A 54,394-nucleotide genomic window follows, 5' to 3' on the forward strand; every position below is an offset into this window, starting at 1 on the left:
CGCTTCGGCGCGATCACCCGGTAGCTCTCCTCCACCCAGTCGCAGAGCACCTCCACGCCCGGGGCGCCCTGTCGCTCCAGCGGGATGCTCACCCAGCCGGCCTTTCCCAGGCCGTATCCGGCGGGCTCGGCGCCGGGGCACGCCAGCGCGTGCGCGTGGGCCGTCTCGTCCTTGAGCTTCACCGTCACACCCAAGGGGTAACTGCCGTCCTCGACGCCGAGGAAGACGAACACCTTCTTGTTGACCTTCGCCACGGACTCGCCCCACGGGAACTCCTCGACGGCACCCGGCAACCCCAGCGCGAACGCGCGCACTTTCTCCCACTTCTTCAGGGCATTCCTGGGCACGGCCATCGTCGTCCTCCGGGCTCGTCGTCGGGCTCCGCACTCCTCACGCTAGCCTCGGCCACCGACAGCGGCACGGGCTGCACGACCGAGGGGTGTCATGAGCAGGCAAAACAGGACGGACCGTCCGTACGACATCGTGCTCTTCGGAGCGACCAGCTTCGCCGGAGCGCTCACCGCGGAGTACCTCGCCGCCCACGCCCCCGAGGGACTGCGCTGGGCGATCGCGGGCCGGAGCGAGGAGAAGCTGCGGCGGCTGCGCGAGGGACTGCCCGGTGACGCGGAGGTCGACGTGCTGCGGGCGGACGTGTCCGACCCGGAGTCGCTGCGCGCCCTCGCCGGGCAGGCGCGCGTGGTGGCCACGACGGTCGGCCCCTACGTCACCTACGGCGAGGAACTGGTCGCCGCCTGCGCGGACGCCGGGACGGACTACCTCGACCTCTGCGGCGAGCCCGAGTTCGTGGACCTGATGTACGTCCGGCACGACGCCCGCGCGCGGGAGACCGGGGCGCGGCTGGTGCACGCCGCCGGATTCGACTCGATCCCGCACGACCTGGGCGCCTACTTCACCGTGCGGCAGCTGCCGGAGGACGTGCCGCTGAGCGTCGAGTGCTTCGTCACCGCCGACGGGGCGTTCTCGGGCGGGACCTTCGCCTCCGCCCTCAACCAGTTCGCCCGGCAGCGGGAGATGGCGGCGGCCGCACGGGACCGGCGGCGGCACGAGCCGCGGCTGGTGGGCCGGCGGGCGTCGGCACCGCTCGGCGGGCCGCGGTTCGCCAGGGAGGTCGGGGCGTGGGCGCTGCCGATGCCGACCATCGACCCGCAGATCGTGCGGCGTTCGGCGTCGGCGCTCGACCGGTACGGGCCCGACTTCCGGTACCGGCAGTACGCGGCCGTGCGGCGGCTCCCCGTCGCGGTGGGCGGGGTCGCGGCCGTCGGGGCGCTGGTGGCGGCGGCCCAGGTGCCGCCCGCCCGGCGCTGGCTGTCCGGCCGTCTCAAGCCCGGTGACGGGCCGAGCCCGCAGAAGCGGGCGAAGAGCTGGTTCTCGCTGCGCTTCGTGGGCGAGGGCGGCGGCCGGCGGGTGTACACGGAGGTCTCGGGCGGCGATCCCGGGTACGGCGAGACGGCGAAGATGCTGGCCGAGTCGGCGCTCTGCCTGGCCTTCGACGACCTGCCGAAGACGGCGGGTCAGGTCACGACGGCCGTGGCGATGGGTGACGCGCTGACCGACCGGCTGCGCGCGGCGGGCATCCGCTTCCGCGTGGCGTCGACGGGCTGAGGGGCCGCCGAAGGGCCGCGGCCTACAGCGGCCACTCGGCGATGGTGTAGATCATCCCGGCGATCCAGCCGAGTCCCGCCAGCACGGCGAGGATCAGTCCTATGGTGACGGCCCGCTCGACGGTCTGGGTCGGGCCGGCGACAGGCTTGGGGGCGCGGTGCGTTGTCATGCGCCCCAGCCTGCCGACGGGGCCGGTGGCCCGGCATCCGTACAGGTACTCAGAGCCGGTACTCAGGTCACCCCGCCCGCCCCGGCAGACCTCTCCCTCTGTTTGAGACTTTCCACGCCCCAGCCCCCGGCGACAGCTCGGAAAGTGCCAACAAGGACTTCAATGAAATCCTTGAAGGCATGCGATTCCTTCTCGAAGTCACCATGGACGACGCCGCGTTGACGAGGGACCCGGCGGGCGAGCTGGGCCGGATCCTCAGGTACTGGGGCGGCAATCTGCACCACTACGCGCTCGAGCCCGGGGACGGTTCGCTCGTGTACGACTCGGAGTACCGCGAGGTGGGCCGCTGGCGTGTGGAGGGTCAGGCGGAGTAGGTCGCCCGCAGCGCCTTCCGGCACAGCGCGTCCGCCCTGCGCGTGGTCTCCGGGAGGCGGTACCGGGGGGTCAGCGCGAGGGTGTGCGCGCAGGCGCCGGCCAGGGACACGCGGTGCCCCACGGAGACGAAGACCGGCTTGACGGCGTCCCGGGTGCGCAGGGCGCGGCCGACCTCCTCGGTGCCGGCGAGCAGCGGGGAGCTGCTGCCGCGCGGGGTGTCCGGGTCGTCGTGGGTGAAGGTGAACGGGTTCTTCGCGACGCCGATCGTGGGCAGTCCGGTCAGCACGCCGAGGTGGCAGGCGAGGCCGAAGCGGCGGGGGTGGGCGAGGCCGTAGCCGTCGCAGACGACCAGGCCGGGCGGGCAGGGCAGGGCGTCGAGCGCGGCGAGGACCGCGGGGAGCTCGCGGAAGGCGAGCAGTCCGGGCACGTAGGGGAAGGAGACCGGGCCCACCGCCGTGGCCTCGGCGACGACGTCCAGGCTCGACGCGTCCAGCACGACCGCTGCCGCCGCGACGACGTCCCGTTCGTCGTCGTAGGCGACGTCGACCCCGGTCACACGGCCCGTGCCGGGCGCCGGCCCCGGTTCGTCGAGGACCAGCCGGGCGCGCAGCTCGTCCTGGACGGCGCGGGCCTCTTCCTCGCTGGCGGGCCAGTCTTCGGGGATGCGTACGGTCGTCATGGTTCCCCGAGCCTACGGGCAGCGCGAAGGCCGGCGGGGTCAGGGAACCCCGCCGGCCTCGTCAGGTGTGTGCCTCACTTGCCCAGTGCGCGCTGCAGCTGGCTCTTGTTCATGCTGGAACGGCCCTCGACGCCCTTGCGCTTGGCCTCCTGGTAGAGCTGGTCGTAGGTGGGGCCCTGGGAGCCCTGCCCCGACCGCTGGCCGCCGCGCTTGCTCGACGACATGTCCTTCGTCGACGTGCGGCTGGCCGTCTTCGACTCGCCGGAGCGGGCGCGTTCCTTGTTCACCGTCCGCGAGGCGATCTCCTTGGCGCGGCCGGTGCTCTCGCCCCGGTCCTGCGCGCTCTTCTTGATGTGCTCGTACTGGCGCTCCCGCTTGGAGCTCGAACCGCGTGGCATGACCGCTCACTTCCTTTCAGCTTCAGTGAACGAGTACCCACACTGCCAACAATCAGGACATAGCGCTCGCTCAATGCTCCAGGCGGGCAACCCGTCCCTTCTCTCCGGCTGCCCAGCACCCTTGGTCCGGGGTGCAGTCGACGGTGTCGTAGGAGCCCGTGTCGACCGTCCGCCAGGTGCGGCCGCCGTCCGTGGTGAGGTCGGTGCCGGTGGGGCCGACGGCGAGGGCGGCCGTGCGGCTGTGCGGGAGCCAGGCCACGCCGGAGCGGTAGGCGGACGGGGGCGTGGCGGCGGGGCGCCAGGTGCGCCCGCCGTCGGCGGTGCGGGCGGCGGCGCGCGGTGCGGGCTGGTCGGGGCGGAAGTCACCGCCGACGGCGAGACCGTGGGCGCGGTCCCGGAAGGCCAGCGCGAAGACGCCGCGCGCCGGGTCGCCCGCCGGCAGGGGCGTGTCGGTGGCCGTCCAGGTGCGTCCCCGGTCGGCGGAGTGCAGGACACGCGCGCGTGCGGCCCCGCCGGTGGCGAGCCAGACGTCCTTCGGCCCGGACGTCACCAGGCACTGGCCGCTCGCCGCGAACCCGGCCTCGCCCTCCTGCGCGGCCGGCATGCCCGCGGTCGGCAGCACCCTCCAGGTGCGGCCGCCGTCGCCCGTCGACAGGATGCGGAACCTGCCGTCCACCGGGTCGCTCATCGCGAGGCCGTGGCGGTGGTCGAAGAAGGCCATGCAGTCGTAGAAGGCCTTCGGATCGGTGTTGCGGAAGGACTCCGTCCAGGTCGCTCCGCCGTCGTCGGTGCGGTACACGCGGGACGCCTCGCCCTCGCCGATGGCCAGGACGACGGCCCGGCGGGCGTCGAACGCCTCGACGTCCCGGAACTGCACCTCCCCCGCGCCCGGGGGCGAGACGTTCCGCCACGTCGCGCCGCCGTCCGTGGTGCGCAGGACGGTGCCGCCGGTCCCGGCGGCCCAGGCCGTGTCACGGCTGACGGCGGCCAGTCCGCGGAACCGTACGTCCGGGGTGCCGGTGTCCTTCAGCTGCCAGTGCGGCACCCGCTCCGGCTCGTGTGCCTGTGCCGGTGCGGCGGTCGTCGCGGCCAGGGCCGCCGCGCACGCCGTCGCCGCGATCGTCCCGCGTCGTGTCCGTCCCGTCCGTCGCGTGCTCCCCATGCGCCTCATGGCCGGGGAAGCTAGCCCACCGCCCGGGTGCCGTCCAGACGGCCTCGGGGGCGCCCGGGTCGATCTGCCGGGCACCACAAGTGCCCTTCGTGGCGCATGAGGAGAGCCATGTCACTCCCGTGCATGAACGCGGTGACAGAGGTCACTCGCAATTCGTGTGCACGGATTGGCTGATTCCGTCGTCTCTTCCATTGCCCGGCCTCATCCGCCCGGAAGTGTCCGTCGCCGTCACAAGGGAGCAAGGCGTTGTCCATCGTCATCGAGCAGCCCGTGGAGGCCCGCCTCGTCGCCGCCGCGCCGCGTATGCCGAGCATTCCCGCGACGCTGCACTACGACCGGCGTGACCCGTTCGCCGTCCGCATGACCTTCCCCGCCCCGGCCACGCTGGAGGGCGTCGAGGTCTGCTGGACCTTCTCCCGCGAGCTGCTCGCAGCGGGTCTGAAGGACCCCGAGGGCCACGGCGACGTGCGGGTGCGGCCGTACGGGTACGACCGCACGGTGCTGGAGTTCCACGCCCCGGAGGGCACGGCCGTGGTGCACGTCCGGTCGAGCGAGGTGCGCCGTTTCCTGGAGGCCACGAGCGAGCTCGTGCCCGTCGGCCTGGAGCACCTCCAGCTGGACCTGGACCACGACCTCGCCGAGCTGATGCGGGACGCCTGCTGAGCTGACGGTCCCGGGGCGGCGGGTCAGGGCGAAGCGGGTGCCGTCAGCACCGATGACACCGCCGCGCTCACCTCGCGCACGAGGTTCGCCGGTCCGGGCGACGCCGCCCCGGCCCGCTCGGTCAGCTCCTCGACGCGCTGCTCGCGGGCGCCGTGGTCCTGGCCGAGGAGGTCCGCGGCGGCGGCGAGCACGGCGACCGCGGCGTCCCGCTCGGAGACTCCGGCGACCGGCGACGGGCCCAGGAGGACCTGCCGCGTCTCCTCCCGCAGCGCGTCCACGACGGCGACGCGCTCCAGCGCGTACTCCACGGACGGGAAGACGCCGAGGACGCGCTTCTTCTCCGCCCGCAGCCACCCCTCGGACACCAGCTGCTCGCGCACGGCGTCCAGGGTGACCCGGGCCCGCAGCGTCACCCAGGTCCGCCAGGAGTGCGGGCACGACTCGCGGACGAGTTCCAGCAGCCCGTCGAGGACCGCGTCACCCGCGGCCGCGTCCAGGTCGACCGGCGTGGCGATGCCGTCCTCGTCGGTGAGCAGGCCGTGCCGGGCCAGCTCCACGAGGGCCCCGGCCCGCACCAGGGCGGACAGCCGGGCGGTGGCCACAGGCCGTGCGGTGTCCCAGGCGAGCAGGCAGAGCCGGGCCGGCAGCGAGAGCGGGCCGTGGGGCACGGGGCCTCCTGGGGGCGGGGAGAAACGGGCTTCACGTTAATCCGTTGACAGGCTCCAGGCCCGTTTCTACGGTGTACAGCGGTCCTGTTGCCGTCGATTGGAGAAGGACGTTGCTCGTCTGAGGTCCTGAGACACCGCCGCCTCACACCTGTCCGGTGTGGGTGTGCTGCGTGCGACCTCGGCGATCGAGCCGTCCTCCGGTGCAGGGCTTTCCTCATGCCCGTGGAGCCTCTCCCTCCCCTGGTCGCAGGTGTCTCGACACGCGTTTGCCCCTGACCGCTTCGAGCAACCGCGAGTGAGGCCCACATGCCTGCTTCCATCACCGTCACCTCCCTGTCGTTCACCTGGCCCGACGGCTCTCCCGTCTTCGAGGACCTGGACGTCGCGTTCGGCCCCGGCCGGACCGGCCTGGTCGGCGTCAACGGGTCCGGCAAATCGACCCTGCTGAAACTGATCGCCGGTGAGCTCGCCCCGGCCGACGGCACCGTCCGCGTGGCCGGCGAGGTCGGATACCTCCCGCAGAACGTCACCCTCGACACCGCCCTGCGCGTCGACGAGGCGCTCGGCATCGCCGAGCGGCGGGCCGCGCTGCACGCCATCGAGGCGGGCGACGTGTCCGAGGCGCACTTCGAGACCGTCGGCGACGACTGGGACGTCGAGGAGCGCGCCCTGGCCACCCTCGGCGAACTCGGCCTCGGACACGTCGGGCTGGACCGCACCGTCGGCGAGGTCTCGGGCGGCGAGTCGGTCCTGCTGCGCCTGGCCGCGCTGCTGCTGCGCCGGCCCGACGTGCTGCTGCTGGACGAGCCGACCAACAACCTCGACCTGTACGCGCGCAGACGGCTGTACGCGGCCGTCGAGGCCTGGCCGGGCGTGCTGGTCGTCGTCAGCCACGACCGGGAACTGCTGGACCTCGTCGACCAGATCGCGGATCTGCGTTCCGGCGAGATCACCTGGTACGGCGGCAACTACTCCGTCTACGAGGAGGCACTGGAGACCGAGCAGGAGGCGGCCGAGCGCATGGTGCGCGTCGCCGAGGCCGACTTCCGCCGACAGAAACGCGAACTGACCGACGCCCAGGTCAAACTGGCCCGCCGCAAGCGGTACGCGCAGAAGATGTACGACACCAAACGCGAACCCCGGGCCGTCATGAAGCTCAGGAGCCGTGCGGCCCAGGTCTCCGCGGGCAAGCACCGGATCATGCACGAGGAGAAGCTCGCCGAGGCCAGGGAGCGGCTCGACGATGCGGTGGAGGCCGTACGGGACGACGACGAGATCCGCGTCGACCTGCCGTTCACGGCGGTGCCGCCGGGGCGTACCGTCCTGACTCTCCAGGATCTCGGGCTCCGGTACGGCGCCCGGGTGACGGGCGGCCTGGATCTGCGCGGTCCCGAGCGGGTCGCGCTGGTCGGGCGCAACGGCGCGGGCAAGACCACGCTGCTGCGCACGATCGCCGGGGAGCTGGCTCCGGAGGCGGGCGAGGTGACGGCGCACGTCCCGCTGCGGTTCCTGCCGCAGCGGCTCGACGTCCTCGACGGGGAGCGGACGGTCGCCGAGAACGTGGCCCGGTTCGCGCCGGCCGCCACCAACAACCGGATCCGGGCGCGGCTGGCCCGCTTCCTGTTCCGGGGCGCCCGGGCCGACCAGAAGGCGGCGACGCTCTCCGGCGGCGAACGCTTCCGGGCGGCCCTGGCGGCGCTGATGCTGGCCGATCCCGCGCCGCAGTTGCTCATGCTGGACGAGCCGACCAACAACCTCGACATGGCCAGCGTGCGACAGCTGACCACGGCCCTGGAGTCCTATGAGGGGGCGCTGATCGTGGCCAGTCACGACCTGCCGTTCCTGGAGTCGATCGGGATCACCCGCTGGCTGCTGCTGGAGGAGGGAGAACTGAAGGAAATCACGTCAGAAGCTGTCGGGTTTCCCGCCTAGCGTCGGGTGCATGCCCGCATTCATCACTCTGACCGGAGCCCGCGAGAACAACCTCAAGGACGTCACCCTGCGCATCCCGAAAGGCCGGCTGACCGTGTTCACCGGCGTTTCGGGGTCCGGGAAGTCGTCGGTCGTCTTCGACACGATCGCGGTGGAGTCGCAGCGCCAGCTGAACGAGACGTATCCGTGGTTCGTCCGCAACCGGCTGCCCAAGTTCGAGCGGCCGCACGCGGACGGCCTGGAGGACCTCTCCCCCGCGATCGTCGTCGACCAGCGGCCGGTCGGCGGCCACTCCCGGTCGACGGTCGGCACCATGACGGACGTCTACTCGGTGATCCGCGTCCTGTTCTCCCGGCACGGCACCCCGAGCGCCGGACCGGCCACGGCGTACTCGTTCAACGACCCGTCGGGCATGTGCCCCGAGTGCGACGGCCTCGGCCGGACGGTCCGGCCCGACTGGGACCGCATCCTGGACCCGGACCGCTCACTCGCCGGCGGGGCTGTCCGCTTCCCGCCGTTCGCCGCGGGGACGTGGCAGGGCCAGGCGTACACCAACAGCGCCGACCTCGACCCGGACAAGCCGGTGGGGCGGTTCACCGCCGCCGAGCGGGAGTTCCTGATGCGCGGGCGGCCGGGCAGCAAGGTCACCGTCAACGGCAGCGGCGGCACCTGGACCACCGAGTACGAGGGCCTCGCCGACCGCTTCGAGCGGCTGTACCTGAAGCGGGACCTGTCCGCCATGAGCCAGAAGACCCGCGACCTGGTCCGGGAGTTCCTGACGGAGGGCGTCTGCCCGGCCTGCCGGGGGGCACGGCTCTGCGCGGCGGCGCTCGCGACCCGGATCGACGGCCGGTCGATCGCCGACTGCGCGCGCATGCAGGTCACGGACCTGATCGCCGTACTGAAGGAGATCGACGACCCGGTGGCCCGGCCGATCGCCGGCGCGGCCGTGGCCGCGCTGGAGCGCATCGAGGCGATCGGCCTCGGCTACCTCAGCCTCGACCGGGAGACGGCCACGCTCAGCGGCGGGGAGGGGCAGCGGCTGAAGACCGTGCGGCACCTCGGCTCCAGCCTGACCGGCATGACGTACATCTTCGACGAGCCGAGCGTCGGTCTGCACCCGCGCGACGTGGGCCGGCTCGGCGATCTGCTGCTGCGGCTGCGCGACAAGGGCAACACCGTGCTGGTCGTCGAGCACGACCCGGACGTCATCGCGCTGGCCGACCACGTCGTCGACATGGGGCCGGGCGCCGGAACCGGGGGCGGCACGGTGGTGTTCGAGGGGACGCCGGAGGAACTGGCCGCGTCGGACACGCTCACCGGTCGCTGTCTGCGCCGGCGTACGGCGGTCAAGGAGGAGGTGCGGCGGGCCACCGGCGAACTGTGGGTGAAGGGCGCCGACCGGCACAACCTGCGCGACGTGACCGTGCGGTTCCCGACCGGTGTGCTCACGGCGGTCACCGGGGTCGCCGGGTCCGGGAAGAGCACCCTGGTCGGGGAGTTCACCGCCGCCCACGACGAGGCCGTGGTCGTGGACCAGTCGTCGATCGGGATCTCCGGCCGGTCCACCCCGGCGACGTACCTGGGGATCATGGACACGGTACGGAAGGTCTTCGCCCGTGAGACGGGCGCCGAGGCGGGCTTGTTCAGCTTCAACTCCAGTGGCGCCTGCGGTACCTGTGAGGGCCGGGGCATCATCTACACCGACCTCGCCTTCATGGACCCGGTGACGACGACCTGCCACGACTGCGAGGGGCGGCGCTTCAAGGAGGAGGTGCTGCGGCTCACCGTCCGGGGCCGGTCCATCGCCGACGTCCTGGAGATGACGGCCGAGCAGGCCCTCGGCTTCTTCGACGACCCGGGCGCGGCCCGGCGGCTGCGCGCCCTGCGGGACGTCGGACTCACCTATCTGACGCTCGGGCAGCCCCTCTCCACGCTCTCCGGCGGTGAGCGGCAGCGCATCAAGCTGGCCACACGACTGCACCGCACGGGCGCGGTCTACGTCCTCGACGAGCCGACGACGGGCCTGCACATGGCGGACGTGGCGGGACTCGTCGCCCTGCTGGACCGGCTGGTCGACACGGGCAACACGGTCGTCGTCGTCGAACACAACCTGGACGTCGTCGCCCGGGCCGACTGGGTGATCGACCTCGGCCCGGACGGCGGCAGGGACGGCGGCGAGGTCGTCTTCGAGGGCACGCCGCGACAACTCCTGGACGTGCGGGGTTCGTCCACCGGGGAGCATCTGCGGCGGGCGGTCCGGGCGGACGTCAGCCTGCCGGCGTGAGTTCCCCGGTGAGCCGTACGCCCGGGTGGGCGCTGTTGCTGACGACGGCGAGGCGGGGGCCGTGCCGGTCGTGGTGCCACTGCCCGCCGGCCAGCGGGAGGAGGGCGATGTTGGGGGTGGGCCCCCGTGTCCAGTCGAGGCGGCCGGCGATGGTGTCGAGGGTGGTGCCGGAGAGGGCCTGTGCGACGGAGGCCCGGTCGGTGGGATCGTCCGCCGCCGTGAGGGCGTGGTGCGCGGTCTCCAGCAGGGCGTGGGCGAGGCCGAGGGGCTGGAGCCAGGCGGCTCCGGTGTCCTGCCGGTAGGCGTGGGCGAGTTCGGCGCAGATGGTGCCGTCGAGGCCGGAGCGGTACGGGTGGTCCGGGCTCCAGTAGACGAGCGTGGCCACGCGGGCGTCGGCGAGCTCGCCGTGGACGTCGGCCGCGGGCGTGGTGTGGGTGTGCGGGTAGGTCAGCCAGCGCGAGCAGGTGATCAGCCGCGGCCGCACCCCCGCCGCCCGGGCCCGGCGGTGGAAGAGGGCGAGGTCGGTGGCGGTGGCGGCGCTGGTGACGCGGTCGGCGCCGTGCTCGCGCAGCCGGTCGACCTGCGCGGTGAAGCCTGCGGCCGGTTCCCGGTAGGCGCCGAGGTCGACCAGGGTGTGCCCGCGCGGGGACGTCACCGGGCCGAAGCCGTACCGGTCGTGGCGCAGCAGCTCGCCCTGCAGGTCGTCGTTCCACAGACATCCGACGGCGCCGGAGCCGCCGACGCGCTCCCACAGCTCGGCGAAGACGGCGGCGATGTCGTCCAGCCCCCACGCGAAGTGGTACGTCCAGCGGAAGCGGTGCCCGGGCCCGGCCCCGCGGGTGTGGACGTACGCCTGCCAGGGGAACGTGGTCGACAGGCAGGGGACCCGGGCCTCTTCGCAGGCGTCCGTGACGGCGGGCAGGACCCGGGTGCCGGCCATGGTGAGCACCAGGTGCGCGCCGTCCGTGCCGGCCAGGTCCCGTACGGCCCGCCGGGCCGCGTCCGGATCCGAACGGCTGTCGCGCACGGCGACGGTCACGTCGTAGCGGCGGCCGCCGTTGCGGACGTGCGCCAGCCGGGGTGCGAGTCTGCGCAGGACGTACGACAACGGTGAGCCGAGGGGGGCCAGCCGGCCCGTCAGCGGCGCGACCACGCCCACGCACAAGGAAGTCGACGGCACCGGGGCCCCTCTCTCAGTCGCCGTGAGCGCTCAGTGGCCGGAACGGTCCGCGGTGACGCAGGTGGTCTTGCTGAACACCGCCACCGTCTCGTTGCCGCAGTTGTTGCTGTGGCCCGAGGCGTTCCGCGCGAAGAGCAGGTTGGACAGGACACCGCCGCTGGGGCCCGCCTGGTCGCCGCCGCCCCTGCCGTCGTCCTCGGTCACACAGGTGCGCTCCTTGAACAGCGCCACCTTGCCGGTCCCGCAGAGGTTGGCGTGGCCGGAGGAGTTCCTGCCCGAGACGTTGGAGAGCACTCCGCCCGCTCCCGCGTCGCCGTCACCGGCATGGGCCGTGGCCATGCCGGCGGGGACGGCCATCAGCATCCCCACGATCGAGGCCACTACCGCCATGCGCCGCGTGCCGTACATCTGTGTCGGTTTCCTTCCGCTGGATCGATCGCCGGCCGGGGCGGCCGGAGCACTACGACTAACGACACGTCGGAAGATCGACACGGCTCCGCCGAGGTGAATGATCCGCATGACCGTTGATCAGGTACTCCGACGGGATGCCGGAACCGCAGGCGTTGACCCGTCAAGGCGGTGTCCGCGCCGCGCACCGATCGGGTGGTTTGGCGGGCCGCCGGCCGATCAGGCGTGCGGGGCCCGCGAACACTGGGCGGGGGTGGCGCGGGCCACCGGGGAGGGGAACGGCATGGGTGACAGCACAGTTCTGGTGGCGGTGGCGGAGGCGGGGCGTCCGGAGGCGGGGGGTGCCGCCGCCGGGCAGATGGCGCGGATCGCCGAGGCGATCCGGGGGCGCGGCTTACAGGTCCGGTGGGCGGGGAGCGTCCCCGACGCCGAGGCGGTGCTCAGGACGGAGGCGGGCCTGGCCGCCGCGGTGGTCGCCTGGGACCTCCCGGGCGGGCCGAAGGCCGACGGTGAACCGGGCGGCGCGGCGGTACTGCGGCGGATCGGCCGCCGCTTCCAGAACCTGCCCGTGTTCCTGGTCATGGCCGAGGAGGGACTGCGCGACCTGCCGCTGTGGGTGTCGAAGTCGGTCGTGGGCTATGTGTGGCCGCTGGAGGACACTCCTGCGTTCATCGCGGGGCGGATCACCACCGCCGCGCGCGCCTACCAGGAAGCCCTGCTCCCGCCGTTCTTCAAGGCGCTGCGACGCTTCGAGGACGCGCACGAGTACTCGTGGCACACCCCCGCGCACTCCGGCGGTGTCGCCTTCCTGAAGTCGCCCGTGGGCCGGGCCTTCCACGACTACTTCGGGGAGCGGCTGCTCCGCAGCGATCTGTCGATCTCGGTGGAGGAGCTCGGCTCCCTGTTCGAGCACACCGGCCCGATCGGCGAGGCGGAGCGCAACGCCGCGCGGGTCTTCGGCTCCGACCACACCTATTTCGTGCTGCACGGCGACTCCACCTGCAACCGCCTCGTCGGGCACTTCAGCGTGACCCGTGACGAGATCGCCCTGGTGGACCGCAACTGCCACAAGTCGGTCCTGCACGGCCTGGTCGTCTCCGGCGCCCGGCCGGTGTACCTGGTCCCCACCCGCAACGGCTACGGTCTCGCGGGACCGCTGCCGCCGGCCGAGATCGCGGCGGAGTCGGTGGCGGCGCGGATCGCCGCGAGCCCCCTGGCGGCGGACGCCGTGTCCTCGCGCGCCCAGTACGCGGTGTTCACCAACTCCACGTACGACGGCCTGTGCTACGACGCGGTGGCGGCGGCCCGGGTCTTCGCCGCGGGCACGCCCCGGCTCCACTTCGACGAGGCGTGGTTCGCGTACGCCCGCTTCCATCCGCTCTACACGGGCCGGTACGGCATGTCGGTGGACGAGCAGGCCTTCCCCGGCCCCGACCGGCCGACGGTCTTCGCGACCCAGTCCACGCACAAGCTGCTGGCCGCGTTGTCGCAGGGCGCCATGGTGCACGTGCGGCCCGGGCCACGGGCACCGGTGGAGCACGACCGGTTCAACGAGGCGCTGATGATGCACGGCACGACGTCGCCGCTGTACCCGATGATCGCCTCGCTGGACGTGGCCACGGCGATGATGGACGGGCCGCAGGGGCAGTGGCTGATCGACGAGGCGGTGACCGAGGCGGTCCGGTTCCGCCAGGAGATGGTGCGGCTCGGGCGGCGGATCGAGGCGGCGGGCGACCGGCCGCCGTGGTTCTTCGGGGTGTGGCAGCCGGACCACGTGACCGACCCGGCGACCGGCGCACGCCTGCCCTTCGAGGAGGCCCCGGCGGAGCTGCTGGCGACGGAGCCCTCCTGCTGGCACCTCGAACCCGGCGCGGACTGGCACGGCTTCCCCGGCCTCACCGACGGCTACTGCATGCTCGACCCGATCAAGGTCACCCTGACCTGTCCCGGGATCGACGCGACGGGCGAGATGTCCGAGCGGGGCATCCCCGCGCGGGTGCTCACCGCGTACCTGGCCACGCGCGGCATCGTCGTGGAGAAGACGGACAGCTACACCACGCTGGTGCTGTTCTCCATGGGCATCACCAAGGGCAAGTGGGGCACCCTGCTGGACGCCCTCATGGACTTCAAGGACCTCTACGACGGTGACGTCCCGCTCGACCGCGTGCTGCCCGCACTGGTCGCCGAGCACCCGCGGCGCTACGCCGGGCTGACCCTGAGCGCCCTGTGCCAGGAGATGCACGACCACCTGCGCGAGTCCCGCCTGGTCGAACTCCTCGACACCGCCTTCCGGGAACTCCCGGAGCCCGTCGCCCCGCCCCAGCAGTGCTACCAGCGCCTGATCCGGGGCGGCACGGAACGGCTGCGCCTGGTCGACGCGCCGGGTCGGGTCGCCGCGGCGATGGTCACCGTGACGCCGCCCGGCATCCCGGTCCTCATGCCCGGCGAGGACACCGGCGCGGCGGACGCCCCACTCCTGCGGTACCTGAGCGCCCTGGAGTCCTTCGACCGCCGCTTCCCCGGGTTCGGCAGCGAGACGCACGGGGTGACGCGTGACCCCGACAGCGGCGACTACCTGATCGAGTGCCTGCGCACGGACGAGAGGGACGGAACCGACAGCACCAGCGCCACGACGCCGGCTCAGCGGCGGGATGCGGAGGGCATCGGTTCGGTGGGCTGAGTTCACGGCGCCCGGCGCCCCGGCCCCTCCCCGGGGGTGTCCTCTCCCCCGTTCGCCCTGCATGATGGTCGGCCGACGCCCGATGCGCTCCGGCCGATCCCGGAAGCTCCGTCGGTGCGGTCCCGACACGTCCCATCCGATACGGAGTCACGCTCGTGCCCAGCAAGAAGGCCCTCGTCCGCCGCCCCAGCCCGCGACTCGCCGAAGGGCTGGTGACCCACATCGAGCGGGAGCGGGTCGACGCCGACCTCGCGGTCGAGCAGTGGGAGGCGTACGTGCAGGCCCTGCGCACGCACGGCTGGGAGACCATCGAGGTGGACCCGGCCGACGACTGCCCGGACTCGGTGTTCGTCGAGGACACGGTCGTGATGTACAAGAACGTGGCGCTGATCGCCCGCCCGGGCGCCGAGTCGCGGCGGGAGGAGACCGCCGGGGTCGAGGAGGCCGTGGCGGGCCTGGGCTGCTCGGTCAACTGGATATGGGAGCCGGGCACGCTGGACGGCGGCGACGTCCTGAAGGTCGGCGACACCGTCTACGTGGGCCGCGGCGGCCGCACCAACGCCGCCGGCGTCCAGCAGTTGCGCGCCGCGTTCGAGCCGCTGGGCGCCCGGGTCGTCGCCGTACCCGTGAGCAAGGTGCTGCACCTGAAGACGGCGGTCACCGCGCTGCCCGACGGGACGGTCATCGGGCACATCCCGAAGATGGACGCGCCCTCCCTGTTCGCGCGTTTCCTGCCGGTGCCCGAGGAGTCCGGGGCGCACGTCGTGCTGCTCGGCGGCGACAAGCTGCTGATGGCGGCGAGCGCGCCGAAGACCGCGGAGCTGTTCGCGGACCTCGGGTACGAACCGGTCGTCGTGGACATCAGCGAGTTCGAGAAGCTCGAAGGATGTGTGACATGTCTCTCGGTGCGGCTGCGGGAGCTGTACGTCTGAGCGGCTGAGCGGACCGCCCGTCCGGCCGCCGACCTGCGGGTCCGGAGGACGTGGCGCGCATGCGGACGACACCGCTGATCAGGGGCCTTTACAGCGTCCTTAACCTACGGCCTCGTAACCTACGGCAACGTAGCCTACGATGCCGTAGGTTTCTGCACACCGCTCGTACGCATGTCCCCCTGGAGAGTCCATGACGATCACCACTCCCCACCTCGGCAGCCCCGCCGGCGCCTGGACCGACGCTCAGCTGCTGTACGCACTGGAGGAAGTGGTCGAGAAGGAGCTCAACCGGCATCTGAAGGTCGCCAAGGACTGGATGCCGCACGAGTACGTGCCGTGGAGCGACGGGCGCAACTTCCCCGGTCTCTTCGAGGACGGCGAGGCCTGGGAGAAGGAGCAGTCCAAGGTCACGGAGATCGGCCGCATCGCGCTCGTCGTCAACCTGCTGACCGAGGACAACCTGCCCAGCTACCACCACGAGATCGCCTCGCTGTTCGGCCGCGACGGCGCCTGGGGCACCTGGGTGCACCGCTGGACCGCCGAGGAGGGCCGGCACGGCATCGTGATGCGCGACTACCTCCTCACCTCCCGCGCGGTGGACCCGGACAAGCTGGAGGAGTTCCGGATGTCCCACATGAGCGAGGGCTTCGAGTCGGACAACCGTCACTCGATGCTGCACTCGGTCGCCTACGTCGCGTTCCAGGAGCTGGCCACCCGCATCTCGCACCGCAACACCGGCCACCAGTCCGGCGACCCCATCTGCGACCGCATGCTGTCCCGGATCGCCACCGACGAGAACCTGCACATGGTCTTCTACCGGAACCTGCTCAAGGCCGCCTTCGAGCTGGCCCCCGACCTGACCATGCAGGCCGTGCGGGACGTGGTCGTGAACTTCCGCATGCCCGGCCACGGCATCCCCGGCTTCGAGCGGGCCGCCGCGCAGATGGCGATCGGCGAGGTCTACAACCTGCGCATCCACCACGACGACGTGCTCCAGCCCGTGCTGCGCTTCCTGAAGATCATGGAGATCGACGGCTTGGGCCCCGAGGGCCGCAAGGCGCAGGAGGAGCTGGGCCTGTTCATGGGCGGCCTGGACTCCGAGGCGTCGAAGTTCGACGAGAAGCTGGCCGCGCGCAAGGCCCGCATGGCGGCCCGCGCCGGCGCCTGAGGACAGCCCGGCGCACACGGCCTTCGAGGGTGATCCTCCGGCGCGTGGAGCCTTGAGGCCCCGGCGCACACGGCCCTGAGGCCCCGACCGTCACGAGCGGTCGGGGCCTCACGGTGTGTCCCGGGGTGCTCGTGGGGCGGCTCCCTCCCGGGGCCGCGCGCCTCGGTGCGGCTAGCGCGACGTGCGCCGCAGCTCCAGCCGTTCCTTCTCCGACAGACCGCCCCAGACGCCGAAGCGCTCGTCGTTGCTCAGCGCGTACTCGAGGCAGGCCGGGCGGATCGGGCACAGCCCGCAGATCCGCTTCGCCTCCCGCACCGAGCTGCCGGGCTCGGGGAAGAAGAACTCCGCCCCGGTCTGCGCGCACAACGCCTCCTGCTGCCAGGCGAGTTCGGGCGAGGTGATGGTGTCGATGTGCATGTCCGGAAGCGTCCCGGACGGCACAAAACGTTCGATCAACGCGGGATCAACACCGCGTTCACGGGCCTCCGGCCGGCCTCGATGGTCGCCTGCCGCACGGGCCGGCGCACGGCGGCGCGCGGGAACGAGTGAAACGCGTCCGGCGGCCCGGCGCTCCGGCGGCGGTTGTCAGCGGGCGGTGCGAGACTCGGCAGAGCAGACGACGGGACCCCGCGCGAGGAGGGCGACGATGCTCACCACCCGTTTTGTCACCGGTGCTCCGAACTGGATCGATCTCGGCACCCCCGACATCGACGGCGCCGCCGCCTTCTACGGCGGTCTGTTCGGCTGGGATTTCCGGCCGGGCGGGCCCGAGGTCGGCGGATACGGCCTCTTCCAGCTCGGCGGCCGGACCACCGCGGGGGGCATGCAGACCACGCCGGAGCAGGGCCCGCCCTCCTGGACGGTGTACTTCCAGGCCCCGGACGCGGATGCCACGGCGCGGGCGGCCGAGCAGGCGCACGGCGCGGTGCTGCTGCAGCCCATGGACGTGCAGGACCTGGGCCGCATGGCGATCCTCGCCGACCAGGCCGGGGTTTCCTTCGGCCTGTGGCAGCCGGGCCGGAACACGGGCCTGGAGGTCGTCCAGGAGCCCGGCTCGCTGTGCTGGATCGAGCTGTACACGGCGGACGTCCCGGCCGCGGCCGCCTTCTACCACTCGGTGCTCGGTTTGGAGACGGCCGGCGTCGACTTCCCCGGCGGCACGTACACGACGTTCAACCCGGCCGGGGAGGGCGAGGACGCCATGTTCGGCGGTGTCGTACCGCTGGCCGACGACCCGGGCGAGCAGGAGGCCCACTGGCTGCCGTACTTCGAGGTCGGCGACACGGACGCCACCGTCGCCCGGGCGCAGGAGCTGGGCGGCACGGTCCGCATGCCCGCCACCGACTTCCCCGGCGTCGGCCGCGTCGCCAAGCTGTCCGACCCGTACGGCGCACGCTTCGCGGTGATCCGCAGCGAGCCGCGACCGGGCCAGGACGTCCGGCCCCTCTAGGCGGAGGCCCGCCGCACCAGTGTCGTCGGCAGGACCACGCTGGACGGCGTGCCGGGGGCGCCCTCGCGGGGGGCGGCGCGGTCGAGGTCGCGCAGGAGGAGGCGGGCCATCAGGCGGCCCATCTCCTCGATGTCCTGGCGGACCGTCGTGAGCGGCGGGTCGGTCTGTTCCGCGACGGGCCGCATGTCGTCGAAACCGATCACGGCCACGTCGTCGGGCACCCGCCGGCCGGCTTGCCGCAGGACGCGCAGGGCCCCCGAGGCGGTGAGGTCGTTGGCGGCGAACACCGCGTCGAGGTCCGGGCAGCGGTCGAGGAGTTCACGCATCGCGCGCTCCCCTCCGGCCGGGGTGAAGTCGGCCTCGGCGATCAGCCGCGGGTCGGCGTCCACCATGACGTCCCGGTAGCCGTCGAGCCGGTCCACCGCCGAGGTCTGGTCGAGCGCGCCGGTGATGTGCGCGATACGGGTGCGGCCGAGGCCGGCCAGGTGGCGGACGGCGTCGCGGGCACCGCCGCGGTTGTCGCTGTCGACGTACACCACGCCGCGCCGGTCGCCGCTCCAGCCGGGCCGCCCGCCGAACACGGTGGGGACACCGGCCCGTTGGATCAGCTGCGGCAGCGGGTCGTCGAGGTGCAGGGAGAAGACGAGGGCCCCGTCGACGTGCCCGCCGGCGAGGTACCGGCCGACCCGCGCGTGGTCGTCCCGGCCCTCGGTGAGCAGCAGCACGAGCTGGTTGTCGTGGGCCGTGAGCTCCTTGCTGATGCCGCGCAGCTGGAGCGCGAAGAACGGGTCGGAGAACACGCGCGTCTCCGGCTCGGCGACGACCACCGCGACCGCGTCGTGCCGCCGGGTCACCAGGGAGCGTGCGGCCTGGTTGGGCACGTACCCGAGTTCGTCGACGGCCTTGCGGACCCGCTCGACGAGGGTGTCCCGCACGCCGTCCCCGCCGTTGACCACGCGGGACACCGTGGCCCGCGAGACACCGGCCCTGGCGGCCACGGCCTCCAGGGTGGGACGCGGCGCTGCGTCGGTCACTTCGGGGCTCCTCACCTGCGGCTGCGGATCAGGATAGCCCCGGGGCCGGTCAGGGGTGAGAGCGCTCTCGCGCCCGCCTCGGAGGGCGGCCCGGCTCATGCGCCCGTCAGTGCTCGTGTCCCTCCCGCCGCCCCTCCTGCCGCTCCGCGCGCTGACCGTGCTGCCCGTGCTCGTGCGGGTCGTAGCCGGGGATGGTGCCGTCCGGTTTCTTCACCAGGAACAGCCCCACCATGCCCATGTCGGAGTGGCTCTGCACGTGGCAGTGGTACATCCAGGCGCCGGCGCCGACCCCCTCCCCCGCGATCACCTGGAAGCCGAACGAGTCGGCCGGGCCGGTGATCTTGTTGTCGATGACCTGGCTGGGGTCGTCGGGGCCGGTCAGCATGCCGGTGCGGTTGTCCGCCCAGCGGTGACCGTGCATGTGGAACGTGTGGTAGAACTCGCCGTGCGTGATCACGACGAACTCGACCCGGTCCCCCACCGTGGCCTCGAAGTCCGGCCCGGAGTGCGGCGCCTTGTTGTTGATGAGCATGTCGTTGAAGACGACCGTGTGCGTCCGGTCCGGCAGGACGTCGCCCTTGCGGCGCACGATGACCGCCCCGAACAGGCCCTTCTGCAGCCCCTGGGTGCCGTGGTCCGTGCCGACGACGTGATCGTGGTAGTGCCAGTAGCCCGCGCTGCCCGCCCGCCAGGTGCCGTCCTTGCGGCGGCCGGGGGCGTGCGTGCGCCACGTGTAGGTGCGGGTGCCGCCGGGCTCGACGTGGCTGCGGTTCAGTTTCGTGCCGTCGCTGGTGATCTCGTAGTCCAGGCCGTGCACGTGCAGGCTCACCGCCACGTCCATGGTGTTCTCGAACTCGACGTGCAGGGTGTCGCCTTCGTTGAGTTCGATCAGCGGACCGGGGACGGTGGCCTTGCCCTTCTCCAGGCCGTAGCCCATCTGACCGTCCGCCAGCTTCTCGGCGTACATCCGGATGCGCTTCACCTCACCTCCGGCGGGTGCCGTCTTCGCCGGTCCGTCGGCGCTGATGGCCTCCGGCGCCACGGACAACGATGTCGCGACGGCCGCGCCGCCCAGCAGGACCCGCCGGTTGAAGCTGCGTCTGTCCATGCGGAACTCCCCACCCTGGTAAGGCTTTTACGGAGACGTACCTGTGATGAACCTGTGAGACGGTACCGGCCGTACTCCCGTTTATCCACACCCAAGACAAAGTTGGTGTCATCCCGGTCATAGGTATTGGCGAGCCATGCAAAGGGGTTTAGCTTCCTTGGCGGTGTTGCTGTGACCGAGGAGGTGCCCATGCACTTACGAGGGTTGAGCAAGGGAAGACGTGTCTGGGCGGCCTCCGTGGCCGCCGGAGTCGTGACCGCCGGACTCCTGTCCGGGCCCGCCGCGAGCGCGCGTCCGTATCCGGAGCCGCCGCTGACAACGATGTCGATCAAGTCGCCGCCGGGTGGCGCCAACGTACGGGTGCTGATCTTCCACGGTTCCGCGGCCGGCGAGGAGTCGCCGGTGGTGAACGCCGGGATCGAGGCCATCGAGGACATCGGGCTGTCGGGTCCCGCGAACCGCCGCTTCAAGGTCCAGGCGACCGGTGACGCCTCGGTGTTCACCGACGAGGCGCGGCTCGGCCGTTTCAACGCGGTCGTGTTCCTGACCGGCGGGGGCGACGTCCTCGACCCGGAGCAGGAGGCGGGCCTGGAGGCCTACATGGAGGCCGGCGGCGGGTTCGTCGGCGTTCATGACGCGGCGCGGGCGGAGCCGTACTCGGACTGGTTCACCGGGCTGGTGGGGGCCCGCCCGGCCGCGTCGAGCCCGGCGGCCGTGCAGCGGGCGACGGTGGAGGTCGGCGACCGCCGGCACCCGGCCACCAAGGACCTGCCGGTGCAGTGGAAACGCCCGGACAAGTGGCTGAACTGGGTGAAGAACCCCTCGGGTGAGGTCCACACGGTGGCCCGGGTGCGGGAGTCGACCTACCAGCCGGGCACGGGAGCCAACGGCTGGGACCACCCGGTCAGCTGGTGCCGGGACTACGACGGCGGCCGCTCCTTCTACACGGGCATGGGCGGCACGGTGTCGTCGTACGACGAGACCGACTTCCGGGCCCACTTGCGCGGCGCGCTGATGTGGACGACCCGGCTGGAGCAGGCGGACTGCAAGGCGACCATCAACGCCCACTACGCGGCCGAGCGGCTGACCAAGCCCAACCAGCCGGGGCAGAACGACCAGATCGGCGAGCCGCACGGGCTGGTGACCGCTCCCGACGGCCGGGTCTTCTACATCGGCCGGGGCGGTGCCGACTCCTCGCAGCCGGTGATCATCGACTGGAACAACCCCGACATCGGCAAGGGCAAGGGCGAGATCCACGTCTACGACCCGAGGACCAAGCAGGTCACCCTGGCCGGCGCGCTGACCGTCTTCGGCAACAAGGGCGGCGGCGACGAGCTGGTCAAGGTCGAGGAGGGGCTGCTCGGCATCGAGCTGGACCCGAGGTTCGCGCAGAACGGGTGGGTGTACCTGCACTACACGCCGCACTCGGAGATCAACCGCGAGACGCGGATGGCCGAGCGGCGGGTCTCCCGGTTCACGCTCGACCAGGCCACGAACAAGCTGGACCTCGCCAGCGAGAAGGTGCTGTTGAAGTGGCCGGTGCAGATCCACAGTTGCTGCCACTCGGGCGGCGGAATGGCCTGGGACTCCAAGGGCAACCTGTACATCGCCACCGGTGACAACAACTCCAGCGGCTTCAGCGCCGGTTACTCGGGCAACAACCCGCAGCCGAACTACAAGGGCGTCTCCTTCGCGGACGCGCGCCGCACGGCCGGCAACACCAACAACCTCAACGGCAAGATCCTGCGCATCCACCCGGAGCCGGACGGCACGTACACGCTGCCCGAGGGCAACCTCTTCACCGGGAAGGAGACCGACGAGGGCGGCGGCAAGACGCGCGGCGAGATCTATGTGATGGGCGTGCGCAACCCGGCGCGCATCTTCGTCGACAAGTCGACCGACGTGCTCTACGCGGGCTGGGTCGGACCGGACGCGAGCGCGCCCTCGACGACCTGGGGTCCGGCCAAGTACGACACGTTCGCCGCCATCACCAAGGCGGGCAACCGGGGCTGGCCGTACTGCATGGGCAACAAGCAGCCCTACCGCGACCGCAATCTCCCGGACCCGTCCAAGCCGCTGGGCTGGTACGACTGCGACCGGCCGAAGAACGAGTCGCCGAACAACGACGGCCTGGTCAACCTGCCGCCGGTGACCGGCAACAACATCTGGTACTCGCCGCAGGGCGGTGCGCCGGACTACCCGCGGGACGCGAACGGTGTCCCGTCGTACAAGCCGGAGGAGGCCACGTACAGGCTGCCCTGGCTGAAGGGCGGTGGCCAGGCGGCCATGAACGGGCCGGTGTACCGGTCCGACGCGGTCGCGGCCGACAGCACCGTCAAGTGGCCGGCCTACTGGGACGGCAAGTGGTTCGTCGGCGACTTCTACGACGCCGACCAGCCGCGCAACGCGGTGCTCATGGACCCGAAGACGCAAGGAGACGGCGGACTGCCGGTGCACTCGGAGTCGCTGAAGAGGATCGTGCCGATCGGCAACGACGGCATCAAGAACCTCATGGACTGGAAGTTCGGTCCGGACGGCGCGCTGTACGTCCTCGACTACGGGCGCGGCTTCTTCACCTCCGACTCCAAGTCCGCCCTGTGGCGGGTCGTCTACAAGGGCGGCGGGCCGACCCCGGCCGCCGGTCAGCTGGCGAGGGGGACCGAGTGATCCGGCAGCGAAGAATCTGGGCCGCCCTGCTGGCCGCCCTGCTCGTGATGCTCGGCGTGCAGGCGATGCCCGCGGCCGGGCAGGCACAGGCGCCGGCCGCCGAACAGGTGCTCACCTGGACGGCCGGCAACGACATCGACAAGTACCTGTCGGCGCCGAAGACGGCCGTCGCCGGTCAGGCCACGATCGTCTTCGAGAACAGCACGGCCACCGGCAACACCACGGGCATGCCGCACACGCTGACGTTCGTGACCAGCGACCCCGAGTTCAACAGCGACGTGCAGCTGAACATCCTGGCCAACCCGAACGACGCCCAGGGCGGCAAGCACACCGCCCAGGTCACGCTCACGCCGGGCCGGTACTTCTACCACTGCACGATCCCCGGCCACGGCCAGATGCAGGGCATCCTCACGGTGACCGAGGGCACGGGCGAGGACACCACCGCGCCGGAGGCGTCGGCGCACGTCAGCGGCACGCAGAACACGCAGGGCCAGTACGTCGGCTCGGCGAGCGTGGCGCTGCACGCCACCGACGAGGGCGGCTCCGGCGTGGACCGGATCGAGTACGCGCTCGGCGACGCGGGCGCCTGGCAGCCGTACACCACGCCGGTCGTGGTCGACCAGGTCGGTGACCACACAGTCCGCTACCGGGCGTTCGACAAGGCGGGCAACGTCTCCGCCGAGAAGAGCGCCGCGTTCACGGTCGTGGCACCGCAGTCGGACGACACGACCGCGCCGGAGACCTCGGCGACGGTGACCGGCGAGCGGAACGCGGACGGGGCGTACATCGACATGGCGACGGTCACCGTCTCCGCGTCCGACACCGGCTCCGGGGTGAACACGATCGAGTACGCGATCGGTTCCGGCGCCTGGCAGCCGTACACCGCGCCCGTGATGGTCCACCAGGTGGGCGCGCACACCGTCCGCTACCGGGCCACCGACAAGGCGGACAACGTGGCGGCGGAGAAGAACGTGCGGTTCACGGTCGTCGCGGCACCGCCGCAGGACACGACCCCGCCGGTGACGGGCGTGACCGTGGAGGGCACGAGGAACTCCGACGGGGCGTACGTCAACAGCGCCCGGGTGACCGTCACGGCGACCGACGCGCATGGTTCGGGCGTCGAGCGGATCGAGTACTCGCTCGACGGCGGGCCGTACCTGGCCTACTCGGCGCCGGTGGTGGTCGACCGGGCCGGTGCGCACACCGTGGCCTACCGGGCGACCGACGAGGCCGGCAACACCTCGGCGGCCCGCACGGTGACCTTCACGGTCGTCTCCGGCGGGGTGCCGGCGCCCGACTGCCCGGAGTACGACGAGCGGCTGACGGTGTTCGTCGGCACGGTCGACTCGGGGGTGCGCAACCGGGTCACCGACAACCGGTGCCGGATCGGCGAGCTGATCGAGGACGAGAAGGAGTGGACGTCCCACGCGCTGTTCCTCAAGCACGTCACGTCCGTCCTGGACGCGCTGCTGAAGGAAGGCGTGATCGACCAGCGCGAGTACAACGCGATCCGCAAGGCGGCCCGCCAGTCGGGCGTCGGCAAGCCGGGGCAGACCGAGGGCTACCGGGCGATCTTCGACGGCAGCGCGGAGTCCCTGGCCGAGTGGCAGCATGTGGGCGGCGGTTCGTTCGGGCTGAACCCGGACGGCACGATCACCTCCAGCACCGCCACGCCGGGCATGGGCATGCTGTGGTTCCCGCAGCGCAAGTACGGCGACTTCTCGCTGAAGCTCCAGTGGCGTGACGACGCGCCCGGCACCGGCAACGCCAACTCGGGTGTCTTCGTCCGCTTCCCCTGGGTCCACGACCACCCGGAGGAGCCGCGCCCGGAGTGGGTCGCCATCAAGTACGGGCACGAGGTGCAGGTGCTCGACCGGCCCGACGGCGACATGTACAAGACGGGCTCGGTCTACGGCTTCGACCGCGTGGGCCTGGCCGGTGCCGGGGTGACGCAGAAGGGCACCTGGAACGACTACGAGATCCGGGTGGAGGGCCAGCACTACTCGGTGTTCCGCAACGGCGTGCTGATCAACGAGTTCGACAACACCGGCGGCCAGGAGTTCAGCCCGCCCCGCGCGGACGACCCGGGCACGGACGGGCGGCGGTTCGCCTCCGGCTACATCGGGCTCCAGGTGCACGGCACGACGGACGTGGTCTCGTTCCGCGACATCCGGATCAAGGAGTTGTAGGAGGCGCCTGTTTGCGGGCCCTGCTCGGCTGTACCCGTCTGGGTTCCCCCGGCATCTTCGGATACTCGGGCGGGTACGGCAGGTCGCCAAGACCGTGGTCGTGTTCGTCGCGGCGGGCGAGGTCGAGCAGGGCTTCCAGGGAGTAGCGGTGGTCGTCCATGTCCGCGTGCACGTCGCCGAGTTCGGCGAAGCGCGCGGGCATCGTCGCGAGGTCGAAGTCCCGCGGGTGCGCGACGCCGACCTCGTCCCAGCGCAGGGGCGCGGAGACGGGGGCGTGCGGGCGGGGCCGTACGGAGTAGGCGGAGGCGATCGTGCGGTCGCGGGCCGTCTGGTTGTAGTCGAGGAAGATGCGCTCGCCGCGTTCCTCCTTCCACCACTTGATGGTGACCTGCTCGGGCATCCGCCGTTCCATCTCCCGGCCGACGGCGATGGCGGCGCGCCGGACCTGGGTGAAGGTCCAGCGCGGTTCGATGGGCACGAACACGTGCAGGCCCCGGCCGCCCGAGGTCTTGGGGAAGCCGCGCAGTCCGCCGAACTCGTCGAGCACCGCCCGCAGTTCGTGGGCGGCGCGGACGGCGTCCTCGTAGTCGGTGCCGGGCTGCGGGTCGAGGTCGATGCGCAGTTCGTCCGGGCGGTCGACGTCGTCGCGGCGGACGGGCCAGGGGTGGAAGGTGAGCGTGCCGAACTGGGCGGCCCACACCACCGCTCCCACCTCGGTGGGGCACATCTCGTCGGCGCTGCGGCCGCTGGGGAAGGTGATGTGCGCGGTCGGGATCCAGTCGGGCATGTTCTTCGGCGCCCGCTTCTGGAAGAAGTTCTCGCCGCTCACGCCCTCGGGGTAGCGCTCCAGGGTGGTCGGCCGGTCGCGCAGGGCGCGCAGGATGCCGGGGCCGACGGCCAGGTAGTAGCGGGCGAGGTCCAGCTTGGTGAAACCGCGCTCGGGGAAGAACACCTTGTCCGGGCTGGACAGCCGTACGGTCCGGCCGCCCGCCTCCAGTTCCACCGCGTCACCCATGCTCGCCACGGTAGGCGCAGGTCCCGGGCCTCGCACGCGGAGCGTTCCGGCGTCACGCGGTCCGCAGGCGGGTGGCCAGCAGCGTGACGTCGTCCTCGGTGGTGCCGTGCACGAGCCGCGCGACGAGGGCGTCGACGACGCTCTCCACCGGGCCTTCGAGATCGAGGCTCAGATGGGTCAGGCGCCGCAGCGAGGAGTCGATGTCCATCCGGCGGTCCTCGATCAGGCCGTCGGTGTACATGAGGAGCACGGATCCGGGGCGCAGGGGCAGGGTGAGCGCCTCGTAGCCGCCGAGGTCGGTTCCCAGGGGCGGGCCGGTCGGCACGGGCAGGAGGTCGGCGGGGGCGTCGCGGTGCAGCAGGACGGGCGGCGGGTGTCCCGCGCTCGCGAAAGTGCACCTGCCGTCGCGGGGGTCGACGAGGGCGAGCAGACAGGTGGCCACGCGATCCAGGCCGATGCTCGCCAGCCGGTGGTCGGCCTCCTGCAGGATCCGGTCGACGGGGGCGCCGGTGACGGCGATGCTGCGCAGCAGTGAGCGGTACTGGCTCATGGCGACGGCCGCCGTGAAGCCGTGCCCCATCACGTCGCCCATCACCTGCAGGGTGCGGCCCGACGGCAGGGCCATCGAGTCGAACCAGTCCCCGCCGACGAGGGCGCGCTGCCCCGCCGGGAGGTACCGGGAAGCCGTCTCGACGTCCGGGTGCGGGGTGCCCGGCTCGGACATCAGGGCCCGTTGCAGCTCCAGTGCCATGGTGTGTTCGAGGGTGTACTGCCGGGCGTTGTCGATGGAGACGGCGGCACGGGCGGCGAGTTCCTGGGCCACGACGACGTCCTCGTCGGTGAAGGGGCCCGAGTCGCCGGCCCGGCACAGGTAGACGACGCCGATCGAGTGCTCCCGCGTCGGCAGCGGGACCATGAGGATGGAGTGGATGCCCAGTTCGCGGAAGACGTCCAGGTTGAACGACGTGCGGACCATCTTCATCAGGACGTCGTCGGAGGCCAGGTTCGCCAGCCAGGGGCGGCCCGTGTCCAGGCAGCCGCGGGGTGGCGCGTCGCGCGGGATGTCGAAGTAGTAGCCGGCCTTGGCGATGAGGCCGACGCGGCCGAGGACGTCCGGGCCGCCCGCCGAGGCGATGACGCGCAGCCTCAGGACGCCGGGGGCCGGTGGCGGCACGTCGTCGACGGCTCCCTCGGTGTCCAGCGTCCACACCGACGCCCGGTCCGCCAGGCTCGGCACGACGAACTCGGCGAGTTCGGCGCAGGTCTTCTCGACGCAGAGGGTCGTGCCGACCCGCATCGCGGCGGTGTCCAGCAGGGCGAGGCGCTGGTGGGCCCGCTCCAGGTCGTCCATGTACTGGCGCAGTCCGCTGACCTCCACGGCGATGCCGCACAGGCCGAGCACGCGGCCGTGGTGCTCCAGCCGGTGGTAGACCGCGCTCCACTGGCGCTCCCGGAACGGCGACGGGGCGCGGGTGGTGCCGGTGACGGACAGCGCCCTTGGGCGGCCGTCGCCGAGGACCATGCGCAGGACGTCCTCCGAGCGGTGGACGCCCGGCAGCACCTCGGCCATGGTCCGGCCGTGGAACGCGTCGGAGGGCACACCGCCCATGCGGGCCATGGCGGCGTTGACGTACCGGAAGCGCAGCCGCTCGTCCAGGATGGCCACGGCGGCCGGGGTGCCGTCGAGGACGTTGCGGAGGATCTTGTACTCGTGTGCCTGCTCGACGGCCTCGGCGGGCGCTTCGGCGAGCAGGGACAGCAGCGCGTCGTCGGCACCGGAGAAGAGCGTTGTCAGCGGAAGCTGGTCGAAGCCCACGCGGATCCTCCTCGTCCGCACCCCTGGTCGGAGCACGCCACGCGTTCCAGTGTGTCGCCGATGGCAGTCCTCCGCATCCGCGGGTGATCCCGTGCTGACCTGCGGCTTTCGGCGGCGGTGCTCGACAGGCGGACGGCTGGGGCGGCTCTTAGAGTCGAGGCATGGATCTGCCCGTGATGCCTCCCGTGCTGCCGATGCTCGCCAAGTCCGTGGCGGCGATCCCTGCGGGCATGCAGTACGAGGCCAAGTGGGACGGCTTCCGCGCGATCGTGTTCCGCGACGGGGACGAGGTCGAGCTCGGCAGTCGTACCGGGAAGCCGTTGACCAGGTACTTTCCCGAGCTGGTGACGGCCGTGCGGGAGCGGTTGCCCGAGCGGTGCGTGGTGGACGGGGAGATCGTGATCGCGCGGGAGGGGCGGCTGGACTTCGACGCGCTGACGGAGCGGATCCACCCGGCGGACTCGCGGGTGCGGACGCTGGCCGAGCGGACACCGGCCTCACTGGTCGCCTTCGACCTGCTGGCGCTCGGGGACGAGTCGCTGATGGACGCCCCGCTGACCGGCCGGCGGGAGCGGCTGGCCGGGGAGCTGTCCGGGGTGCGGGCGCCGGTGCACCTGGCGCCGGCGACCACGGACATCGGGGTGGCGCGGCAGTGGTTCGAGGAGTACGAGGGGGCGGGTCTGGACGGTGTCATCGCCAAGCCGCTGACCGTGCGCTACCGCCCGGACGAGCGGGCCATGTTCAAGATCAAGCACGAGCGGACGGCGGACGTCGTCGTCGCCGGGTACCGGCTGCACAAGAGCGGCCCGGTCGTGGGCTCGCTGCTGCTGGGCCTGTACGACGAGCGGGGCGCGCTGCAGCACGTGGGCGTGTCGGCCGCCTTCCCGATGAAGCGGCGCGCCGAGCTGGTGGCGGAGCTGGAGCCGCTGCGCATGGACGACGTGGCCGGGCACCCGTGGGCCGCCTGGTCCGACGAGGCCGCGCACGAGAAGGCCCGGCTGCCCGGGGCGCCGAGCCGCTGGTCGGGCCGGAAGGACCTGTCGTGGGTGCCGCTCAGGCCGGAGCGGGTGGCCGAGGTGGCGTACGACCACATGGAGAACGGGCAGCGCTTCCGGCACACCGCCCGTTTCCGCCGCTGGCGCCCCGACCGGACCCCCGAGAGCTGCACGTACGCGCAGTTGCAGGAGCCGGTCCGCTACGACCTGGCGGAGATCCTCGGCCGTTGAGGGCCGGGGCCGCTCAGGGCTGCATCAGGACCTTGACCGCGCCGTCCTGCTTGCGCTGGAACATCTCGTACGCGTGCGGCGCCTCGGACAGCGGCACCCGGTGGGTGGCGAAGTCGTCCACGCCGAGCGGGTCCTCGTCGGTCAGGTACGGGATGATGTCGTCGCTCCAGCGCCGGACGTTGGCCTGGCCCATGCGCATCTGGATCTGCTTGTCGAACAGGGTGAGCATGGGCATCGGGTCGGCCATGCCGCCGTAGACGCCGGAGAGCGAGATGGTGCCGCCGCGGCGCACCAGGTCGATGGCGGTGTAGAGGGCGGCGAGGCGGTCGATGCTGAAGCGTTCGGCGAGGGGGCCGCTCAGCTTGCGGGGCATGATCGCCGTGGCCTGCTGGGCGAGCTTGGCGGCCGCGCTGCCGTGGGCCTCGGTGCCGACGGCGTCGATCACGGCGTCGGGGCCGCGTCCGTCGGTCTCGTCGCGGATGGCGGCGACGAGTTCCTTCTCGTCGTCGAAGGACCTGAGGTCGTACGTCTCCACGCCGCGCGCGCGGGCCCGGCTCAGCCGCTCGGGCACCAGGTCGACGCCGAAGACCCGGCCGGCGCCGCGCACCTGGGCGATGCGGCAGGCCATGTCGCCGATGGGGCCGAGGCCGAGCACGGCGATGCTGCCGCCCTGCGGGATGTCGGCGTAGGCGACCGCCTGCCAGGCGGTGGGCAGCACGTCGGAGAGGTAGACGAAGCGGTCGTCGGGCGGTCCCTCGGGGACCTTGATCGGTCCGTACTGCGCCTGCGGGACGCGCAGGTACTCGGCCTGGGCGCCCGGCACCGCGCCGTACAGGCGGGTGTAGCCGAACAGGGCGGCGCCCATGCCCTCGCCGTGGACCTGGGTGGTCTCGCACTGGGTGGGCAGGCCGGTGAGGCACATCCAGCAGTTGCCGCAGGCGATCTGGAAGGGCACCACGACCCGGTCCCCCGCCTGGAGGTCCGGGACGCCGGCGCCGACCTCCTCGACGATGCCCATGGGTTCATGGCCCAGGATGTCGCCCGGGGTCATGAACGGGGTGAGCACCTCGTACAGGTGCAGGTCGGATCCGCACAGCCCGCTGGAGGTGATGCGGATGATCGCGTCCGTCGGTTCCTGGATCTGCGGATCGGGCACGTCCTCCACGCGCACATCCCGTTTGCCCTGCCAGGTCACTGCCCTCATCGCCTCGCGCTCCCTCCGTCAGCGTGCGCGTCGGTCGGTCGGCGACGCCCGGGTACCCGGGCGTCCCGCGCTGAACCTTGGGCCGATCGACGGACACCGCGCGGACACCGCCCCGCCGGCCACGACCGGGTATGGCCATCGATGGTCAGATAAGCGCACAATCAAGACAAATCGATGACAGGGGCGCGGTGGCGACGGTGGGCATGGGACGAGGGGCGCGCGGACGGCGCGCCGCGACGACGGCGGCGCTGCTGGCCGCCACGGTGACGGCGGCCCTGGCCGCGGGCTGCACGAACGGGGGCGGCACCACCGACGACGGGCGCGGATCGGCCCAGGAGTCGGAGCAGCAGACCTCCCCCTCGGCGACCGGCCGTTCCGTCCTCGCCGTCAAGATCGACAACGCTCGCGCGGCCCGGCCCCACACGGGCGTCGACGCCGCGGACGTCGTGTACGTGGAGCAGGTCGAGGGCGGGCTGAGCCGGCTGATGGCGGTGTACGCGACCCGGGTGCCGGAGACCGTCGGCCCGGTGCGCAGCGCACGCGAGTCGGACCTCGAACTGCTGCGCCAGTTCGACCGGCCCACGCTCGCCTTCTCCGGCGCGCAGAAGAAGCTGCTGCCCCTCATCGACAAGGCGCCGCTGGAGGCGGAGACCCCGGGCAGCTCCCCCGACGCCTTCTTCCGCGGCTCCGGCCGGCCCGCCCCCTACAACCTCTTCCTGCGGGCCGAGCGGCTCGTGCCCGAGGCCCCGGGCCAGGCGGCCCTGACCACCGGTTTCCGCTACGGCTCCGCTCCGGCGGGCGGCACGGCGACGGCCTCGCAGACGGTGCGCTACCCGGCGGCCCGTTTCACCTTCACCTGGTCGGACGCCCGCGACCGCTGGCTGGTCGGCATGGACGGCGCGCCCGCCACGACCGCCGACGGCAAGCGGATGGCGGCCGCCACCGTCGTCGTGCAGTACGTGAAGGTGCGCGAGTCCGCCTTCCGCGACTTCCTCGGCAACAACACGCCGTACACCGAGACGGTCGGCTCCGGGAAGGCGAAGGTGCTGCGCGACGGGCGGGCCTACGACGTGAACTGGAAACGCGGGGACGCCGCCGACGGCACGGCGTTCACCACCGGCGACGGCACGCCGGTGAACTTCGCGAAGGGCCAGGTGTGGGTGGTGTACGCCAAGGCGTCCTGACCCCTGCGCACGGGCCGCGCGGGTCAGCCGGGCGCCACCAGGGGCTCCTCTGGGTTGCGCAGTCCCTCGGCCGCGTCCGCCACCCGCCGGATGAGGTCGAAGAACACCGTCCGCTCCTCGGCGGTCAGCGGGGCGAGGAAGACCTGGTTCATGCGGGCGGTGCGCACGGTCAGCTTGCGGTGCGTGCGCACGCCCTCGTCGGTGAGGCGCAGCAGGAAGCGGCGGCCGTCCTGCGGGTCGCGGACCTTGTCGAGCAGTCCGCGCCGGCCGAGCCGGCTGATCACCTCGGCGATCGTGGACCGGTCGAGTCCCACCCGCTCCCCCACCGTGCGCTGGTCCAGACCCGGCTCGGCGACGAGCGTGTTGAGGACCGCGAACTGCGGCGAGGTGATCTCCTCGGAGACCATCGTGTTCCACAGCAGGTAGTGCGCCTGCTGGAGCCGCCGGGCCAGGTGCCCGGGGTGGGTGGTGAGGTCCGCCGCCGCCATGTGCACCCCTCGCTCGTCTTGCCGGTCGTATTCGTCGGTGCACTGAACGATACCCGGCCACGGCAGGGCTGTCTGCCGTCCATGGAAGCGATCGAGGGCGTATACGGCGAGGTCTTGACGCCCCGCCGACCCGATGGCAGCGTGAGGGGAGCTTCGCGGAAATAATCAGTGCCCTGATTAATTCGGTCGGGTCGCTCGGAAGAGATGGGGCTTCTCGGATGGACAAGGTGGTCGCCACAGCCCTGGAGGCGGTGGCCGACGTGCCGGACGGCGCGTCGCTCGCGGTGGGCGGTTTCGGGCTGAGCGGTGTGCCGAACGTGCTGATCCAGGCGCTCCACGAGCGCGGGGTCGCCGGGCTGTCGGTGGTCTCCAACAACTGCGGGGCGATGGAGTCCGGCCTCGCGGTCCTCCTCGCCGCCGGCCGGATCGCCCGGGTGACCGGCTCCTACATCGGCGCCAACAAGGAGTTCGCCCGCCAGTACCTGGCCGGCGAGCTGGAGGTCGAGCTGATCCCGCAGGGCACGCTCGCCGAGCGGCTGCGGGCGGGCGGCGCCGGGATCCCCGCCTTCTACACCCCGGCCGGGGGGGGCACCCAGGTCGCCGAGGGCGGGCTGCCGTGGCGCTACGACGGCGAGGGCGGGGTCGCGCTGGCCTCGCCGCCGAAGGAGGTCCGGGAGTTCGACGGCACCGAGTACGTGCTGGAGCGGGCCATCCGCACCGACTTCGCCCTGGTCCGCGCGGCCCGCGGCGACCGGCACGGGAACCTGGTGTTCAACAAGTCCTCCCGCAACTTCAACCCGCTGGCCGCGATGGCCGGCCGGGTCACGATCGCCGAGGTCGAGGAGCTGGTGGAGCCGGGCGAGATCGACCCGGACGCGGTGCACCTGCCGGGCATCTTCGTGCAGCGGGTGCTCGCGCTGACTCCGGAGCAGGCGGCGGACAAGAAGATCGAGCAGCGGACGGTGAGGTCCTGATGGCCTGGACGCGCGAGGAGATGGCCGCGCGGGCGGCGCGGGAGCTGAGGGACGGGCAGTACGTCAACCTCGGCATCGGCCTGCCCACGCTCATCCCGAACTACCTCCCCGAGGGCGTCGAGGTCGTCCTCGAATCCGAGAACGGCATCCTCGGCACCGGCCCCTACCCCACCGAGGACACCGTCGACCCGGACCTGATCAACGCCGGGAAGGAGACGGTGACGGTCCTGCCGGGCGCGTCCTTCTTCGACTCGGCGCTGTCGTTCTCGATGATCCGCGGCGGGCACATCGACGTCGCCGTGCTGGGCGCGATGCAGGTTTCGGAGAAGGGCGACCTGGCCAACTGGGCCATCCCCGGCAAGCTGATCACCGGCATCGGCGGGGCCATGGACCTGGTGCACGGCGCCCGCACGGTCGTCGTCGTCATGACGCACACCGCCAAGGACGGCTCGCCGAAGATCCTCACCGAGTGCGCCCTGCCGCTCACCGGCAAGGGCTGCGTGAACCGGATCATCACCGACCTCGGCGTCCTCGACGTCACCGACGACGGGCTCGTGCTGGTGGAGACCGCCCCGGGCGTGACGGCCGACGAGATCGCGGCCAGGACCGACGCCCGGCTGACCGTGCCGGAGGGCGTGCGGTGAAGGACGTCTACATCGTCGACGCGGTCCGCACGCCGATCGGCCGCTACAACGGCGGTCTCGCGAGCGTGCGCCCGGACGACCTGGCCGCGCACGCGATCCGTGAACTCCTCGCCCGGACGCCGGAGCTGGACCCGGCCCGGATCGAGGACGTGTACTTCGGCAACGCCAACGGCGCCGGCGAGGAGAACCGCAACGTCGGCCGCATGGCCGCCCTGCTCGCCGGGCTGCCCACGTCCGTGCCGGGTGTGACCGTCAACCGGCTGTGCGCCTCCGGCCTGGAGGCCGTGATCCAGGCGGCCCGGGCCATCGCGCTCGGCGACGCGTCCATCGCGCTGGCCGGGGGCGTCGAGTCCATGACCCGCGCGCCGTACGTGCTGCCGAAGAACGACAAGCCCTTCCCGGCCGGGCACACCGAGCTGTACTCGACGACGCTCGGCTGGCGGATGGTCAACCCGCGGATGGAACCGCAGTGGACGATCCCGCTGGGCGAGTCGGCCGAACTCATCGCGGACAAGCACAAGATCGGCCGGGAACAGCAGGACGAGTTCGCGCTGGCCTCCCATGAGAAGGCCGCACAGGCGCAGCGGGCCGGGTTCTTCGACGCCGAGTCGGCGCCGGTGGAGATTCCGCAGCGCCAGGGTGACCCGGTGGTGTTCGCCGCCGACGAGTGCGTCCGTCCGGACGCCTCCCTGGCGGCGATGGCCAGGCTGAAGCCGTCCTTCCGTCCGGAGGGCGGGACGGTGACGGCGGGCAACGCGTCGCCGCTCAACGACGGTGCGGCGGCGCTGCTCCTCGTCGACGAGGAGGGTCTGAGGGCCACGGGGCGCGAGCCGCTGGCCCGGGTGTCGGCCACCGGCGTCTCCGCGACCGACCCGCACTACTTCGGGCTGGCGCCCGTGGAGGCGGTCAACCGGGCGCTGGCCAAGGCCGGCAAGGGCTTCGACGACCTGTCCGTGCTGGAGCTGAACGAGGCGTTCGCGGCGCAGGTGCTGGGGTGTGTGGCCGAGTGGCCCGAGTTCGATCCGGCGATCCTCAATCCGCAGGGTGGCGCCATCGCTCTCGGGCATCCGCTGGGCGCGTCGGGGGCTCGGCTCGCCGGGACGGTTGCCCATCAGCTCGCCCGGCGTGGCGGCGGGGTGGGTGTGGCCACGCTCTGTATCGGGGTGGGCCAGGGTCTTGCGCTCGTTCTGGAACGCTGAGCAATGCGCGCGGCTGCGGGCCGTCCGTGGCCGGTCGCGCCCGCGCGGCGGAGCCGCACATCGACACAGCCCCGCGCCCCTGAAGGGGCGCGCTTCCCCTCACGAATTCCAGGAATCCCCATGACTCTCACCCAGCACGACATCGACCAGGAGATCGCGGCCGAGCACGCCGCCTACGAGAAGCGGCTCGCCGACGGCGGGCCCGTCGAGCACCACCCGCGCCGGGACTACGCGCCGTACCGCTCCTCGGTGCTCCGCCACCCGAAGCAGCCACCGGTCACCATCGACGTCAGCAAGGACCCGGAGCTGGTGGAGCTGGCCGGGCCGGCCTTCGGGGAGCGGGACATCACCGAGATCGACAACGACCTCACCCGGCAGCATCACGGCGAGCCGATCGGCGAGCGCATCACCGTCTCCGGGCGGCTGCTGGACCGCGACGGCCGCCCGGTGCGGGGCCAGCTCGTGGAGATCTGGCAGGCCAACTCGGCGGGCCGCTACGCCCACCAGCGCGAGCAGCACGACGCCCCGCTGGACCCGAACTTCACGGGCGTGGGCCGCACCCTCACCGACGACGAGGGCCGCTACCACTTCACCACCATCCAGCCGGGCCCGTACCCGTGGCGCCAGCACCTCAACGCCTGGCGGCCGGCGCACATCCACTTCTCGCTCTTCGGCACGGCGTTCACCCAGCGCCTCGTCACCCAGATGTACTTCCCGAGCGACCCGCTGTTCCCCTACGACCCGATCATCCAGTCGGTGACGGACGACGCGGCCCGGCAGCGACTGGTCGCGACGTACGACCACAGCCTGTCGGTGCCGGAGTTCTCCATGGGCTACCACTGGGACATCGTGCTGGACGGCCCGCGGGCCACCTGGATCGAAGAAGGGCGCTGACCTGCCATGACGAGGATCGACACCAACCGTCCCGAGAGCGTGCTGCCCACCCCTTCGCACACCGTCGGCCCGTTCTACGGCCACGCCCTGCCGTTCCGCGGCGGCGAGGACATCGCACCCGCCGGGCACCCGGACACGGTCACCGTGCACGGCTACGTCACCGACGGCGAGGGCAAGCCGCTGCCCGACGCCCTGATCGAGCTGTGGGGCCCGGACCCGGAGGGCAACCTGCCCACCGCCGACGGCTCGATGCGGCGCGACCCGGCCTCGGGCGGGTTCCTGGGGCGCAACGGCGTGGAGTTCACCGGCTGGGGCCGCATCCAGACCGACACCGACGGGCACTGGTACGCGCGCACCCTGCGGCCGGGGGCGCGCGGGCGGAACGCGCCGTACCTCAGCGTGTGCGTCTTCGCCCGGGGGCTGCTCGTGCACCTGTACACCCGTATCTACCTGCCGGGCGAGGCGGCGGTGCTCGCCGCCGACCCGCTGCTGTCCCGGCTGGAGGACGGGCGCCGCGACACGCTGATCGCCGCGGAGGAGGCGAGCGGCACGTACCGTTTCGACATCCGCCTTCAGGGCGAAGGCGAGACGGTCTTCCTGGAGTTCCAGTGACAGCTGCGCCCGACGACACCGGTCTGCTCGGCCCCGGCTGGGCCGGCTCGGCGGCCGCGTCCGCCACGAGCGACGAGGCGTACCTGCGGGCGCTGCTCGACGCGGAGGCCGCCCTGACCCGGGCCCAGGCGGCGCTGGGGCTCGTCCCGGCCGAGGCGGCCACGGCGGTGACCGAGGCGGCCGGCTCCGGCGGCTTCGACGTACGGTCCCTGGCGGGGCGGGCCCGCGCGGGCGGCAACCCCGTCATCCCCCTGGTCGCGGACCTCACGCAGGCCGTCGGCGAGGCGTACGGCCCCTACGTCCACCGGGGCGCCACCAGCCAGGACATCATGGACACCGCGACGATGCTGGTCGCCGCCCGGACGCTGGACCTGATCCTCGCCGACCTCGGTGGCACCGCGCAGGCCCTGTCCCGCCTGGCCGCCGCGCACCGTGACACGGCGATGCCGGGGCGGACGCTCACCCAGCACGCCGTACCGACCACGTTCGGGCTGAAGGCGGCCGGATGGCGGTCGCTGGTCCTCGACGCGCGGGACCGGGTACGGGCCGTACGCGCGTCCCTGCCCGTCCAACTCGGTGGCGCGGCGGGCACATTGGCCGCCTTCGGGGCGTACGGAGCGGACGATCCGACCGCGCTGCCGGTGGCGTACGCCCGCGAACTCGGCCTGCGGGCACCCGACCTGCCCTGGCACACCCTGCGCACGCCCGTCGCCGATCTCGCCGGGTGCCTGGCCTTCACGGCGGGCGCGCTCGGCAAGGTCGCCGTGGACGTCCTCACCCTCTCGCGCACCGAGATCGCCGAGGTCGCGGAGGGCAGCGGCGGCGGCTCGTCCGCCATGCCGCACAAGGCCAACCCGGTACGGTCCACGCTCATCGCCTCCGCCGCGCGGCGGGCACCGCAGCTCGCGGCCACGCTGTACGGGTCGCTGGCCGCGGAGGACGAACGGCCGGGCGGGGCCTGGCACGCGGAGTGGGAGCCGCTGCGGGACCTGCTGCGGCTGGCCGGCGGGGCCGCCCGGGACGCCGTCGAACTGGCCGAGGGGCTGCGGGTCAGGCCCGGGGCCATGCGCGCACACCTCGATCTCACGGGCGGGGCGATCGTCTCCGAGCGGCTGTCCGCCGAACTGGCCCCGGTGCTGAGCCGGGCGGGGGCCAAGGAGCTCCTCACCCGGCTTGCCGCCGAGGGGCGCCCCCTCTCCGAGGCGCCCGAGCTGGCGGACGCCGACCTCGACCCGACCCACTACACGGGCTCCGCGGGGGCCCTCACCGACCGTGCCCTGGAGCGACGTTGACCCTGCTGAACCACCGTGCCGAAGGGCCCGATTCCGCGCCGCCCCTGCTGCTCGGCCCCTCCCTCGGCACGTCGTACGCCCTGTGGGACAAGGTGGCGCCCGAGCTGTCGATCACGCACCGGGTGGTGCGCTGGGACCTGCCGGGGCACGGCGGTTCCGCGGCCGATCTCATCGCGGCGGGTGCGACGGTGGACGACCTCGCCGCCCTGGTGCTGGCGCTCGCCGACTCGCTCGGGATCGAGCGGTTCGCGTACGCGGGCGTGTCACTGGGCGGGGCCGTGGGACTGCACCTCGCGGTGCACCATCCGCGGCGGCTGTCGTCGCTGGCTGTGATCTGCTCCTCCGCCCACTTCAACGGATCCAGGCCGTGGGAGGAGCGGGCCGCGCTGGTACGGCGGGAAGGACTGGCCGGGCTGGCGGAGAACGCGGACGCCCGCTGGTTCACGTCCGGGTTCACCGTGCCGCGGCTGGTCGACGACCACCGCCGGGCCGACCCCGACGCGTACGCCGCCTGCTGCGACGCGCTCGCCGCGTTCGATCTGCGGGACCGGCTGGCCTCGATCGCCCTGCCGACCCTGCTGGTCGCCGGCCGCGACGATCCCGCGACACCGCCCGCGCACCTGCGGGAGATCGCCGACGCGGTGCCGGGCGCGGCGCTCGTCGAGATCCCCGGCGCCTCGCACCTGGCGCCCGCGCAGTGCCCGGAGGCGGTGCTGACCGCGCTCCGCGCCCACCTGGGCGGGCCGGCCGGACGCGGGATGGAGGTGCGGCGCGAGGTCCTCGGCGATCCGCACGTCGACCGGGCCCAGGCCCGGCAGACGCCCTTCACGGCCCGCTTCCAGGACTTCATCTCGCGCTACGCCTGGGGCGAGATCTGGACCGACCCGACGCTGTCGCGCCGCGAGCGCAGCATGATCACCCTCACCGCGCTGGTCGCGCACGGCCACTACGACGAGCTGGCCATGCACGTCCGGGCGGCACGCCGCAACGGGCTCACGCCGGAGGAGATCGGCGCGGTGCTGCTGCAGACGGCGGTGTACTGCGGGGTGCCGGCGGCGAACTCGGCGTTCGCGACGGCCCAGCGGGTGCTGGCCGAGGAGGACCCGGCCGCAGGGTGACCCTGCCGGTCGTAGCCTCGACGGTGGCTCGCTCGGACGCGCGCCGCGTGCCTACGGTGGGGGCATGTCGACCATCCTGATCACCGGTGCCACCTCGGGTCTCGGCCGGTACGTGGCCTTCGAACTGGTCCGCTCGGGGCATGTCGTCCTCGTCCACGGCCGGGACGCGGACCGCGCCGAGCGGCTGGCCGAGGAGCTGCGGGCCGAGGGGGACGCCGAGGCGTTCGTCGCCGACCTGGCCTCGCTGGCGCAGGTGCGCGAGCTGGCCGGGCATGTCGCCGACGCGCATCCCGAACTCGACGTACTGGTCAACAACGCGGGGGTGGGCTTCGGGTCGCCCGGGGCGGGCCGTGAGCTGAGCGCCGACGGGCACGAGCTGCGGCTCGCCGTCAACTACCTGGCGCCGGTGGTGCTGACCCGGGCCCTGCTGCCGGTGCTGCGGGCGAACGCGCCGGCCCGGATCGTCAACGTCGGCTCGGCCGGTCAGGAACCCCTCTCCTTCGACGACCCCGAGTTCAGCCGCGGCTACGACGGCGTCTCGGCGTACTGCCGCAGCAAGTTCGCGCTCGCCGCGCACACCTTCGCGCTCGCCGAGGAGTTGGAGGGCACCGGTGTCGCGGTGAACGTGCTGCACCCGGCGACCTACATGGACACGGCCATGGTCCGCGAGGCGGATGTCACGCCGTGGAACACGGTCGCCGACGGGGCGGCGGGGGTGCTGGCCCTGGCCACGCGGGAGCCGGGCAGCGGCCGGTACTTCGACGGGACGCGTCCGGCACGGGCCCATGAGGCGGCCTACGACCCGGGTGTGCGGGCGCGGCTGGCGGCCGTGACGGAGCAGCTGGTGCGCGTCTGAGTCACCGGGGTGCGGTGGTCAGCGCGGCCCGGCGCCCGACTCCAGTTCCGCGCGGGCCCGCGCCACGAGTCCGTCCGCGCCGCACGAGACCGCCAGGTCCAGGCCGCGCCGGAGGTCGGTCACCGAGCGGGCGGCGATGCCGTACTCGATGCGGGCCGCCGCGTGCTCGTACTGGCAGGGTGAGGCCTCCAGGTAGGTGACGGCCTGGCCGGCGAGCCGGACCGCGCGCTGGCCGGTCTCCAGGGCGGCGGCGCAGCGCAGGGCCTCGCCTATGGCGGTGTCCGTGCCGAAGCGCTCGGCCTGGCGGCGGACGTCGACGGCGAGCCGGGCGGCCCGGGCCGGGTCCTCGGTGGCGAGGGCGCGGGCGAGGTCGGCCGCCCAGGGGACGAGCACCGGGTTGTGGTGGCCGCGGGCCGCCGCCGCCTTCTCGGCGGCCTCCAGTTCGTTGACGCCGTCCTTGGTGCGGCCCACGGCCAGCAGCAGCCGGCCGCGCACCGAACGCGGGTCCGGCAGCACGATGGTGGACGGGTAGGGCGGGGCGAAGCCGTGGTGTTCGGCGACGTCCCAGGCCTCCTGGACGTGGCCGCGGGCGAGGAGCGTGTCGACGAGGTTGCAGGTCGCGGACCAGTACAGGGGCAGACCGCGGCCGACGCGCTCGGCGAGGCGCAGCGACTCGCGCAGGGCCGCCTCCGCCTCCTTCAGCCGGCCCCGCCTGCGGTGTCCGAGTCCGACGTAGGCGTGGGCCAGGGCGAGGTGTCCGCCGCTCCAGCCGGCCGTCTCGTAGGCGCGCAGGGCTTCGTTGTAGAGGGCCTCGGCGCGGTCGAGGCGGTCGGTGAAGGCGTACGCGTTGGCGAGCATCAGCAGCAGCTCGATGCCCCACTCGGTGTCGGTCCAGCCGAGGCCGGGGGCCAGGCGGCCGTTGACGAGGGCACGGTCGCACAGTTCGGCGACGACCTCGGCGTTCTCCCCGTGCATCAGGGCGTCGAAGCCGCGCAGGATGAGCAGGGCGCGTTCGGAGTTGTCCCGGCCGGTGCAGGTGCTCGCGAGGTCGGCGAGCCGGCGGGAGCGGTCGGGTGAGGTGGCCTCGCCGGCGTGGATGCCCTCCCACATGAAGTGCACGGCCTGCAGCCGCATCCGGGCGGGTCCGGGCCGGAGCCGGGCGGCCTCCGCCTCGACCGTGCGGACGGCCTCCTCCAGCTGGTCGTTGTGGAGCAGCGCCTGGGAGAGCCGGAAGACGGCGTCCACCCGCTTGTCGCCGTCGAGGCCGGGCATGCCGAGCGCGGCCCGCAGCTGGCTGATGGTGCGGGCGGGTGCGGTGAGGAAGGTCGCCTCGGCCAGCTCGTACAGCACGTGCGGGTGTGTCTCGGGCCGGGGCGGCTCCTTCAGGGCGCGTTCCAGGCAGCGGCGGGCGGCGTCGGGGGCGCCGACGGCGAGGTGCTCACGGGCGGCCTCGCGCAGTTGCCCGACGAGTTCCTCGTCGTCCGGGTGGACTTCGAGGAGGTGGCGGGCGGCGGCCGCGGCGCCGTGCCCCTCGTCGGTGACGATGCGGGCGGCGATGCCGTGCATGGCGGTGCGCAGGGCGTCCGGGATGGAGTTGTAGACGGCGGTGGCGATGAGCGGGTGGACGAACTCCAGGTCGCCGTCGGCGGTCCGCCCGGTCGCGGGGTCCGGGGCGGTGAGGATGCGGGCGGTGCGCAGCAGTTCCGCGCACCGGCGGGCGTCCTCGGGCTTCAGGGTGGCGAGTTTGGCGACCAGGTCGACGGAGATGCCGGTGCCGAGGATGGCGGCGGCCCACGCGAACCGCGTGGCGTCGATGCCGAGTTCCTCCAGGCGGGCGACGAGGCCGCCGCCGCGGGCCGAGCGGTTGAGCTCGCGCAGCTCCCCGGCGCGGGTCTCGACCGGTTCGAGTTCGCTGTCCTGCACCTTGGCGAGGAGTTCGACGGTCTCGTAGGGGTTGCCTGCGGTGACGGCCCAGACCTCGCGGCAGAACGCGGCGTCGGCGTGCGTGCCCAGGGTGGCGCGGGTGAGTCCGGCCGTGGCGTCCGGGGTGAGGGCGCTCAGGGTGGTGACGGGGCCGGCCGCGGCGGCGACCCTGTCGAGGTGGCGGGCGCTCGCGCCGGGGGCCTCGTCCGGGCGGCGGGTGACGACGACCAGGACGGACATCTCGTCGATGCGCTCGGCGAAGGAGGCGAGCCAGTGCAGCGTCTCCTGGTCGGCCCAGTGGGCGTCGTCGATCAGCAGCACCAGCGGCCAGTCCCGGCGGGCGAGCCGGCGCACCGCGGCGACCAGGCCGTCGCACACGCCCTGCGGGTCGGCCTGCCGGTCGCCGGGGTCCGCTATGCCGAGGGCGGGGCCGGCGATGTCGTACCAGTCGCCGAGGTACTCGCGCGCCTCCTCCGGGAGCATCGACATGAGCGCCGGCTGCAGTAACTGCCGTACGACGTTGAAGGGGACGGACCGGAGGGTCTCGCCGCCGCGGGCCGACCAGACGGTGCAGCCGCGTGCCTCGGCGATGCGGCGGGTTTCGGCCAGCAGCGCGGTCTTGCCGAGTCCGGCATCGCCGCGGAAGACCAGCAGTCCGCCGGACGAGGAGCGGTCCGCGCACAGAGCGTCGACCGCCCGCGTGACGGCGGCGACTTCCTCGTCGCGCTCCCACAGGGAAGCCGAGGAGGCGGCCGTGGGCCGTACCTCCGTCATCCCGTTACCTCCCCAAGTCGCCCGAACGACGTACAGACGTCGAGCGTAGCCGTCCGATTGCCTGAGTGGAGGATGCTCGGGGCACCTGTTGCCGTGACGGGTGACACCGGGGGCGGACGGGCGACGCATCCGGCCCGTCACCAGCCGCCTTTCGGGTCAACGGCGTGCAATTGCAAGGGAGGTGACGGCCATTCACCGGGACCGGGGGCACGCGGGGGCCGACGGGCGCTGGGGGCGGGGTCGGTGGGCGACCCCGTCGAGTGGTACGAGTTCGGCGTCTACGTCTCCTTCGCGACGATCATCGTGGCGCGGTTCGTCACGCCGGAGGGCGGCAGTGGGATCGGGGGTCTGGTGAAGACGTACGCCCCGTTCGCGCTCGCGTTCTTCTTCCGTCCCGTCGGGGCGGCGCTTTTCGGCCGACTGGTCGACCGGGTCGGGCCGGGCTGCGGCTTCCGCCGCCTTCCTGTCGCGGGCCCGCGCGGCTGCTTGTGGAACGACGGAGTCCGACTCCTCTCATGCCTCTTTCACCGACGCCTCATACGGTGGGGGCATGACGCAGGAGACGCCTCCCGGGTGGTACCCCGACCCCGGACAGACAACTGACGGGCCCGCCACGGAACGCTGGTGGGACGGCAAAGCCTGGACGGACCGCATCCGCCCGGCACAGCCGCCCGCGACCTGGGGTCCCCCGGCGACGGCGGCCGCGCCCGCGGACCCGCCCCCGGGAGCCACGCCCGAAACGGCTTCCACGAAGCAGTCGACCGGCGCGCGGCAGCCGCAAGCCGGACAGCCGAGCGGTAAGGAGGCCGCACCGACCGACGGCGGACAGCCGGGAGCCGCCGGAGAGCCGGGGGCCGCCGGGCAGACGGGCGGCGGCGAGACAGTGCCGACCGGCGACGGGCAGCCGGGAGCCGCCGGAGAGCCGGGGGCCGCCGGGCAGACGGGCGGCGGCGAGACAGTGCCGACCGCCGGCGGACAGCCGGGAGCCGCCGGACAGCCGGAGGCCACCGGGCAGGCGAGCAGCGGCGAGACAGTGCCGACCGGCAGCGGACAGCCGGGAGCCGCCGGAGAGGCGGGGGCCACCGGGCAGGCGAGCAGCGGCGAGACAGTGCCGACCGGCAGCGGACAGCCGGGGGCCGCCGGGCAGGCGAGCGGGGCCGGGGCAGCGGGAGCACCCGCGTATCCAGGGGGTGCCGGACAGCCGGTCGGGCCGGGCGCCCCGGGAGTTCCCGGGCAGCCGGGAGCCGCTGGGTACCCCGGTGCCCCCGCGGGCGCGGGAGCCGTCGGGCACGCGGGCGGTGTCGGGTATCCGGCGGCCGCCGGGAACGCGGCCGGGGTCGGGTATCCGCCCGGTGCCGGGTATCCGGCGGCCGCGTACCCCGCCTACCCCGCCGCGCCTCCGGCCGGCCAGGGGCGGCGGTTGCGGACCGGGATAGCCGTGGGGGTGGCCGTCGTCGTGCTCGCGAGCATCGGTGTCGGCGTGTACGCGCTCACCGACAACGGCGGCTCGGGCGGCGGTACCGCCTCCTCGCAGGGACCGGGCGGCCAGGGCGGGCCGTTCGGCGGGCCGGGCGGAACCGGAGGGTCGGGCGGGTCCGGGGGTTCCGGTGGATCCGGTGGATCCGGGGGATCCGGAGGCCCTGGGGACTCCGGCGGCTCCGGCGGCTCCGGCGGCTCCGGCGGGCAGAGTCCGCAGCCCGGGCAGCCCCGGCAGTCCGAGCCGCCGAAGGTCAGGAGCGGGTCCGTGACCGACGCGGTCAGCGGGATCAGCCTGCCCATCCCGGAGGGCTGGTACGGCCAGGAGCTCACGGTCGGCGCGCAGGTGACGTCCGACGACTCCTACAAGTGCCCCGGCGACACCTCCTCGACCTGCACCAAGGGCGGCGCCTACTCGGCACCGGCGCTCGCCCTGGGCACCAAGGGCGACACCCCCGAGGAGATCGCCAAGGCGGACATCGCGGCGAACGCCGAGGAGTCCTACGGCGGCAAGTCCTACGGCGGCATCACCTCCCACGACGTGCTGGCCTCCGAGGCGGTGACCGTCGCCGGCCAGAAGGGCTACCTGGTCCGCTGGAAGGCCGTCACGAGCAAGGGCGCCGACGGCATCGTGGAGTCGCTCGCGTTCCCCTCCCCGGCGAACGCGCGGCAGATGGTCGTCGTCCGCTTCGGCGTCGACGCCGACCAGAAGGAGTCCGTCCTCGACGACATCACCAAGGGCATCAAGGTGTCGACGGACGGCGGCAGCGGCCAGGACGTCTGACCCGTCCCGGGCGCTCCCCCGGCACCGGTCGGCCGGGTGGGGCGCCCCCGCCGCTCACGGGGGAACCCCACCCGGCCGGGGGGTGCGCGCCGCCCCCGTCCCCACGGGTCGGCGCGATCGGGTCACCGTCCGGTCATCCGGCGGACGGCGGCCCGGGTCTCAGGTCAGGCCCAGCGCGGGCAGCACGGCGGCCTCCACGAAACGCACCAGGTAGTCCGGGTCGGCCGGTTCGCCCTCCAGCACGGGCCGCAGGCGCAGCACGCCGAGCATCTGCGCCGGGATGTACTCCAGCGCCGGGTGGTCGGCCGGCACCTCACCCCGCTCGACCCCGCGCCGGATGATCCCCTGCAACGCGGCGATCTCCGGCTCGACCACCGCCTCGCGCAGCGCGCGCTGCAGCTCCGGGTCCTGGGTGGCGGCGTGGGCGAGCGCCTGGAGGAGTTTGGTGTCCCGGCCCGACAGGTCGCCCATGGCCCGCGCCGCGGCGCGCAGATCGTCGGCCAGCGAGCCGGTGTCGACGCAGCGCGTCCGCCGGTGCGAGCGCAGCGCCGCCGCCACGAACTGCGGCTTGGTCTTCCACTGACGGTAGAGCGTGGACTTGCTGCACCGGGTGCTGGCGGCGATCCCCTCCATGGTCAGGGAGTCGTAGCCGCACTCGCGGAGCTGTTCCAGCACGGCGTCGAAGAACTCCTGCTCACGCTCCGGCGTGATCTTGGAGCGGCGCGAGGAACCGACCTGCTCGGGTCGGTCCGCAGCCTGCGACGTCATGGGCGGTGCTCCTGGCCTTCGTCGGGCGGCCGGAAAATTCCCGGCCGGCGGTGTGTCGTACATCTATCGATACGCCAGTGTACCGGTACGCGGCCGTATCGGTACACTGCCGTATCGGTACGACCTCGTACCGATAACAGCACCACCGTCACCGAAGGGGCCGGGGGATGAATGCCCGCACCGAGCCTGCGCCGGCGGGGTCCGACGCGATAGCGCGACCGCCGCTCGTCCGGGAGCTCCTGCTCGTCGCAGGGCTCTTCCTCGTCTACAAGTTCGGCCGGCAGCTGGCCACGGGCCACACGGGCGAGGCCTTCCGCAACGCGCACCGCGTGTGGGACTTCGAACGAGCGGTCCATCTGCCCGGCGAGGGGGCGGTGCAGTCCCTGCTGCTGCACGGCGACGGCCTCGTGCACCTCGCGAACACCTACTACGCGACCGTCCACTTCCCGGCCACCGCCGCGTTCCTGGTCTGGCTGTACCTGCGCCGCCCGGCCCACTACGTCTGGGCCCGCCGGGTGCTGGCCGCGGTCACCGCCGCCGCGCTGGCGGGGCACCTGCTGTTCCCGCTCGCCCCGCCGCGCATGCTGGCCGCCACCGGCCTGGTGGACACCGCGCGGCTGTACGGGCCGTCGGTGTACGGCGATCCCGCGACCGACACGCTGTCGAACCAGTTCGCGGCGATGCCGTCGCTGCACTTCGGCTGGGCGCTGATGGTGGCCGTCGGACTGATCGTCGCGACCCGCTCGCGCCTGCGCTGGCTGTGGCTGCTGCATCCGCTGCTGACCCTGCTGGTGATCGTCGGCACCGCGAACCACTACTGGCTGGACGCGATCGTGGCGACGGCCCTGCTCGGCCTCGCGCTCGCCGTGATCCACGCGCCCCACCGCACGGCGACCACGGCCGGCCGCCCGCAGAGCGGTCTCGTGCCCGCGCAGCGGGACGAGCAGTCGCTGGTCGGAGCGGGCCGGTGAACGCCGTGCTGGTCGCCGTCGCCCTGTCCCTCGTCTCCGCCGTCGCCTACGCCGCGGCCGCGGTCGCCCAGGAGCGGCTCGCCGCCCGCTCCCCCGGCTCCGGCACCCTCCGACTGCTCGGCAGCGGCGCCTGGTGGTGGTCCGTCGGGCTGAACGCGGCGGCCGCGCTGCTGCATGTGGTGGCGCTGCGCTACGGCCCGCTGACCGTGGTCCAGCCGCTCGGCGCGCTCACGCTGGTCGCGGCGGTGCCCCTGGGGGCGCGGATGGCGGGCCGGCGGGTCACCGCGGTCGAGTGGAGGGGCACCGCGCTGACCCTGCTGGGCCTCGGCGCGATCCTGGTCACGGCCTCCGGCCCGGCGCCCGACGACGTGCTGAGCGTGCCGGAGGCGCTGGCGGTGGCGGGCGCCACGGCCGCCCTCATCGGGCTGCTGTCCCGCCCGGGCGCCCGTCCCGGGCTGCGGCACGCGAGCGCGTCCGGCATCGCCTCCGGCGTCGCCTCGGCCCTCACGCAGACGGTGACGGTGGCCGCGACGGACCGGACCGGTCCGCTGCTGAGCGTCCAGGTGGCCGGGGTGGCGCTGCTCGTGGCGGCCTTCGCGGCCGGCGGGCTGCTGCTGTCGCAGACGGCGTACCGGGGCGGCCTGGGCGGCCCCCTGGCGATGGTGACCCTGGCCAACCCGCTGGCCGCCGCGGTGATCGGCCTGTCGTTGCTGGGCGAGCGTCTCCAGGGCGGCCCCGCGGGCGTGCTGCTCGCGCTCGCCGGGGCGGGCCTGGCCTCCTGGGGCGTGGTCCTGCTCAGCCGGGCGGCACCCCGGGAGGAAGCGGCGGACGACGACCATCCGGTGGCCGCCGTCCTGGCCCTGGAGCCCGGCTCGGCGACGGCCGAACCGGTGCTGGTGCCCCGGCCGCACGATCCGGGGCACCTCACCACGGCTACGCGGTGATGATCGCCGGGTCGCTCACGCCCGGCCTGCCGTTCTCGACGTGCCCCGCGAACCGCCGCAGGAAGGCCGCGTCGCCCTCGACGGTGACGGTCAGGTCGTACCAGCGGCGGCTCGCGCCGAGGTCGACGGTCCGCCGCACGGTCGCGCCCGGGCGGACGGTGACGGTCGAGGGCCGGCCGCCATAGCCGTCGGCGAGCTTGAGCCGGGCCGTGCCCGAGCCCTTGTTGGTGAAGGTCAGCTCGATGTCGTCGCCCCGGTGGCGGGCGGTGACCTCGCAGCCGGCCGTCCTGTTCGAGCCCCTGAAGACGCGCACGAAGCCGTTCGGGCCGTGCACGGTCAGGTCGTAGGAGCCCGCCGAGTAGGCCGAGTTCCAGGTGTCGGAGAGCGTCTTGCCGGCCTCGGTGGTGTACGTCCAGGGGCCGTCGGTGCGGTTGCCGGAGGTGACGTGGAAGGCGCCGCCCGCCTTCGGCCCGGAGGCGAAGGAGAGGGTGAGCTTCCCGGCCGCCGCGTCGACGGAGGCGTCCACGTGCGGGGCGTACTTCAGCGGCCGGGAGCGGCGCAGGCCGCGCTCCTGCCGGGGCATGCACGGGTCGGCGGGCGGGGTCGGCCGGTAGTCGGGGTGGCGTTCGCGGTCCTGCGGCTCGTACGCGTCGGTGCCGGGCAGCGGGGCCGGGCGCGCGTCCTTGCGGGAGAAGTCGAACGCGGCCGTCAGGTCACCGCAGATGGCCCGGCGCCACGGCGAGATGTTCGTCTCGCGCACGCCGAAGCGGCGTTCCATGAACCGCAGGATCGAGGTGTGGTCGAGGGTCTCGGAGCAGACGTAGCCGCCCTTGCTCCAGGGCGAGACGACCAGCATCGGCACGCGCGGGCCGAGACCGTAGGGGCCGGCCGTCTTCTTGCTGTCGCCCGGGAAGAGGTCGGGGGTGACGTCGACGGTGGACCGGCCGCGGGAGGCGTCCCTGGGCGGCAGCGGCGGCACGACGTGGTCGAAGAAGCCGTCGTTCTCGTCGTAGGTGATGAACAGGGCCGTCTTCGACCAGACCTCGGGGTTGGAGGTGAGGGCGTCGAGGACCTGGGCGATGTACCAGGCGCCGTAGTTCGAGGGCCAGTTGGAGTGCTCGGAGAAGGCCTCGGGGGCGGTGATCCAGGAGATCTGCGGCAGCTTGCCGGCCTTGACGTCGGCGCGCAGCAGGTCGAAGTAGCCGTCGCCGTTCTTGACGTCGGTGCCGGTGCGGGCCTTGTCGTACCAAGGGTCACCGGGCTTGGCCTCGCGGTACTTGTCGAAGTACAGCAGGGAGTTGTCGCCGTAGTTGCCGCGGTAGGCGTCCTCGATCCAGCCCCAGGAGCCCTTCGCGTCGAGGCCGTCGCCGATGTCCTGGTAGATCTTCCAGGAGACGCCGGCCTGCTCCAGGCGCTCGGGGTAGGTCGTCCAGCCGTAGCCGAGTTCGGCGTTGTCCAGGACCGGGCCGCCGCCGGTGCCGTCGTTGCCCGTGTACCCGGACCACATGTAGTAGCGGTTCGGGTCGGTCGAGCCGATGAACGAGCAGTGGTAGGCGTCGCAGACGGTGAAGGTGTCGGCGAGGGCGTAGTGGAAGGGGATGTCCTCGCGGGTCAGGTACGCCATGGTCGTGGTGCCCTTGGCGGGCACCCATCGGTCGTACTTGCCGCCGTCGTAGGCCTGCTGGCCGTCGGGCCAGGAGTGCGGCAGGCCCTCCAGGAACTGCATGCCGAGGTCGTCGGCGTCCGGGTGGAACGGCAGGATCTCCTTGCCGTCCTTCTCCTGGTGCCAGACCGGCTTGCCGTTGTCGAGGGTGACCGGGCGGGGGTCACCGAAGCCGCGGACGCCTCTCAGGGTGCCGAAGTAGTGGTCGAAGGAACGGTTCTCCTGCATGAGGACGACGATGTGCTCGACGTCCTCGATCGACCCGGTGCGGTGGTTGGCCGGGAGCGCGGCGGCGCGCTGGATGCTGGCGGACAGCGCGCTGAACGCCGTGGTGGCACCCGCGAGTTGGAGGAAGCGGCGCCGGTTGACTTCGGACATGAAGGACAGACCTCTCATCCTGAGGTGCGGGATGGCCGGAACGTGACGGAATCTGCGCGGAAGGAGTGTTTCAGGGACACCAAACGGCAAGGAAGGGGTGCGTGACAGGGGTGTGAAAGTCGCCGGTACGTGAGGTGTGCCGGGCCTGCACCAGGGGAGGGTCATGGACGTGACAGAGACGAAGACGGCCTCCCCGCCCACCGAACGGCCCGTCCGCCAGCTCCTCGCCGCCTCCGTGGGCAACGCGGTGGAGTGGTACGACTGGTACGCCTACACGTTTCTGGCCACCTACATCGCCGCCCAGGTCTTCCCGAAGAGCGCGGACAACTCGCTGGTGCCGCTGCTGTCCACGTTCGCGGTCTTCGCCGTGGGGTTCTTCATGCGCCCGGTCGGCGGGCTGCTGATGGGCGCGGTCGCGGACCGGCACGGGCGGCGGGCCGCGCTGACGGTCACCATCCTGCTGATGGGCGGCAGCAGCCTGCTGGTCGGGCTGACCCCCACGTACGCGGCGGCGGGCGTGCTGGCGCCGGTGGTCCTCGTGTTCGCGCGGCTGCTGCAAGGCCTGTCGGTGGGCGGCGAGTTCGCGGCCTCGACGACCTTCCTCGTCGAGTCCGCGGGGCCCGGCCGGCGCGGGCTGTTCTCCAGCTTCCAGTACGTGTCGACGACCGTGGGGCAGCTGGTCGCCTCGGGCATCGCCACGCTGCTCGTGGACACGCTGAGCGACGGGCAGATGAACGGCTGGGGCTGGCGGGTGCCGTTCGTGCTCGGGGCCGTGCTGAGCCTGGTCGGCTTCTGGATCCGGCAGGGCGCCGAGGAGACCCGCAGCGAGGAACAGCAGCGGGCCCCGCGCCCGGGCTTGTTCGAGGCGCTGCGCCGGCATCCGCGCGAGTCGCTGCTCATCGGCGGCATCACGGCGGGCGGCACCATCGCCTACTACACATGGACGTCGTACCTGCCGACGTACGCCGAACTCAACGCGGGTGTGGAGAAGTCGGACGCGCTGCTCGCGGGCACGATCTCACTGGCCTTCTTCGCCCTGCTCCAGCCGCTCGGCGGGCTGCTCTCCGACCGCTTCGGCCGCCGCCCCCTGCTGCTCTTCTTCGGCCTGGGCTTCGCGCTGCTCGCCGTGCCCCTGCTGCACACGCTGCGCGACTCGTTCGCCGTGCTGCTGCTCGTGCAGTGCGCGGGCATGGTGCTGCTGACCGGTTTCACCTCGATCAGCGCGGCCGTGAACGCGGAGGTCTTCCCGCCCCGGGTCCGCGCGGCCGGCATCGGCTTCCCGTACTCCCTGACGGTGGCCCTCTTCGGCGGCACCGCCCCCTACGTCGGCACCCTGTTCAAGGAGCAGGGGCACTCGGGGCTGTTCCCGTGGTACGTCGCGGTGATCTGCCTGGTGTCGTCGGTGGTGTACCTGCGGCTGCCGGAGACGGCTCACGCGCCGCTGCGGCGATGAGGCGGCGGCAGCCCGTCGGGGCCCGTCTCGCCGTCCCCGTCGTCCGGGGCCGCCGCCTCGTGCGGCTCCTCGTCCCTGCCCGTGCCGTCCGGGAAGGCCGTCGGCACCGCGCGGGTCATGGGCCCGCCCGCCGCGCCGCTCTCCCGCACGGCGGCCCGCTCCGGGTCGGTCACCGCCTCGGTGGTCCTGCCCACCTCCGACAGCGTCATCTGGGCCCGGTCGTCGACCAGACGGGTCACCAGGTGCTGTGCCGCGCCGAAGGCCGCGGCCCAGCCGAGGACCTGCGCCCTGCTGTCGAGGTCACTGAGGCCCGGGACGAACGCGCCCCTGATCAGCAGCAGCCCGAGGAAGGCGGAGAGGGCGCCGGTGGGGAACTTCAGCACGGCCGACGCCAGCGGCAGCATGTAGGGGGCGTCGGTGCCCCGGATGCGGCGCAGTGAGGCGATGACGGTGAGGGTGGCGCCGGCCAGCCCGGCGATCTCGACGGTGAGGATGTCCCTCGGCCGGGCCAGGGCGCTGGCGGGGGTGCCCGCCGGCACGTTGTGATGCTCCGCGGTGGGGCACACGACGTCGATGCCGCTCGTGTCGCCGGGGCTGACCTTGGGCGCGAAGCACAGGCTCAGCGACTGGGGGTGGAACCAGCCGTAGACGGCGAGGCCCGCCACACCGAGCAGGACGAGGAACGTCGCGGTCCACAGGATGTTGCGCAGGCTGCGCACCCGGGCGAGTTCGTCGTCCAGCGCGTTGTAGGCGGCGTCGAGGGCCCGGATCATGAGGTTCCGGTCGCTCGGGGTCGTCTGGCCGGAGATGATGGAACGGAGCCGTCGGGCGAATCGGACCCGTCGTGGGTCGTCGATGTCCAGATGGTCCTTGACCAGCGCCATGACCTCGCCGGCGCGGCCGGAGGCTTCTTCGTCGGAAACCAGTTGAAGCAGCAACACCTCGGCGCTGCGCACATTCGACCAGACGCCCTCGCGAGCGGCCGACCCCGACCACGGGCGCCGCCAGCCGAATGTCTCGTCCGCGGCGTACCGGGCCCTGTCCAAATGGTTCCGCATTCCTTCGACGAGGGTCATGCGGCCTTCCGGGCAGGGCCCGACGCTCACGTGTTCCAGCTGCGCTTCGAGATAGTCGATGCGGGTCCTGGCCCGGGCGCGCCACGCTGTGGGCGCGGGGCGTCCGGGAGCGGTGCCGATCACTCGTAGACGGCGGGCACGTGCAGCCTCTCCCAGGACTTCGGGCCGGGCGTGCCGTCGGCGTCGCGGCCCGAGAAGCCGAGCTTGCGCTGCCATTTCGCGTACGACTTCCGGTCGGCCTCGCTCCACTGGGAGTCAGGGCCCTCGGCGTACGCCGAGCAGTCCTCCTCGATGAGGCGGTAGCCCATGGCCTCGATGACCGGGCTGCTCACGGACGACTGGAAGAAGTCGGTGCCCGGAAACGGCTCGAACTCGTCGTCATGGTGCGAGTGCGGTGGAGCGACACGGATCCGCTGTTTGGGGAAGATGACATCCGGATCCGTGATCTGGGGGTTCCATTCGAGGATCTGGTCCAGTGTCACACGGAACATCGCGGCGATCTTACTGAGCGTGTCACCGCGTTTCACTACGTAGAACTCTGCTGTCTTTTCCATGTATCCACGGTAAATCAACGCCCCGAAGCGAAGAAGTGCCGCGGGTAAAAGCGACGGCAAAAAGCCCCGGTCGACAACGGGCGGAATTCCGTTTCGATTTCACTTTTTGATTCGGAAACCGGTCACCGGTTCCCGGACGACGGCGACTCCTCCCTCGGGGACGCTGACCGAGCCCGTGACCGGTTTGCCGGTGAGGAGTTCGACACCGTCGGCGGGGATCTCGGCGCCCTGGCCGGCATGGTCGATCAGGAAGAGGTAGTCGGCGTCGGTGCCGCACCGCCGGACCACCTCGATGCCGGGCGGCACCTCGCGCTCCGGGCGCACGCCCGCCTCCTGGCGCATGCGTTCCAGGACGGCGGCCAGGGTGGCGGGGTCCGGTTGGGTGGCGAGGTACCAGGCGGTTCCGCTGCCGTAGCTGTGGCGGGTGATCGCAGGGACGCCGGCCAGCACTCCGTCCGCGTACCTGGCGACGGACTCCGCCCCGGCGAGGCGGATGTGTTCCGTCCAGAGACCGGCGGTGGCGTCCGGCGGGACCTGTCCGGCCAGGCCGACGGAGTCGCCGGGCAGCAGGGGGAACGGCTCGTCGCCGTGCACGCCGAGGACCTCCCGGAAGGCTCCCGGGTAACCGCCCAGGCGTACGTGGCAGTTCTCGTCCACCGCGCCGCTGTGGAAGCCGACGGCCAGGGTGCCGCCGCGCTCGACGAATTCCGCGAGTCCGGCCGCCGCGGTGTCGTCGACCAGGTAGAGGCTGGGGGCGAGGACGAGCCGGTAGCGGTCGAGGTCGGGGGTGTCGGGGCGGATGAAGTCGACCGCCACACCGGCCCTCCACAGCGGTTCGTACCAGCGTCGCACCAGGTCCGCGAAGCGGAGTTCACGGCTGGGCTGGCAGGGCAGTTCCAGGGCCCAGCGGGCGTTCCAGTCCCATACGACGGCGACCCGGGCGGGGCTGGTGCTGCCTCGGACCTCCGCCAGCGCCCGCAGGTCGGCGCCGAGCCGGACGACGTCCCGCCAGATCCGGCTGTCGGTGCCCGCGTGCGGCAGCATCGCCGAGTGCCACTGCTCGGCGCCCGCCTTCGCGGCCCGCCACTGGAAGAAGGCGATGCCGTCGGCGCCGTGGGCCACGTGGGCGAGCGCGTTGCGGCGCATCTCGCCGGGCCCCTTCGCCCGGTTCACGGGCTGCCAGTTCACGGCTCCCGTGGAGTGCTCCATCAACAGCCAGGGCCCGCCCGCCAGGGAACGCACCAGGTCGCCGCAGAGCGCGACGTCGATCTCCGGCTCGGGATCGGTCGAGCGCAGGTAGTGGTCGTTGGAGACGATGTCCAGCTCGGGTGCCCAGCGCCAGTAGTCGAGGGCGTCGACGCTGAAGTTCACCATGAAGTTGGTGGTGGCGGGGACGTCCGGGGCGGCGCGGCGGAGCACGTCGCGCTCGGCGGTGAACAGCGCCAGCAGTTCGTCGGAGCAGAAGCGGCGCCAGTCCAGCCGGTGGGCCGGGTTGGGGTCGGCTCCGGTGGCGCGGGGCGGGAGGATCTCGTCCCAGTCGTAGTACCACTGGCTCCAGAAGGTGGTGCCCCAGGCGTCGTTGAGCCTGTCCAGGTCGTCGGCGTACCGCGTGCGCAGCCAGCGCCGGAAGGCGACCGCGCTGGTGTCGCAGTAACAGGCGGCGTTGTGGCAGCCGTACTCGTTGTGCACGTGCCACATCGCGAGGGCCGGATGGCCGGCGTAACGCTCGGCCAGCGCGCGGGTGATGCGCAGGGCCGCGGTGCGGTAGGCGGGGCTGGACGGGCAGAACGTCTGGCGGCTGCCGTACGACAGGGTACGGCCGCTCTCGTCGACCGGCAGCGCCTCCGGGTGGGCGCGGAAGAACCAGGCGGGCGGGGCGGCGGTCGGCGTGGCGAGGTCGGCGGCGATGCCGTTCTCGTGGAGCAGGTCCAGGATCCTGTCCATGCGGGAGAAGTCGAACCGGCCCTCGGACGGCTCCAGCAGGGCCCAGGAGAAGATGCCGACGCTGACCAGGTTCACTCCGGCCTCGCGCATGAGGCGCATGTCCTCGACCCACACCTCCTCGGGCCACTGCTCGGGGTTGTAGTCGCCGCCGTAGGCGATGCCGGGGACGGACAGGGTGTGCTTCACGGTGGTCTCTTTCGGGTGCGGGCGGGTCAGCCCTTGTTGGCGCCCAGGGTCAGGCCGCTGACGAACTGCCGCTGGAGCACGAAGTACACGATCAGGGTGGGGATCGCGGTGAGCAGGGCGCCGGCGGCGACGAGGTTGGGGTCGGTGAAGTACTGCCCGGAGAGGTTGTTCAGCGCCGAGGTGATCGGCATGTTCTC

The 54,394-nt window shown here is 72.7% G+C and carries 46 protein-coding genes and 3 pseudogenes (1 of these 49 running past the window's edge); 27 read left to right on the forward strand and 22 right to left on the reverse strand.

Annotation, left to right across the window (positions count from 1 at the left end; genetic code table 11):
* Positions 1–353 carry the 5' portion of an MmcQ/YjbR family DNA-binding protein gene (locus ABZ948_RS18330; RefSeq protein WP_359760715.1) on the reverse strand. 28 nt of this gene lie to the left of the window's left edge, so the window shows 353 of its 381 coding nt (coding positions 1–353); its start codon is at positions 351–353; its stop codon lies beyond the left edge, outside the window.
* Between the two features lie 91 nt (positions 354–444).
* On the opposite strand from ABZ948_RS18330, the gene ABZ948_RS18335 reads away from it, so the two are divergent.
* Complete coding sequence (locus ABZ948_RS18335) at positions 445–1,623, forward strand: saccharopine dehydrogenase family protein (protein ID WP_359760717.1); 1,179 nt, start codon at positions 445–447, stop codon at positions 1,621–1,623.
* 22 nt (positions 1,624–1,645) lie between these two features.
* On the opposite strand, the gene mmpA is transcribed toward ABZ948_RS18335, so the two are convergent.
* Positions 1,646–1,792, reverse strand: a complete 147-nt coding sequence (gene mmpA, locus ABZ948_RS18340; RefSeq protein WP_010042861.1) for a morphogenic membrane protein MmpA — start codon at positions 1,790–1,792, stop codon at positions 1,646–1,648.
* Positions 1,793–1,971: 179 nt separating this feature from the next.
* Between mmpA and ABZ948_RS18345 the strand changes: the two genes are divergently transcribed.
* Positions 1,972–2,166 carry a hypothetical protein gene (locus ABZ948_RS18345; RefSeq protein WP_359760719.1) on the forward strand — a complete coding sequence of 65 codons (195 nt, stop codon included), beginning with the start codon at positions 1,972–1,974 and terminating at the stop codon, positions 2,164–2,166.
* Here the strand turns inward: ABZ948_RS18345 and ABZ948_RS18350 are convergent.
* The 3 genes from ABZ948_RS18350 to ABZ948_RS18360 form a co-directional block, all read right to left on the reverse strand.
* Positions 2,154–2,846, reverse strand: coding sequence for an endonuclease V (locus ABZ948_RS18350; RefSeq protein WP_359760721.1), 693 nt, complete (start codon positions 2,844–2,846; stop codon positions 2,154–2,156). The two genes, ABZ948_RS18345 and ABZ948_RS18350, sit on opposite strands and share 13 nt — an antisense overlap.
* A 74-nt stretch (positions 2,847–2,920) precedes the next feature.
* The gene (locus ABZ948_RS18355) at positions 2,921–3,244 is read right to left on the reverse strand and encodes a hypothetical protein (RefSeq protein ID WP_031112667.1); all 324 of its coding nucleotides are present in this window, start codon (positions 3,242–3,244) and stop codon (positions 2,921–2,923) included.
* A 70-nt stretch (positions 3,245–3,314) separates the two neighbouring features.
* The gene (locus ABZ948_RS18360; RefSeq protein ID WP_359760722.1) at positions 3,315–4,406 is read right to left on the reverse strand and encodes a WD40/YVTN/BNR-like repeat-containing protein; all 1,092 of its coding nucleotides are present in this window, start codon (positions 4,404–4,406) and stop codon (positions 3,315–3,317) included.
* Positions 4,407–4,661: 255 nt separating this feature from the next.
* Here ABZ948_RS18360 and ssgD point away from each other — a divergent pair, with 255 nt between their 5' ends.
* On the forward strand, positions 4,662–5,078 hold the full coding sequence (ssgD, locus tag ABZ948_RS18365; RefSeq protein ID WP_031112664.1) for a spore wall synthesis regulator SsgD: 417 nt from the start codon (positions 4,662–4,664) through the stop codon (positions 5,076–5,078).
* Between the two features lie 23 nt (positions 5,079–5,101).
* On the opposite strand, the gene ABZ948_RS18370 is transcribed toward ssgD, so the two are convergent.
* Complete coding sequence (locus ABZ948_RS18370) at positions 5,102–5,746, reverse strand: GOLPH3/VPS74 family protein (protein WP_359760724.1); 645 nt, start codon at positions 5,744–5,746, stop codon at positions 5,102–5,104.
* Between the two features lie 306 nt (positions 5,747–6,052).
* Here ABZ948_RS18370 and ABZ948_RS18375 point away from each other — a divergent pair, with 306 nt between their 5' ends.
* Positions 6,053–7,678 (forward strand): ABC-F family ATP-binding cassette domain-containing protein, encoded by a 1,626-nt coding sequence (locus tag ABZ948_RS18375; RefSeq protein WP_359760726.1) that lies wholly within the window; start codon positions 6,053–6,055, stop codon positions 7,676–7,678.
* A gap of 10 nt (positions 7,679–7,688) precedes the next feature.
* Positions 7,689–9,965, forward strand: a complete 2,277-nt coding sequence (locus tag ABZ948_RS18380; protein WP_359760728.1) for an ATP-binding cassette domain-containing protein — start codon at positions 7,689–7,691, stop codon at positions 9,963–9,965.
* Here the strand turns inward: ABZ948_RS18380 and ABZ948_RS18385 are convergent.
* Both ABZ948_RS18385 and ABZ948_RS18390 read right to left on the reverse strand, forming a co-directional pair.
* A complete protein-coding gene (locus ABZ948_RS18385; protein ID WP_359760730.1) occupies positions 9,949–11,145 on the reverse strand; it encodes an ABC transporter substrate-binding protein in 1,197 nt (398 codons plus the stop codon). The genes ABZ948_RS18380 and ABZ948_RS18385 overlap by 17 nt on opposite strands.
* A 30-nt stretch (positions 11,146–11,175) precedes the next feature.
* Positions 11,176–11,553, reverse strand: coding sequence for a hypothetical protein (locus tag ABZ948_RS18390; protein WP_359760732.1), 378 nt, complete (start codon positions 11,551–11,553; stop codon positions 11,176–11,178).
* A 283-nt stretch (positions 11,554–11,836) separates the two neighbouring features.
* Between ABZ948_RS18390 and ABZ948_RS18395 the strand changes: the two genes are divergently transcribed.
* The 3 genes from ABZ948_RS18395 (at position 11,837) to ABZ948_RS18405 (ending at position 16,333) form a co-directional block, all read left to right on the forward strand.
* Positions 11,837–14,233 (forward strand): Orn/Lys/Arg family decarboxylase, encoded by a 2,397-nt coding sequence (locus ABZ948_RS18395; protein WP_359760733.1) that lies wholly within the window; start codon positions 11,837–11,839, stop codon positions 14,231–14,233.
* Between the two features lie 155 nt (positions 14,234–14,388).
* The gene (gene ddaH / locus ABZ948_RS18400) at positions 14,389–15,165 is read left to right on the forward strand and encodes a dimethylargininase (RefSeq protein WP_359760735.1); all 777 of its coding nucleotides are present in this window, start codon (positions 14,389–14,391) and stop codon (positions 15,163–15,165) included.
* Positions 15,166–15,355: 190 nt separating this feature from the next.
* Complete coding sequence (locus ABZ948_RS18405; protein WP_359760737.1) at positions 15,356–16,333, forward strand: acyl-ACP desaturase; 978 nt, start codon at positions 15,356–15,358, stop codon at positions 16,331–16,333.
* 171 nt (positions 16,334–16,504) lie between these two features.
* On the opposite strand, the gene ABZ948_RS18410 is transcribed toward ABZ948_RS18405, so the two are convergent.
* Positions 16,505–16,750, reverse strand: a complete 246-nt coding sequence (locus ABZ948_RS18410; protein ID WP_031112647.1) for a WhiB family transcriptional regulator — start codon at positions 16,748–16,750, stop codon at positions 16,505–16,507.
* 229 nt (positions 16,751–16,979) lie between these two features.
* Between ABZ948_RS18410 and ABZ948_RS18415 the strand changes: the two genes are divergently transcribed.
* Positions 16,980–17,783 (forward strand): VOC family protein, encoded by an 804-nt coding sequence (locus ABZ948_RS18415; protein WP_359760739.1) that lies wholly within the window; start codon positions 16,980–16,982, stop codon positions 17,781–17,783.
* Here the strand turns inward: ABZ948_RS18415 and ABZ948_RS18420 are convergent.
* Both ABZ948_RS18420 and ABZ948_RS18425 read right to left on the reverse strand, forming a co-directional pair.
* On the reverse strand, positions 17,780–18,817 hold the full coding sequence (locus tag ABZ948_RS18420; RefSeq protein ID WP_359760741.1) for a LacI family DNA-binding transcriptional regulator: 1,038 nt from the start codon (positions 18,815–18,817) through the stop codon (positions 17,780–17,782). The two genes, ABZ948_RS18415 and ABZ948_RS18420, sit on opposite strands and share 4 nt — an antisense overlap.
* Before the next feature lie 106 nt (positions 18,818–18,923).
* The gene (locus ABZ948_RS18425) at positions 18,924–19,925 is read right to left on the reverse strand and encodes a multicopper oxidase domain-containing protein (protein WP_359760743.1); all 1,002 of its coding nucleotides are present in this window, start codon (positions 19,923–19,925) and stop codon (positions 18,924–18,926) included.
* 189 nt (positions 19,926–20,114) lie between these two features.
* On the opposite strand from ABZ948_RS18425, the gene ABZ948_RS18430 reads away from it, so the two are divergent.
* Together ABZ948_RS18430 and ABZ948_RS18435 are read left to right on the forward strand one after the other, a co-directional pair.
* Complete coding sequence (locus ABZ948_RS18430) at positions 20,115–22,592, forward strand: ThuA domain-containing protein (RefSeq protein WP_359760744.1); 2,478 nt, start codon at positions 20,115–20,117, stop codon at positions 22,590–22,592.
* A gap of 47 nt (positions 22,593–22,639) precedes the next feature.
* A complete protein-coding gene (locus tag ABZ948_RS18435) occupies positions 22,640–24,781 on the forward strand; it encodes an OmpL47-type beta-barrel domain-containing protein (protein WP_359760791.1) in 2,142 nt (713 codons plus the stop codon).
* On the opposite strand, the gene ligD is transcribed toward ABZ948_RS18435, so the two are convergent.
* The gene (ligD, locus tag ABZ948_RS18440; RefSeq protein ID WP_359760746.1) at positions 24,768–25,796 is read right to left on the reverse strand and encodes a non-homologous end-joining DNA ligase; all 1,029 of its coding nucleotides are present in this window, start codon (positions 25,794–25,796) and stop codon (positions 24,768–24,770) included. The two genes, ABZ948_RS18435 and ligD, sit on opposite strands and share 14 nt — an antisense overlap.
* Before the next feature lie 52 nt (positions 25,797–25,848).
* Positions 25,849–27,612, reverse strand: coding sequence for a SpoIIE family protein phosphatase (locus ABZ948_RS18445; RefSeq protein WP_359760748.1), 1,764 nt, complete (start codon positions 27,610–27,612; stop codon positions 25,849–25,851).
* A gap of 161 nt (positions 27,613–27,773) precedes the next feature.
* On the opposite strand from ABZ948_RS18445, the gene ABZ948_RS18450 reads away from it, so the two are divergent.
* Positions 27,774–28,838, forward strand: coding sequence for an ATP-dependent DNA ligase (locus ABZ948_RS18450; RefSeq protein WP_359760750.1), 1,065 nt, complete (start codon positions 27,774–27,776; stop codon positions 28,836–28,838).
* A gap of 13 nt (positions 28,839–28,851) precedes the next feature.
* On the opposite strand, the gene ABZ948_RS18455 is transcribed toward ABZ948_RS18450, so the two are convergent.
* Complete coding sequence (locus tag ABZ948_RS18455; protein ID WP_359760751.1) at positions 28,852–30,042, reverse strand: zinc-dependent alcohol dehydrogenase; 1,191 nt, start codon at positions 30,040–30,042, stop codon at positions 28,852–28,854.
* Between the two features lie 203 nt (positions 30,043–30,245).
* Here ABZ948_RS18455 and ABZ948_RS18460 point away from each other — a divergent pair, with 203 nt between their 5' ends.
* A complete protein-coding gene (locus tag ABZ948_RS18460; RefSeq protein ID WP_359760793.1) occupies positions 30,246–31,226 on the forward strand; it encodes a DUF3048 domain-containing protein in 981 nt (326 codons plus the stop codon).
* 23 nt (positions 31,227–31,249) lie between these two features.
* On the opposite strand, the gene ABZ948_RS18465 is transcribed toward ABZ948_RS18460, so the two are convergent.
* On the reverse strand, positions 31,250–31,714 hold the full coding sequence (locus ABZ948_RS18465) for a MarR family winged helix-turn-helix transcriptional regulator (RefSeq protein ID WP_351333913.1): 465 nt from the start codon (positions 31,712–31,714) through the stop codon (positions 31,250–31,252).
* Positions 31,715–31,932: 218 nt separating this feature from the next.
* Between ABZ948_RS18465 and ABZ948_RS18470 the strand changes: the two genes are divergently transcribed.
* The 8 genes from ABZ948_RS18470 to ABZ948_RS18505 all read left to right on the forward strand — a co-directional run bounded on the left by ABZ948_RS18470 (position 31,933) and on the right by ABZ948_RS18505 (position 39,303).
* Positions 31,933–32,688, forward strand: a complete 756-nt coding sequence (locus tag ABZ948_RS18470; protein ID WP_359760754.1) for a CoA transferase subunit A — start codon at positions 31,933–31,935, stop codon at positions 32,686–32,688.
* Positions 32,688–33,332 carry a CoA transferase subunit B gene (locus ABZ948_RS18475; RefSeq protein ID WP_359760755.1) on the forward strand — a complete coding sequence of 215 codons (645 nt, stop codon included), beginning with the start codon at positions 32,688–32,690 and terminating at the stop codon, positions 33,330–33,332. The genes ABZ948_RS18470 and ABZ948_RS18475 overlap by 1 nt, the downstream gene beginning before the upstream one ends.
* Positions 33,329–34,531 (forward strand): thiolase family protein, encoded by a 1,203-nt coding sequence (locus ABZ948_RS18480; protein ID WP_359760757.1) that lies wholly within the window; start codon positions 33,329–33,331, stop codon positions 34,529–34,531. Before ABZ948_RS18475 ends, ABZ948_RS18480 begins: the two co-directional genes overlap by 4 nt.
* 120 nt (positions 34,532–34,651) lie before the next feature.
* Positions 34,652–35,425 (forward strand): protocatechuate 3,4-dioxygenase subunit beta, encoded by a 774-nt coding sequence (gene pcaH / locus ABZ948_RS18485; RefSeq protein ID WP_359760759.1) that lies wholly within the window; start codon positions 34,652–34,654, stop codon positions 35,423–35,425.
* Positions 35,426–35,431: 6 nt separating this feature from the next.
* Positions 35,432–36,037, forward strand: coding sequence for a protocatechuate 3,4-dioxygenase subunit alpha (gene pcaG / locus ABZ948_RS18490; protein WP_359760761.1), 606 nt, complete (start codon positions 35,432–35,434; stop codon positions 36,035–36,037).
* Positions 36,034–37,329 carry a 3-carboxy-cis,cis-muconate cycloisomerase gene (gene pcaB, locus ABZ948_RS18495; RefSeq protein ID WP_359760763.1) on the forward strand — a complete coding sequence of 432 codons (1,296 nt, stop codon included), beginning with the start codon at positions 36,034–36,036 and terminating at the stop codon, positions 37,327–37,329. The genes pcaG and pcaB overlap by 4 nt, the downstream gene beginning before the upstream one ends.
* A complete protein-coding gene (gene pcaDC / locus ABZ948_RS18500) occupies positions 37,326–38,447 on the forward strand; it encodes a bifunctional 3-oxoadipate enol-lactonase/4-carboxymuconolactone decarboxylase PcaDC (protein ID WP_359760765.1) in 1,122 nt (373 codons plus the stop codon). Before pcaB ends, pcaDC begins: the two co-directional genes overlap by 4 nt.
* A 64-nt stretch (positions 38,448–38,511) precedes the next feature.
* On the forward strand, positions 38,512–39,303 hold the full coding sequence (locus tag ABZ948_RS18505; RefSeq protein ID WP_359760766.1) for an SDR family NAD(P)-dependent oxidoreductase: 792 nt from the start codon (positions 38,512–38,514) through the stop codon (positions 39,301–39,303).
* 18 nt (positions 39,304–39,321) lie between these two features.
* On the opposite strand, the gene ABZ948_RS18510 is transcribed toward ABZ948_RS18505, so the two are convergent.
* Positions 39,322–42,000, reverse strand: a complete 2,679-nt coding sequence (locus ABZ948_RS18510; protein WP_359760768.1) for an ATP-binding protein — start codon at positions 41,998–42,000, stop codon at positions 39,322–39,324.
* Between the two features lie 228 nt (positions 42,001–42,228).
* Between ABZ948_RS18510 and ABZ948_RS18515 the strand changes: the two are divergent.
* From ABZ948_RS18515 to ABZ948_RS18525, 3 genes and pseudogenes are all read left to right on the forward strand, one after another.
* Positions 42,229–42,438: pseudogene (locus tag ABZ948_RS18515) on the forward strand (MFS transporter); the annotation flags it as partial.
* 112 nt (positions 42,439–42,550) lie between these two features.
* A pseudogene (locus ABZ948_RS18520) lies at positions 42,551–42,667 on the forward strand (DUF2510 domain-containing protein); the annotation flags it as partial.
* Positions 42,668–43,033: 366 nt separating this feature from the next.
* Positions 43,034–44,260, forward strand: a complete 1,227-nt coding sequence (locus tag ABZ948_RS18525) for a hypothetical protein (RefSeq protein WP_435857529.1) — start codon at positions 43,034–43,036, stop codon at positions 44,258–44,260.
* Between the two features lie 159 nt (positions 44,261–44,419).
* Here the strand turns inward: ABZ948_RS18525 and ABZ948_RS18530 are convergent, their stop codons facing one another.
* A complete protein-coding gene (locus ABZ948_RS18530) occupies positions 44,420–45,028 on the reverse strand; it encodes a TetR/AcrR family transcriptional regulator (protein WP_359760769.1) in 609 nt (202 codons plus the stop codon).
* A 167-nt stretch (positions 45,029–45,195) separates the two neighbouring features.
* Between ABZ948_RS18530 and ABZ948_RS18535 the strand changes: the two genes are divergently transcribed.
* Both ABZ948_RS18535 and ABZ948_RS18540 read left to right on the forward strand, forming a co-directional pair.
* On the forward strand, positions 45,196–45,999 hold the full coding sequence (locus ABZ948_RS18535) for a phosphatase PAP2 family protein (protein WP_359760771.1): 804 nt from the start codon (positions 45,196–45,198) through the stop codon (positions 45,997–45,999).
* Complete coding sequence (locus tag ABZ948_RS18540; RefSeq protein ID WP_359760773.1) at positions 45,996–46,943, forward strand: DMT family protein; 948 nt, start codon at positions 45,996–45,998, stop codon at positions 46,941–46,943. The genes ABZ948_RS18535 and ABZ948_RS18540 overlap by 4 nt, the downstream gene beginning before the upstream one ends.
* On the opposite strand, the gene ABZ948_RS18545 is transcribed toward ABZ948_RS18540, so the two are convergent.
* Complete coding sequence (locus ABZ948_RS18545; RefSeq protein ID WP_359760775.1) at positions 46,933–48,984, reverse strand: phosphocholine-specific phospholipase C; 2,052 nt, start codon at positions 48,982–48,984, stop codon at positions 46,933–46,935. The genes ABZ948_RS18540 and ABZ948_RS18545 overlap by 11 nt on opposite strands.
* Before the next feature lie 163 nt (positions 48,985–49,147).
* Between ABZ948_RS18545 and ABZ948_RS18550 the strand changes: the two genes are divergently transcribed.
* Positions 49,148–50,437 (forward strand): MFS transporter, encoded by a 1,290-nt coding sequence (locus ABZ948_RS18550; RefSeq protein ID WP_359760777.1) that lies wholly within the window; start codon positions 49,148–49,150, stop codon positions 50,435–50,437.
* Here the strand turns inward: ABZ948_RS18550 and ABZ948_RS18555 are convergent.
* The 4 genes and pseudogenes from ABZ948_RS18555 to ABZ948_RS18575 all read right to left on the reverse strand — a co-directional run.
* Complete coding sequence (locus ABZ948_RS18555; RefSeq protein WP_359760779.1) at positions 50,416–51,483, reverse strand: hypothetical protein; 1,068 nt, start codon at positions 51,481–51,483, stop codon at positions 50,416–50,418. The two genes, ABZ948_RS18550 and ABZ948_RS18555, sit on opposite strands and share 22 nt — an antisense overlap.
* 149 nt (positions 51,484–51,632) lie before the next feature.
* Positions 51,633–52,067 (reverse strand): peptidoglycan-binding protein, encoded by a 435-nt coding sequence (locus ABZ948_RS40930; protein ID WP_389617037.1) that lies wholly within the window; start codon positions 52,065–52,067, stop codon positions 51,633–51,635.
* Between the two features lie 99 nt (positions 52,068–52,166).
* Positions 52,167–54,197, reverse strand: coding sequence for a beta-galactosidase (locus tag ABZ948_RS18570; RefSeq protein ID WP_359760781.1), 2,031 nt, complete (start codon positions 54,195–54,197; stop codon positions 52,167–52,169).
* Between the two features lie 26 nt (positions 54,198–54,223).
* A pseudogene (locus ABZ948_RS18575) lies at positions 54,224–54,394 on the reverse strand (carbohydrate ABC transporter permease); the annotation flags it as partial.

It is taken from the genome of Streptomyces olindensis (assembly GCF_040645895.1).
GTDB classification, from domain to species: domain Bacteria; phylum Actinomycetota; class Actinomycetes; order Streptomycetales; family Streptomycetaceae; genus Streptomyces; species Streptomyces olindensis.

What these genes read in the sequence shown, in the direction of transcription:
- ABZ948_RS18335 (WP_359760717.1), top strand. Translation starts at nt 445, where the DNA reads ATGAGCAGGCAAAACAGGACGGACCGTCCGTACGACATCGTGCTCTTC.
- mmpA (WP_010042861.1), bottom strand. Translation starts at nt 1,792, where the DNA reads ATGACAACGCACCGCGCCCCCAAGCCTGTCGCCGGCCCGACCCAGACC.
- ABZ948_RS18345 (WP_359760719.1), top strand. Translation starts at nt 1,972, where the DNA reads ATGCGATTCCTTCTCGAAGTCACCATGGACGACGCCGCGTTGACGAGG.
- ABZ948_RS18350 (WP_359760721.1), bottom strand. Translation starts at nt 2,846, where the DNA reads ATGACGACCGTACGCATCCCCGAAGACTGGCCCGCCAGCGAGGAAGAG.
- ABZ948_RS18355 (WP_031112667.1), bottom strand. Translation starts at nt 3,244, where the DNA reads ATGCCACGCGGTTCGAGCTCCAAGCGGGAGCGCCAGTACGAGCACATC.
- ABZ948_RS18360 (WP_359760722.1), bottom strand. Translation starts at nt 4,406, where the DNA reads ATGGGGAGCACGCGACGGACGGGACGGACACGACGCGGGACGATCGCG.
- ABZ948_RS18375 (WP_359760726.1), top strand. Translation starts at nt 6,053, where the DNA reads ATGCCTGCTTCCATCACCGTCACCTCCCTGTCGTTCACCTGGCCCGAC.
- ABZ948_RS18380 (WP_359760728.1), top strand. Translation starts at nt 7,689, where the DNA reads ATGCCCGCATTCATCACTCTGACCGGAGCCCGCGAGAACAACCTCAAG.
- ABZ948_RS18390 (WP_359760732.1), bottom strand. Translation starts at nt 11,553, where the DNA reads ATGTACGGCACGCGGCGCATGGCGGTAGTGGCCTCGATCGTGGGGATG.
- ABZ948_RS18395 (WP_359760733.1), top strand. Translation starts at nt 11,837, where the DNA reads ATGGGTGACAGCACAGTTCTGGTGGCGGTGGCGGAGGCGGGGCGTCCG.
- ABZ948_RS18405 (WP_359760737.1), top strand. Translation starts at nt 15,356, where the DNA reads ATGACGATCACCACTCCCCACCTCGGCAGCCCCGCCGGCGCCTGGACC.
- ABZ948_RS18410 (WP_031112647.1), bottom strand. Translation starts at nt 16,750, where the DNA reads ATGCACATCGACACCATCACCTCGCCCGAACTCGCCTGGCAGCAGGAG.
- ABZ948_RS18415 (WP_359760739.1), top strand. Translation starts at nt 16,980, where the DNA reads ATGCTCACCACCCGTTTTGTCACCGGTGCTCCGAACTGGATCGATCTC.
- ABZ948_RS18425 (WP_359760743.1), bottom strand. Translation starts at nt 19,925, where the DNA reads ATGGACAGACGCAGCTTCAACCGGCGGGTCCTGCTGGGCGGCGCGGCC.
- ABZ948_RS18430 (WP_359760744.1), top strand. Translation starts at nt 20,115, where the DNA reads ATGCACTTACGAGGGTTGAGCAAGGGAAGACGTGTCTGGGCGGCCTCC.
- ABZ948_RS18435 (WP_359760791.1), top strand. Translation starts at nt 22,640, where the DNA reads ATGCTCGGCGTGCAGGCGATGCCCGCGGCCGGGCAGGCACAGGCGCCG.
- ligD (WP_359760746.1), bottom strand. Translation starts at nt 25,796, where the DNA reads ATGGGTGACGCGGTGGAACTGGAGGCGGGCGGCCGGACCGTACGGCTG.
- ABZ948_RS18450 (WP_359760750.1), top strand. Translation starts at nt 27,774, where the DNA reads ATGGATCTGCCCGTGATGCCTCCCGTGCTGCCGATGCTCGCCAAGTCC.
- ABZ948_RS18455 (WP_359760751.1), bottom strand. Translation starts at nt 30,042, where the DNA reads ATGAGGGCAGTGACCTGGCAGGGCAAACGGGATGTGCGCGTGGAGGAC.
- ABZ948_RS18460 (WP_359760793.1), top strand. Translation starts at nt 30,246, where the DNA reads ATGGGACGAGGGGCGCGCGGACGGCGCGCCGCGACGACGGCGGCGCTG.
- ABZ948_RS18465 (WP_351333913.1), bottom strand. Translation starts at nt 31,714, where the DNA reads ATGGCGGCGGCGGACCTCACCACCCACCCCGGGCACCTGGCCCGGCGG.
- ABZ948_RS18470 (WP_359760754.1), top strand. Translation starts at nt 31,933, where the DNA reads ATGGACAAGGTGGTCGCCACAGCCCTGGAGGCGGTGGCCGACGTGCCG.
- ABZ948_RS18475 (WP_359760755.1), top strand. Translation starts at nt 32,688, where the DNA reads ATGGCCTGGACGCGCGAGGAGATGGCCGCGCGGGCGGCGCGGGAGCTG.
- pcaH (WP_359760759.1), top strand. Translation starts at nt 34,652, where the DNA reads ATGACTCTCACCCAGCACGACATCGACCAGGAGATCGCGGCCGAGCAC.
- pcaG (WP_359760761.1), top strand. Translation starts at nt 35,432, where the DNA reads ATGACGAGGATCGACACCAACCGTCCCGAGAGCGTGCTGCCCACCCCT.
- ABZ948_RS18505 (WP_359760766.1), top strand. Translation starts at nt 38,512, where the DNA reads ATGTCGACCATCCTGATCACCGGTGCCACCTCGGGTCTCGGCCGGTAC.
- ABZ948_RS18510 (WP_359760768.1), bottom strand. Translation starts at nt 42,000, where the DNA reads ATGACGGAGGTACGGCCCACGGCCGCCTCCTCGGCTTCCCTGTGGGAG.
- ABZ948_RS18530 (WP_359760769.1), bottom strand. Translation starts at nt 45,028, where the DNA reads ATGACGTCGCAGGCTGCGGACCGACCCGAGCAGGTCGGTTCCTCGCGC.
- ABZ948_RS18535 (WP_359760771.1), top strand. Translation starts at nt 45,196, where the DNA reads ATGAATGCCCGCACCGAGCCTGCGCCGGCGGGGTCCGACGCGATAGCG.
- ABZ948_RS18545 (WP_359760775.1), bottom strand. Translation starts at nt 48,984, where the DNA reads ATGTCCGAAGTCAACCGGCGCCGCTTCCTCCAACTCGCGGGTGCCACC.
- ABZ948_RS18550 (WP_359760777.1), top strand. Translation starts at nt 49,148, where the DNA reads ATGGACGTGACAGAGACGAAGACGGCCTCCCCGCCCACCGAACGGCCC.
- ABZ948_RS40930 (WP_389617037.1), bottom strand. Translation starts at nt 52,067, where the DNA reads ATGGAAAAGACAGCAGAGTTCTACGTAGTGAAACGCGGTGACACGCTC.